General features: G+C 41.3%; 34 protein-coding genes and 1 other RNA gene. 19 read left to right on the top strand and 16 right to left on the bottom strand.

The window, feature by feature from the left end; all coding sequences use genetic code 11:
- The first annotated feature begins 77 nt into the window (after positions 1–77).
- Entirely contained in the window at positions 78–437 is a 360-nt protein-coding gene (bamE, locus tag R8N28_RS20690; RefSeq protein ID WP_017820585.1) for an outer membrane protein assembly factor BamE, read from the top strand.
- Between the two features lie 101 nt (positions 438–538).
- Here bamE and R8N28_RS20695 read toward each other — a convergent pair whose 3' ends face one another.
- Positions 539–898, bottom strand: coding sequence for an RnfH family protein (locus tag R8N28_RS20695; RefSeq protein ID WP_025768875.1), 360 nt, complete (start codon positions 896–898; stop codon positions 539–541).
- On the bottom strand, positions 888–1,331 hold the full coding sequence (locus R8N28_RS20700; protein WP_005381641.1) for an SRPBCC family protein: 444 nt from the start codon (positions 1,329–1,331) through the stop codon (positions 888–890). The genes R8N28_RS20695 and R8N28_RS20700 overlap by 11 nt, the downstream gene beginning before the upstream one ends.
- 119 nt (positions 1,332–1,450) lie before the next feature.
- Here R8N28_RS20700 and smpB point away from each other — a divergent pair, with 119 nt between their 5' ends.
- From smpB to R8N28_RS20730, 6 genes are all read left to right on the top strand, one after another.
- Positions 1,451–1,936: an SsrA-binding protein SmpB gene (gene smpB, locus R8N28_RS20705; protein WP_005381642.1), complete on the top strand. Its 486-nt coding sequence runs from the start codon at positions 1,451–1,453 to the stop codon at positions 1,934–1,936.
- 66 nt (positions 1,937–2,002) lie between these two features.
- Positions 2,003–2,370: a transfer-messenger RNA gene (gene ssrA / locus R8N28_RS20710) on the top strand.
- Positions 2,371–2,466: 96 nt separating this feature from the next.
- Positions 2,467–3,780, top strand: a complete 1,314-nt coding sequence (locus R8N28_RS20715) for a site-specific integrase (RefSeq protein WP_213869522.1) — start codon at positions 2,467–2,469, stop codon at positions 3,778–3,780.
- Positions 3,781–3,843: 63 nt separating this feature from the next.
- Positions 3,844–6,540, top strand: coding sequence for a DNA methyltransferase (locus tag R8N28_RS20720; protein WP_213869523.1), 2,697 nt, complete (start codon positions 3,844–3,846; stop codon positions 6,538–6,540).
- Positions 6,537–8,477, top strand: a complete 1,941-nt coding sequence (locus R8N28_RS20725) for a DEAD/DEAH box helicase (protein WP_213869524.1) — start codon at positions 6,537–6,539, stop codon at positions 8,475–8,477. The genes R8N28_RS20720 and R8N28_RS20725 overlap by 4 nt, the downstream gene beginning before the upstream one ends.
- The gene (locus R8N28_RS20730) at positions 8,478–9,638 is read left to right on the top strand and encodes a GIY-YIG nuclease family protein (RefSeq protein WP_213869525.1); all 1,161 of its coding nucleotides are present in this window, start codon (positions 8,478–8,480) and stop codon (positions 9,636–9,638) included.
- Positions 9,639–9,678: 40 nt separating this feature from the next.
- Here R8N28_RS20730 and R8N28_RS20735 read toward each other — a convergent pair whose 3' ends face one another.
- Entirely contained in the window at positions 9,679–10,002 is a 324-nt protein-coding gene (locus tag R8N28_RS20735) for a hypothetical protein (RefSeq protein ID WP_213869526.1), read from the bottom strand.
- 162 nt (positions 10,003–10,164) lie between these two features.
- On the opposite strand from R8N28_RS20735, the gene R8N28_RS20740 reads away from it, so the two are divergent.
- Entirely contained in the window at positions 10,165–11,028 is an 864-nt protein-coding gene (locus R8N28_RS20740; RefSeq protein WP_213869527.1) for a hypothetical protein, read from the top strand.
- 72 nt (positions 11,029–11,100) lie between these two features.
- Here the strand turns inward: R8N28_RS20740 and R8N28_RS20745 are convergent, their stop codons facing one another.
- Entirely contained in the window at positions 11,101–12,633 is a 1,533-nt protein-coding gene (locus tag R8N28_RS20745) for a DUF3987 domain-containing protein (RefSeq protein WP_318183404.1), read from the bottom strand.
- A 91-nt stretch (positions 12,634–12,724) separates the two neighbouring features.
- Positions 12,725–13,867, bottom strand: coding sequence for a site-specific integrase (locus tag R8N28_RS20750; protein ID WP_213869529.1), 1,143 nt, complete (start codon positions 13,865–13,867; stop codon positions 12,725–12,727).
- Positions 13,868–14,722: 855 nt separating this feature from the next.
- Between R8N28_RS20750 and R8N28_RS20755 the strand changes: the two genes are divergently transcribed.
- The 3 genes from R8N28_RS20755 to R8N28_RS20765 all read left to right on the top strand — a co-directional run bounded on the left by R8N28_RS20755 (position 14,723) and on the right by R8N28_RS20765 (position 18,525).
- Positions 14,723–15,946, top strand: coding sequence for a tyrosine-type recombinase/integrase (locus R8N28_RS20755; RefSeq protein WP_318183405.1), 1,224 nt, complete (start codon positions 14,723–14,725; stop codon positions 15,944–15,946).
- 261 nt (positions 15,947–16,207) lie between these two features.
- Positions 16,208–17,893, top strand: a complete 1,686-nt coding sequence (locus tag R8N28_RS20760; protein WP_262640644.1) for an RNA-directed DNA polymerase — start codon at positions 16,208–16,210, stop codon at positions 17,891–17,893.
- Positions 17,890–18,525, top strand: a complete 636-nt coding sequence (locus R8N28_RS20765; RefSeq protein WP_038890698.1) for a hypothetical protein — start codon at positions 17,890–17,892, stop codon at positions 18,523–18,525. Before R8N28_RS20760 ends, R8N28_RS20765 begins: the two co-directional genes overlap by 4 nt.
- 1,041 nt (positions 18,526–19,566) lie before the next feature.
- Here the strand turns inward: R8N28_RS20765 and R8N28_RS20770 are convergent.
- Positions 19,567–19,797 (bottom strand): helix-turn-helix transcriptional regulator, encoded by a 231-nt coding sequence (locus tag R8N28_RS20770; protein ID WP_262640675.1) that lies wholly within the window; start codon positions 19,795–19,797, stop codon positions 19,567–19,569.
- Between the two features lie 231 nt (positions 19,798–20,028).
- Between R8N28_RS20770 and R8N28_RS20775 the strand changes: the two genes are divergently transcribed.
- Together R8N28_RS20775 and R8N28_RS20780 are read left to right on the top strand one after the other, a co-directional pair.
- The gene (locus R8N28_RS20775; RefSeq protein ID WP_139046195.1) at positions 20,029–20,532 is read left to right on the top strand and encodes a hypothetical protein; all 504 of its coding nucleotides are present in this window, start codon (positions 20,029–20,031) and stop codon (positions 20,530–20,532) included.
- 684 nt (positions 20,533–21,216) lie between these two features.
- Positions 21,217–21,702, top strand: a complete 486-nt coding sequence (locus R8N28_RS20780; protein ID WP_064377308.1) for a DUF6795 domain-containing protein — start codon at positions 21,217–21,219, stop codon at positions 21,700–21,702.
- Between the two features lie 683 nt (positions 21,703–22,385).
- On the opposite strand, the gene R8N28_RS20785 is transcribed toward R8N28_RS20780, so the two are convergent.
- Positions 22,386–22,949: a porin family protein gene (locus tag R8N28_RS20785; RefSeq protein ID WP_005381668.1), complete on the bottom strand. Its 564-nt coding sequence runs from the start codon at positions 22,947–22,949 to the stop codon at positions 22,386–22,388.
- 398 nt (positions 22,950–23,347) lie between these two features.
- Between R8N28_RS20785 and R8N28_RS20790 the strand changes: the two genes are divergently transcribed.
- From R8N28_RS20790 to R8N28_RS20805, 4 genes are all read left to right on the top strand, one after another.
- Positions 23,348–24,229: a LysR family transcriptional regulator gene (locus tag R8N28_RS20790; RefSeq protein ID WP_065274214.1), complete on the top strand. Its 882-nt coding sequence runs from the start codon at positions 23,348–23,350 to the stop codon at positions 24,227–24,229.
- A 120-nt stretch (positions 24,230–24,349) separates the two neighbouring features.
- Positions 24,350–25,885, top strand: coding sequence for a bifunctional GNAT family N-acetyltransferase/carbon-nitrogen hydrolase family protein (locus tag R8N28_RS20795; RefSeq protein ID WP_005381670.1), 1,536 nt, complete (start codon positions 24,350–24,352; stop codon positions 25,883–25,885).
- Between the two features lie 204 nt (positions 25,886–26,089).
- Positions 26,090–26,677 (top strand): DedA family protein, encoded by a 588-nt coding sequence (locus tag R8N28_RS20800; RefSeq protein ID WP_005381671.1) that lies wholly within the window; start codon positions 26,090–26,092, stop codon positions 26,675–26,677.
- 180 nt (positions 26,678–26,857) lie between these two features.
- On the top strand, positions 26,858–28,225 hold the full coding sequence (locus R8N28_RS20805) for a Na+/H+ antiporter NhaC family protein (protein WP_017635705.1): 1,368 nt from the start codon (positions 26,858–26,860) through the stop codon (positions 28,223–28,225).
- A gap of 74 nt (positions 28,226–28,299) precedes the next feature.
- Here the strand turns inward: R8N28_RS20805 and R8N28_RS20810 are convergent, their stop codons facing one another.
- The 4 genes from R8N28_RS20810 to R8N28_RS20825 all read right to left on the bottom strand — a co-directional run bounded on the left by R8N28_RS20810 (position 28,300) and on the right by R8N28_RS20825 (position 32,967).
- Positions 28,300–29,139 (bottom strand): 3-keto-5-aminohexanoate cleavage protein, encoded by an 840-nt coding sequence (locus tag R8N28_RS20810; RefSeq protein ID WP_065274213.1) that lies wholly within the window; start codon positions 29,137–29,139, stop codon positions 28,300–28,302.
- Complete coding sequence (locus R8N28_RS20815) at positions 29,130–30,461, bottom strand: aspartate aminotransferase family protein (protein WP_065274212.1); 1,332 nt, start codon at positions 30,459–30,461, stop codon at positions 29,130–29,132. The genes R8N28_RS20810 and R8N28_RS20815 overlap by 10 nt, the downstream gene beginning before the upstream one ends.
- A gap of 208 nt (positions 30,462–30,669) precedes the next feature.
- Positions 30,670–31,938 carry an O-acetylhomoserine aminocarboxypropyltransferase/cysteine synthase family protein gene (locus R8N28_RS20820; RefSeq protein WP_065274211.1) on the bottom strand — a complete coding sequence of 423 codons (1,269 nt, stop codon included), beginning with the start codon at positions 31,936–31,938 and terminating at the stop codon, positions 30,670–30,672.
- 117 nt (positions 31,939–32,055) lie between these two features.
- The gene (locus R8N28_RS20825; RefSeq protein WP_017635708.1) at positions 32,056–32,967 is read right to left on the bottom strand and encodes a LysR substrate-binding domain-containing protein; all 912 of its coding nucleotides are present in this window, start codon (positions 32,965–32,967) and stop codon (positions 32,056–32,058) included.
- A 106-nt stretch (positions 32,968–33,073) separates the two neighbouring features.
- Here R8N28_RS20825 and R8N28_RS20830 point away from each other — a divergent pair, with 106 nt between their 5' ends.
- Both R8N28_RS20830 and R8N28_RS20835 read left to right on the top strand, forming a co-directional pair.
- Positions 33,074–34,330: a D-amino acid dehydrogenase gene (locus R8N28_RS20830; protein WP_005383728.1), complete on the top strand. Its 1,257-nt coding sequence runs from the start codon at positions 33,074–33,076 to the stop codon at positions 34,328–34,330.
- A gap of 307 nt (positions 34,331–34,637) precedes the next feature.
- Positions 34,638–36,185, top strand: a complete 1,548-nt coding sequence (locus tag R8N28_RS20835) for an alanine/glycine:cation symporter family protein (RefSeq protein WP_005381681.1) — start codon at positions 34,638–34,640, stop codon at positions 36,183–36,185.
- A 100-nt stretch (positions 36,186–36,285) separates the two neighbouring features.
- On the opposite strand, the gene R8N28_RS20840 is transcribed toward R8N28_RS20835, so the two are convergent.
- From R8N28_RS20840 to guaB, 5 genes are all read right to left on the bottom strand, one after another.
- A complete protein-coding gene (locus R8N28_RS20840; protein ID WP_005381682.1) occupies positions 36,286–36,876 on the bottom strand; it encodes an acetate uptake transporter in 591 nt (196 codons plus the stop codon).
- Positions 36,877–37,058: 182 nt separating this feature from the next.
- Positions 37,059–38,741 carry a chitinase gene (locus tag R8N28_RS20845; protein ID WP_005381683.1) on the bottom strand — a complete coding sequence of 561 codons (1,683 nt, stop codon included), beginning with the start codon at positions 38,739–38,741 and terminating at the stop codon, positions 37,059–37,061.
- Between the two features lie 212 nt (positions 38,742–38,953).
- Positions 38,954–40,477 carry a Na+/H+ antiporter NhaC family protein gene (locus tag R8N28_RS20850; protein WP_005381684.1) on the bottom strand — a complete coding sequence of 508 codons (1,524 nt, stop codon included), beginning with the start codon at positions 40,475–40,477 and terminating at the stop codon, positions 38,954–38,956.
- Between the two features lie 166 nt (positions 40,478–40,643).
- Positions 40,644–42,197 carry a glutamine-hydrolyzing GMP synthase gene (guaA, locus tag R8N28_RS20855; protein ID WP_005381685.1) on the bottom strand — a complete coding sequence of 518 codons (1,554 nt, stop codon included), beginning with the start codon at positions 42,195–42,197 and terminating at the stop codon, positions 40,644–40,646.
- A gap of 99 nt (positions 42,198–42,296) precedes the next feature.
- Positions 42,297–43,763, bottom strand: coding sequence for an IMP dehydrogenase (guaB, locus tag R8N28_RS20860; protein ID WP_017633908.1), 1,467 nt, complete (start codon positions 43,761–43,763; stop codon positions 42,297–42,299).
- Positions 43,764–44,110 lie beyond the last annotated feature (347 nt).

Raw genomic sequence — 44,110 nt, forward strand, 5'->3', positions numbered from 1 at the left:
CGACGCATAGCTTTTTACATCTGCGTCGAGCTTGTTTATTATCAGCGCAGTATTTTAAAGGTTACTAAGAAATTATTATGCAATTAAAGAAGTGGTTAGTTGCCGTACCATTAGCAATGACATTGCTGACAGGATGTTCGGTATTGGAAAGACTGGTTTATCGTATTGATATCAACCAAGGCAACTATGTAGAACAAAGTGCGGTTGATAAATTAAAGTTTGGGATGACTAAAGCACAGGTTCGCTTCGTATTAGGGTCGCCAATGCTTATTGAAAACGGCTATCCAAACACTTGGTATTACATCTATCATCATACTCCTGGTCATGGCGAACCAGTACAGAAAGATCTGATTGTAAACTTTAATGACCAAGGCACGCTCGCAGACATCAGTGGTGACTTTCCAAAAAGTGACGCATTTTACGAGCAAATTCAGTAAACTGACTTTTGCAAAAAAACCTCCCGTTTGGGAGGTTTTTTATTATATAGAAATCATGTTAGTCAAACTTTGAGTAACTCACATGAGCTATTGGGTTAATATTAATCCTGCTTATTTTTACGTACAGAACTAGGCTTGCCACCGGTGACTGGGTCTGCACTCCCCTCGGTTTTAGCCTGCTCCGCCCGCTTACGGCGAATCTCTTTCGGATCGGCAAGTAACGGACGATAAATCTCTATTCGATCTCGATCTCGAACGGTCGCATCCAACTTCACGTTACGACTAAACACACCCACTTTGTTCTTGGACAAATCAATTTCAGGGTACAACTCCAATACACCGGATTGTCTAATGATCTCTTCTACCGTTGCGTGATTATTTACCACTAAGTTAAATACACGCTGTTCATGAGGAAGAGCATAGACAACCTCAACGTGAATCATATCTGACTCAATACTCATAACACTCGTAGACCTGTTTTGCGCGTTTAGTAAATGCATTTACCATATTACTAGTAAGCTCGTTAAAAATCTTACCGAAGGCCATCTCAATCATTTTACTTGAGAATTCAAACTCAAGCTTTAGTTCAACCTTGCAAGCTTGCTCATCTAGCGCGGTAAAAATCCAACCACCACGCAACGTCTTAAACGGGCCATCCACCAAGTTCATCATAATTGCCTGACCGGGGATCAACTCATTTGAAGTCGTAAACGTTTTGCTGATTCCAGCCTTCGCCACATCGACAGAAGCCACCATACCATTCCCCGAAGACTCAATGATTCTAGAGCCCGAGCAACCAGGCAGAAATTCAGGGTATTTAGCAACATCATTAACCAGATTGAACATCTGTTCGGCGCTAAAAGACACAAGCGCAGAACGGCTGACTTGCTTCATACATACTCCTATCGATACATGTACAGATTTAAAGCTACTCGCCAATTTTACTTTTATTCCACGATTGCGCAAATAAAAGGATTTCCTATCCGATATCCAACCCGTATAATGACGCTATTATGGCAAAGAAAAAAACGAAACAAAAAGCGGGTAGCAATACTATCGCGCTGAATAAAAAAGCTCGCCACGAGTATTTCATCGATGATGAAATCGAAGCTGGCTTGGAGCTCCAAGGTTGGGAAGTGAAAGCCCTTCGCCAAGGTAAAGCCAATATTTCTGAAAGTTACGTATTTATGCGTGACGGTGAAGCCTTTGTGAGTGGCATGACAATCACTCCTTTAAATCAGGCATCGACACACGTTGTGGCGAACCCTACACGTGTGCGTAAACTACTAATGAGTCGTCGTGAGCTGGATAACCTATTCGGACGTGTAAACCGTGAAGGTATGACATTAACGGCCCTCTCACTGTACTGGTCTCGCTCTTGGGTGAAACTAAAAATTGGCGTAGCAAAAGGTAAAAAGCTGCACGATAAACGTACGGATCTAAAAGAAAAAGACTGGGCAAGAGAAAAAGCACGCGTAATGAAGAGCGCGCTGCGTTAATCTTGACCACTTAAACGCATAGTACTGGACAGCCAATGCTTTTCTGTTACTATGCGAATATTACCTGGGGCTGATTTAGGATTCGACGGGAATTCAGAAGTCTGAGGTGCATGCCGAGGTGCGGTAGGCCTCGTTAACAAACCGCAAAAAAATAGTCGCAAACGACGAAAACTACGCACTAGCAGCTTAATAACCTGCTAAGAGCTCTCTCGCCCTAGCTTCCGCACGTAAGACGGGGAACAACGAGGGATCAAACCCAAACGCGCTAGCCCGGATTCTCCCGCCTGAGAGATGAACGGCGAATTTTAATTCAGGCTAGTCATTCATTAGCGTGTCGGTTCGCAGGTGGGTGGCGAAATTAAAGATCGACTAAGCATGTAGTACCAATGATGAACGGTTTTCGGACGCGGGTTCAACTCCCGCCAGCTCCACCAAACGTTTGGAAAGGGAGGTAAATCAATGGTTTACCTCCCTTTTTGTATCTAAATTCGCAAAATGTTGGCTGTTTGTACTAAAACTTGGTACTAAACATGCGCTATCTAAAAATCACACCGAATGGAAACTGGCACTTCAGATATCAGATTCCTCAGAAGTCTCGCCACTTGTTTTCTGACCTTTCTGAGGTTAAAAAGTCGTTTGGAAATTGCGACCGACAACAAGCCATCATTGAATCTCTAAAATTAGAACTCCAAATTCGCATTGCTATCAATACAAACCAACCGTTCTTTGCATCGAAAGATTCATATATAGCACCTGCTAAGCCTGCATTACCTGCAAAAACAGAAAAAGCTCGGCTCTCCTCTTCTACAGATCCATTCACTTGCTTAAAAAAGTACCGAGATTCCAAAAAAGACTTGGTAAGTGAAAAGAGTCTAGATATGGCCTATGCCAAGTGCTCTATTGTCCTGTCTCTTCTTAATATTGAAGACATTAAGGACATCCGTCGCCTACAAGCTGAAGAAGCTCGCGAGCTATTAACTCAGTACCCTGTTAATGCAAAAAAACAAAAACAACTCTCTGGGTTAAACGGGGTGCAAATAATAGAGGCTAATAAAAAACACAACCTACCCACACTTAGTACTGAAAGCGTGAAAGATTACATCCAAAAATGCTCATCATTCTTTGAGTGGTGCTTACAAATGGAACTTACGGACATTAATCCATTTAAAGGTATGAGATTTAAAAAGACCCGCAAAGACAGCGAAGCTAAAAACTCATACAGCCGAACTGACCTCCAAAAGCTCTTTTCCACAGAAATTCACACCGAGAGCAAACACAAACATCCTCACTACTACTGGTTGCCTCTATTAGGCTTGTTCACTGGCGCACGACTCAATGAACTTTGCCAACTCTACAAACAAGATATCTTCAAAAAAGAAGGAGTTTGGGTCATTAGAATCGACGACAAGTTTGAAGGGCAACGGCTCAAAAACAGCAGCAGCCGCAGGCTAGTTCCAATTCACAATAAATTGCTAGAGCTTGGTTTTATCGAGTACATCAACAACCTTAAAGATGAACGTATCTTCCCAGATCTCAAGCAAGAACGTGATGGATTCGGAACCGCAGCTTCAAAATGGTTCGGACGCTTAAAGAGTAAACTGGGTTTTGGGCGTGGTCACGATTTTCATTCATTCCGCCATACAGTAGCCACACAGCTTAAAAATTCAGATATATCGGCGGTAATAGCAGGTGAGTTACTTGGTCATATGCAAAACAACATTACTTATGACCGATACGGGAAAAGCATTAACCTAAGCACGATGGAAAAAGCTATCAATTCACTCGACGTAAGTGCTATTCCAAACGTAGTTCCCTACTCTAAAAGTGCTCTGATACGGAGCTAGATTAAAGATTTGACATCGATTTCATATTAGAATGCAACTAACGTCACTTAAGTTAGAGAAAATATGAACAGCGTCCAAATTGAAGAAAATGTGAAGGATTTAGTCCAAAACATTTCAAACCAATCCTTGTCACGAGATGAGTTTGTTTATGAACTACTTCTAGCCTACGGACACAGAAAGTCCGTCGTTAGTCGAGTAAAGTCGGGTGAACGTAACCTATCAAAAAATGATGGTGAGGTAATCCTTAAGCGTCACCTGTACTTCAAGCCTTGTCAAACCAACCTGTTCGCTGAAGTCGATGAGATTAAAAGAAGCAAAACAGTAGAAACCAACAAGATTCGTTTCGTCGTTGTGACCGACTTCAACCAAATCATTGCGATTGATACAAAGACTCAAGACACTCTTGATATAGAGCTTAATCAACTACCTAAACACTTTGATTTCTTCCTACCTTGGACTGGTATGGAGAAAATGGTTTACCGAGGTGAGAACCCTGCCGACGTAAAAGCGGCTGAGAAAATGGCAGACTTCTTTGATCACATCAAAGAACAAAACTATCCTGCCAATGCACCAAAAGAACAACTACATGAACTAGTAGTCTTTTTGAACCGCCTACTGTTCTGCTTCTTTGCGGAAGACACAAAAATCTTCAGTGAAAACCAATTCACAAACCTGCTCAACCAGCACACATCTGAAGACGGGTCTGATGTAGCTTCTACATTTGAACGGTTGTTCGAGGTCTTAAATACACCAGCTCATCAACGTGGTGACTTACCACAATACCTCAGTCGTTTCCCATATGTAAATGGCGGATTGTTCAAGAAAGATATTGTAATTCCATCTTTTGATGCAAAAGCCCGCCGCATGCTACTCGACTCTGGACAACTAGACTGGGCAGATATTAACCCAGATATTTTTGGTTCGATGATTCAAGGTGTGGCAGACCCAGACACACGAAGTAAGATGGGAATGCACTACACCTCTGTTACTAACATCATGAAAGTTATTGAGCCTTTGTTCCTTAATGATTTCTATAATGAATTCGAAAAGTGCAAAGACAACATCAATAAATTACGCAAACTACAGGTACGTCTGAGTCGCATCAAAATCTTTGATCCAGCTTGTGGCTCTGGCAACTTTTTGATCATTGCATACAAAGAAATTCGTCTACTGGAGATTGAAATTCTCAAGCGTATACGAGAGCTGGAAGGTGAATCAGATTCAGGAGCACTAGGCCTATTTGATGAATCACATTCATCTATTCGTCTTGACCAGTTTCATGGTATTGAACTTGATGACTTTGCCCATGAAATGGCAATTTTATCTTTATGGCTAGTTGAGCATCAGATGAATATGGTGTTTGAAACCGAGTTTGGTTATACCGCAGCAACGCTACCTCTAAAACCTAGCGGGAAAATTTTATCTGGTAATGCAACTACCGTAGATTGGGATTTGGTTTGTCCTTCATCTGATGTAGATGAAGTTTACATTTTGGGTAATCCTCCTTATGTAGGCTCACGATACCAGAATGAAAGCCATAAAACTGATATTAAAAGAGTTTTGGGACACCTTAAGTCTTATAAAAAACTGGACTATATAGCATGTTGGTTCTTTAAGGCAGCACAGTTTTCGCTTAATAAGCAATGTCGCTTTTCATTCGTTACAACTAGCTCCGTTTGTCAAGGTGAGCAAGTTGAGTTGTTTTGGCCTTTTATATATGACCATAGCCTCAAACTAAATTTTGCATATAAGCCGTTTAAATGGACTAACAATGCAAAGAAGAACGCCGGAGTTTCTTGTGTAATTTTAGGATTTGACTCTAACGTCAAGTCTTCGGAAAACACAATTTACGATGAAAACCATATAGCTAAAGTAAAAAACATTAACCCATATTTAATGGCTGGGGATGATACATATGTAGGTAGACGAACAAAGCCGTTGTCAAAAATGCCTTCTATTACCAGTGGAAATAAAGCAACTGATGGTGGGTTTCTTTTGTTATCAACAAGTGAAAAAAATGAGCTGGTTGATAGTTATCCTGAAGCTAAAAGTTTTATACGACAAGTATTTGGGGCTGAGGAGTTCATTAATGCAAAAGAAAGATGGTGTCTCTGGATTAATGATGAAGACCTAGTCAGTGCAAAAAAAATACCCGATATTTATCAACGCATTGAGAATGTTAGACAGACACGACTCAACAGTAAAGATAAAGGCGCTCATAAGCTTGCAGATAAACCACATCAATTTAGAGAGATGAAAGAGGCTGCTGAATACTCACTAATTATACCAACGGTATCATCTGAAAAAAGAAGATATATCCCCATAGGCTACCTTGGCGCTGAGGACGTCGTCATTGCGCCTAATATTGTCGTTTATGACCCTCCGCATTATCTATTTGGAGTGTTATCTAGTCATATGCATATGTTGTGGACAAAAACTGTAGCAGGACAACTCGAATCTAGGATCCGCTACTCATCAGCCTTATGCTACAACAATTTTCCATTGCCAATACTAAACGACAGACAAATAGAAGACATAGCTTCAGCATCCATGGATGTTTTGGAAGCAAGAGCAAATTATCCAGACAAGAAAATTGCTGACCTGTACGACAATAGCCTTATGCCTGATGACTTGCGAGATGCGCATAATCGCCTCGACCTTTTAGTCGAAATGACATTCAGACCCAAGCCTTTCTCTTCAGATGAAGAACGTTTGGAATTTATGTTCGAACAATATAGCGCTATGAAGGATGGTAAATGATGCCTGATTTAGTCCACGTTACCTACGCCCAAACAGGTAAAAGTACCAGTACAAACGAAATGGGGATGCGAGCTATGCAGGCTCGTGCGTTTGAGCAACGTGCAAGTCAATATTTGCTGATTAAAGCTCCGCCTGCTTCTGGTAAATCTCGTGCATTGATGTTTATTGGTTTGGATAAGCTCCATAACCAAGGTGTCGACAAGGTAATTGTTGCTGTGCCTGAACGTTCGATTGGTGGTTCTTTTGGGCATACGGACTTGTCTAAGTTCGGTTTCTTCGCCGATTGGGATATCAATCCACATTACAATCTTTGTACATCTGCGAGTACAACGAGCAAGGTAAAGACTTTCAAAGAATTTCTTGAGAGTGACGAAAAGATACTGATCTGTACGCATGCCACTTTAAGATTTGCTTACCAAGAACTTGAAGACACTGCCTTTGATAATACCTTGCTGGCTATCGATGAGTTCCACCACGTTTCTGCTGATGGCGACAACGTACTTGGTGATGTACTTCGTGCTCTTATTGAGAATAGTACGGCACACATTGTCGCTATGACTGGTTCATACTTCCGAGGTGATAGCGTACCCGTTCTAACACCTGAAGATGAAATGAAGTTTGATAAGGTTTCATTCAACTACTACGAGCAGCTTAATGGCTATCAGTACCTTAAGTCTTTAGGTATTGGTTACCACTTTTACAAGGGTCACTACCTAACGGCAATCGATGAAGTCCTAGATACTGACAAAAAGTCGATTGTGCACATCCCCAACGTCAACTCTGCTGAATCTGGTAGAGAAGATAAATATGACCAAGTGGGAGCGATCCTAGACCTCATCGGAGAGTATGAGTTTACCGATCCAGAAACGGGTGTAATTCATCTTAAGCGTAAGGAGGATGGCAAAATAATCAAAGTTGCTGACCTTGTAGAAGAGCACGAACGTGACAAAATTCAAGCATTTTTACGAGACATAAATGATGTAGATGACATCGATATCATCATAGCTCTAGGTATGGCTAAAGAAGGTTTCGACTGGGCTTTCTGTGAGCATGCCTTAACTGTCGGTTATCGTAACTCTTTGACAGAGATTGTTCAGATCATCGGTCGCTGTACTCGTGATAGTAACAACAAAACTCATGCCCAGTTTACTAATCTGATTGCTGAACCTGATGCAAGCAACGATCAAGTTAACTATGCTGTAAACAACATGCTTAAAGCGATAACTTGCTCCCTTCTAATGGAACAAGTTCTAGCTCCAAACTTTAAATTCAAGGCTAAGAACCCCGGAGATACAGACCCTACCCCTCCGGGTGTGATAAGCATTGGTGGTTTGAAAGAGCCAAGTACAAAGCGCACTAAGCAAATCGTTGAAACAGACTTGGATGATCTAAAAGCATCAATTCTACAAGATGATAACATCGTCAAAGCATCTGCCGCTGGTCACGACCCAGAGGTTATCAATACGGTACTGATTCCAAAATTAATTGAGAAAAAATACCCCGACTTAACTAAAGATGAAGTAGAGGAAATACGCCAACGAGTCGTTGTTGATTCAGCTATTTCTACCTCTGACATCAAAGAAGAAGGCGGTAAAAAGTTCGTAAGAATGGCAGATAAGTTCATCAATATTGATGAGTTACACATTGACCTTATCGATCAGGTTAACCCATTCCAGAAAGCTTTTGAGATCCTGTCAAAATCAGTTAATACCGAAACGCTAAAACTTATTCAAGAATCGATTGAATCAACCCGAATGCAAATGACCCAAGAAGAGGCCATCGCACTATGGCCAAAGGTTCAGGAGTTTGTAAAAGCTAATGGCGGGCGTCACCCAGATATTAACTCTAGAAACGGGCGAGAACGCGAACTAGCGCAGTGTATTATATACCTTCGTCGCCTTGCTCAGGAGCAAGTTGCGGCACAAGGAGCTTCGTAGATGGAAGATTGGCTGAAAGATATCATCTCTAGTGATGATATGGGTATTTTGAAGACAAAACCCAAGTCATCTGCTCCTACAGCGGATGACCATCTATTGACCAAGTTCAAGCAAATCAATGACTTTTTTGATAAGCATGGCAGAGAGCCAAAAGCTAATCGAGGTAATCCAATTGAGCTGATGCGTAGTAAAAGCCTTGAGTCCATCCGCTCCAATGAACAGCACTGCCGAGCACTGGAAGCTCATGATGTTCATAACTTACTACCACGCTTTGAAGAGCCTAAAATTGAATCTCTCGACGACGTTCTTGCGGATGACATACTCGGTATTTTAGATCAACCCGAAGACAGTATTTTCAATCTCAAACACGTAAAGAAAACGTTAGACATGCCAAGCCGTGTGGCAAAACGTAAGAAGTGTGAAGATTTTGAAAGGTATGAACCACTATTTCATCAGTGCCACAATGATCTTAAAGCAGGTGAAAAAGAAGCAGTTCAATTTACTGGTGAGCAACAAATCCAGAAAGGTATGTTCTTTATCTTGCACGGTGTGACCTGTTACGTATCCGACATGGAGGAGAGGAAAAAGACCAACGGTAAGGTTAATGCACGTTTGCACCTGATCTTTGAGAATGGTACTGAATCTGACATGCTTCTTCGCTCGCTCGCTACAGAACTGTACAAAGATGAGACTGGTCGCCGTATCCTAGACAAATCAGATAAAGCCCTAGATGAGTTGTTGAATATCACCCGAGATGACCAAAAATCAGGTTATATCTATATCTTGAAATCTCTAAGTTCTGAACCAGAAATTAGGGATGTAAATAACCTCTTCAAGATTGGTTACTCAACGACCCCAGTAAAGCAACGTATAGCTAACGCTGAGAACGAACCAACATATTTGATGGCTCCAGTTCAACTCGTATCAGAGTTTGAGTGCTACAACATGAAGGCAAACAAGTTCGAGGGATTACTACATACGTTCTTTGGCAATTCGTGTTTGGATGTGAAAGTGGCTGATCACAAAGGTATTGCTCATACACCTAGAGAATGGTTTATTGCACCATTACCTTGTATTAAACAAGCTATCCAGATGCTGATTACAGGAGATATTGTCAATTATCGCTTTGATGCAATTACTCAGAGCATTGTCGAGCGATAAATGAGATACGGGTACCTGTTTGGTACCCGTATTATTCATTCTAATTAGAACTGTATAATTCATCGATAGGAATAGATTCAATCAACTTTTTAGATAGTATCTTAAACATGTGAGACAACCTTTGTTCAAGTTCTTTTTCGGTATCGACCTTTTCTGATTGAGATTCACTAATGTGATAAAAATTAATTGAGCTATTATTTATTTTAAAGAAATTATTAAGATAATTAAACTTTCCCTTTTTCTCTTCAACCTCCAATACTGTAATTATTCCAGCTTTAATACATCCTTCAAAGAATTCTCTTTCGAAACGTTCTTTGAGTTCATATTTTCTTTGTAATTCTAATGCTTGTTCAATAACTGTCATATTTTATTTTAAATATAGTAAATTTATTATCTAATAAAAAGGGGCTTGGGTTCTCCCAACAAGATGGACAATAAAGAAGCGCAGCGATTTGTCCTATCTTGAACCCTTCCTACTCATTACGTATTTGAATAATGGTATTAGCATTATTATAATTAAATAAAAATGAATAATTGGACATTAATAACACAGCCAGTTAGATGGCAAAGCAAAGGATTATTTTTGAGAGAAAGATATTTAACATCATCAACTCATAGTAATCATAGGTATACGGAAAAAATAATTAACATTGTTGGAGATCAGCGAACTACAAAAAGAATTGCTTTGATGGGGGAGCAATTTAACCTTAGACGAACGATAAATAATACCAGAGGTCGAAGGTTAGAATCATATGCTATGGAATTTTGCCTCACGCTACCTAAAGAATACCGACCAGATCCTGAAAAATGGATAAAAGTCGTAAATGATATATGCTATTACACTTGTAAGTATTGCAAGCTAACGCCTGAAGAATTTAAACGATTTAAATCTTGTATTAGAGCAGTACTGCACCAACAAGATCAGAGTGTAAAGGGCGGGACAGGTGATCATATCCATTTAATTATACCTAAAGTGGTATTTGATGGTGAAAATTTTAAAATCCTCAAAGAGCTACAACGTAAACAGTATACAAAAATAATAAAGAATATTTATACATCCTCTGTAATAAAACACTTTGGTTATAACTTAAGTGATTACTCTCCAAAAAATAAAAATTCCGGAAAAAGGTTAGAAACTTGGAAAGCAATCAAAAACGATCTTGATAGTAGTATCATCAAAAACAAAAGCTTAATACGTATAATTCAACAGATGGAAAAATGGTTTTTGGCATTTGAAGAAAATAATGAAAAACAAATGAAAAGACAGTTTAATAGAATTAAAAAGTCATACCTTGAACACATTAATCAAGGAGATGAAAACCAAATACCTGATAAATATTTTGAGTCTATAAGAAAAATAGAAAAACTGTCTCAAAGAAGAATAAGATAAATTATCCTCCCCCTGCAAAACCTACATTAGATAGGTAATGCAGGTTTTGCAGGTAATGCTGATAGCCTTAAATTAACAGAAATCAGGATGTACTAAGTATTGTTTCTTCGGAATTGTAACTTGTTGAATATAGCCTTGTTCCTCAAGATTTTCTAAAGCACGGTTCCTGTCTTTAGCGCTTGTTAAATACTTCCAATCCTTTTGCCCTAATTGTTGCTTAGTAAATGCCCCACCAAGTTTAGGTAACTTCTCAATTAAAGCCTCGACGCTAACATCACTGTTACTATCATCTGATATCGATATAATCTTTTTATAATGTGATTTTAGATAACTTAACCATTCTAATGCCATTTTGAGACAGATAGGGTTAATGTTTAATATTGGACGATAGTCATTACCTACACATTTCTCTGCTTCTATACAAAGATGGAAAACTAATGATAACTTCGCAACCATAGCCGGATACTTACTGGCCATAGCTTGTTCATCACAGCTTAAATCACCTAAAGATTCATGGAAGTCAATTGACCAGCTATCCCACATTTTTTGAGCTTCTTCATCAAAATCAAAGTTTTGTGGCTCTCTGTCTCCTAGTTGGGCTAGGAGCATAAAAATGCTGTTTAGTCTTTCACTATTTTCTGGAGAGATCGCTATATCTGTATATGTAGGTTTCTTTTGATTAGGAAATACTGACAACTGAAATCTCTCGAAAAAGCCATCATCCTCGTGGCCAGATTTACGGCCTTTCAAAATTGGCCTTAGTTTCTTAGGCTGAAGTCCCCCGAGCAAATTAGTATGTACACAATCGATGGTAATTTTTTCTCGACCAATTCTCTCTTGCGTATAAGAGCCTGAAGCATTAAAACCTTCTAAAAGAAGTGAGCGCTCTTGCTCTCGCCCTTGTTTATTCATCGATGCAAAAATTCCAGAAATTTCATCTCTTACCAGTAAAACTCCCAGTGGATTGGACTTAAGTTTTACGATTAAGGCTTCAGGAGTGGCATCCGTTACTATAATCTCTCGCTCCGCAATATGAAGGGTTCGTAAAGCAGACAACTCCTCTGTAATACTTTCACCTCTTTTATCATCTCCTGATTCAAAAGCCGCCTTTGCCAACGATTTCAATTCCTCCTTCTTTTTTTCAATAATTTCGTTGTGAATAATTTGTTTATTAATATTTTTTAGGTTGTTTATATCTATGTATTTTTTTTGAGCATTGCGTAAAGGTTCTAGCCCTTTGCTTAGCATTGGAGTTTTATAGGTGGAAGGATCCCCAATAATCATTGCCCAAAGAGTCGGCTTTAGTTTCCATGTTTTATCATTAGCTTTTGGAGTAATAAGAGCCGAACCGCCTATAAGACTAGCTGCCGATACAACAAGAGATACAGCCAAGTAATCTGGTTTAGCGTCATTGATTGCCAACGCTTCTTCAAAGGCATAATTACTGAACGCTATTGGTAACATTGATTTTTTCATTTCTTCTACTGAAAAATCATAATCATCAACTGGCCTTATCTCACTCCAAATTACCTGTTCGTTGTTAAGTGGAACATTATTAATTTCAATTTCATTAACGAAAACTTTTTTAACCTTAGAGAAAAACACTCTTAATTCCTTACTTATTTAAAGATGCAACTTACCTTAGGAGTTCCACCTAGTAATTTAAAAACTGATATTAACTATTAACTATTAACTATTAACTATTAAAAAATTTAATTATTGATAAAACAAAGTTATCACTAGCTATAGGATAAACTCTTTTAAGGCTTTTTATATATTTGCTTGTGTTTTTATCTAGTATTTTCTTTTTGTCTTTTAATGAATAATCTTTACCATATCTCTCATAAGCAACACTATCATAACCATGGCCAGTTATTTCAGATGCTATACATAACTTCACACCATTTTGTTTTAGTTTGTTTATGAGATAATGTCTAAATGAATGAAAGTTATAACTACTATCATAACCCCAATCAGATTTCTTCTCACTAAACCATCTTGAAACATATCGACTATAATTGTTCTTTTTACACCATCGCAATTCTTTAAATAATTGCCCTTCATCGATAGAGCTTACAAAGTCAAGGAAACCAAGCTGTATCAGCTTTTTAGGTATGGGTATTTTCCTTATTGAGTTTTTGTTTTTTACTCTTTGCCCATCCCCACCAGCGTTAATATATATAGCCCAAACTCCGTCTTCTAATACTATATCTCTTTTGAACAATTGAGCAATCTCATTTTGTCTCATCCCCATTAAAACTGCTATTATAGGTACCCAGTACTTATAGGATTTACAATAAATTTTATCACTAAAAATATCATCAGAAAATATAATCCTGAGATCCTCATCTGAATACGCATTCCTCTTAAGGTTGTCTTTGTCTTTCACCACTATCGGCTTAAGATTTTTTAAAAAATTAATTTTCAAATAACCATAATCAACTAACCATTCAAAGTAAGATTTCAAATATCCAAGTCTTTTGTTAGCAGTTGAGATAGTAATTGTTTTATAGTCAACAAAATTATCATTAAAAAAATAAGATAGCCTTTTATTTTTATTAATAAATTTTACCTTTCTAGTATCCGGCATTCTATATATCTTATAATACACATCTAGGGCATCGTTTTTAGTCCACTTATTTATTTTCTTATCTATTATAGATACCATTTTACAAATCATGTTCATCTGATCTTCTATTGTTTTAATTGATACTCTCTTATGCTCCTTGTACTTACAGAACTCATAGAGTATTTTAAATTCTTTGAATCCGATAAAATCTCTATATTTACTATATAGAGATTTAAAATCGCCTATATTTTCAGAAAGGATCTCAGCCACTAAATAAAACTCCATTGAACAGAATTACTCTCTTCTGCTTTCTGGTTCTCAATCTAATGATTTATAAAAATAAAATCAACATACCCAATTACATATGAAAATATTTTATTGACTATATTTTAAATTTATGCATCATCAAGATGCACTAACATATAAATAAGTATTCTCTTTCTTACGATAATATGAAAATGAGTATTTCATTTTTCCACTAATATAAATATGAGTATTCCTCAATGCACTAATATAAATAAAAGTATTTTTCGCTCAACTTTTAGTCTCTTACCAAAAGGTAGTAAAATTTAGGTTGTGGAAAATATAATTAAAAAAATACAAAGCGTGATCAAGCTAACATAAATGAATATTCAATAGCAGGCTAGATCTTAAGGCTCGTATTTCTATATAGCTGGAAAAGACAAAATCGGCATATAGGTAGTCGGTTAATCGTCGAATGACGTAACAAGGGAGTTGAACAGGCGTCCGTTGCTGCCTTAGGGAAGAAGTAATCATAAACTCTCAGGGCATAAGCATAATGAATATTGTAATCGGCTTAATCGTCATCTACTATTAGGTACTAAAGTTGATAAAAACACAAACAAACAGCAAATTAACTACCTGATTTTAAATACAAAAATATAAAATTGTTCAGCCTCCCGCCAGCTCCACCAAACGTTTGGAAAAGGCCACCTTCGGGTGGCCTTTTTTGTATCCAAAAAGCTTATAACTCAATTAGTTACCCTGATTTTCTGTCTTATACCGTCTCATCGCGTCTCATACCTGCTCACGTTTTTAGTACCCAATGAATTACCCTATACTCGTATCCAAGATATTTTTGGGTACTAAATCGAGTATAAAGAAATGGCAAGACGCGTAGTTCCACTAACAGATAAAAAAGTAAAAAGCCTTAAACCCACTGGCAAAGAGACAATCGCCAGTGATGGGAAAGGACTTCAGCTTAGAATAATACCAAATGGAACTAAGTCTTGGCGTTTTGTATATAAGAGTCCTGCTACGCGAAAACGTAGTAATATGACCTTAGGCAAATACCCAGAACTATCGATAGCTAATGCGCGGAAAATAGTAGAAGGCTACCGTGAGCTCGTTGCACTAGAAATCGATCCAAAACACCACAGAAAAGAAGAGAAGGAAAAAAGCGAGGCTATACATCAGCACACACTATTCAATGTTTCACAGAAGTGGATGGAACTGAAGAGAACAGAAGTCACCGAAGACTACGCGAAGGATATCTGGCGCTCATTTGAGCTTCATGTTTTCCCTACTTTAAGCTCACAACCTATATCTATGATTACAGCACAGTCCGTAATCGAAACTCTAAAGGTAGTAGAAGCTAAAGGTTCGCGGGAAACGGTTAAACGTCTAACACAACGCTTAAATGAAGTTATGGTCTATGCGATGAACTGCGGACTACTGCAAGCAAATCCGATTAGCAACATCCTAGCTGCTTTTAAAAAGCCCATAACACAAAATATGAAGAAGCTCGAATCAAACGAACTTCCCGATCTAATGAATGCCCTAGCGAACGCAAGCATTAAACGCTCTACACGTTGTCTTATTGAGTTTCAACTTCATACTATGACGAGGCCAAATGAGGCAGCTGGAGCGAAATGGGACGAGTTTGACTTGCTAGAGCGCGTGTGGACTATTCCGAAAGAAAGAATGAAAAAACGAAAGGAGCATCGCATACCTCTAACTCAAGAAGTAGTTAACCTTTTAAAAACAATGAGGTCAATGAGCGCAAATAGCGAGTATGTCTTCCCATCAATTAAAGATCCAAAAAAACCAATGCATAGCCAAACCGCAAATATGGCACTTAAACGAATGGGTTTTAAGGATCGCTTGGTATCTCACGGAATGAGAGCAATGGCTAGTACCATACTCAATGAAAATGGCCATGACTTCGTTTTGGTCGAAGCTGCGCTTGCTCATACCTTTGGTAACAAAACGCTACGCTCATATAATCGCACGGACTATTTAGAACGACGAGTACCAATGATGGATTGGTGGAGCGAACATATTATTAAAGCTTCTAATGGCTCTCTATCGATGGCTATGGCTTCCTAGCACTTATGAGCTAAATATCACCGGATGTTCTTTGAATCATTTCTATACTGGCTTACCAACACATTTCTAGGTAGAGATGAGTTGATTCATTATGTCATAGATATCGTTCAATCTATGAATGACTCGAAAACTAGGATACTAGTATGTCGTTAAACATAACGAATTTGAGCTGGTAAACAAAAAAAGATGTTAGTTGTATAAAAGAAAACAGTATTAATGATATCGTTAGACTATATCTAAAGAAATCAGTTTAGGGTCAAAATGGAAAAAATAGAAACCCAAGGTTTGTTCTCAGAAGATGATATCGAACTAGCATGGGAGCGAGTTTGTGCTAGTGTTGGTAGTGATGTCAAAGACTATTTTGGAATAAATGTTTTTAGTAGTAATATTAGTCTTCATCTTAAAGAGATGTTTGATGAGCTAGATGAAAACCAATATACCCCTTCGAAACCATTCAAATACTTTGAGCCAAAGAAATGCGGAACTCAAAGAACTAAAACAGTTCTCAACATCAAAGATGCTATTGTTTATCAAGCAATTGCAGATAAGATAGGTTATTTGCTATACGATAAGCTATCTAATAATAATGATTATGTCTTCGGTAGTGTTTTGAACGAAAACGTTCAAAAAGGCGTTGATGTTCTTGATGATGATGAACCTGACTTTTATTTTTTCGAATATTATGTAAGTCTTTATAATAGATTTGTAGAAGGAATTGAGAATACAATCGATTCAGGAGAGGTTCAGTATAAGTTAGAAACTGATATTACAGGATTTTTTGATTGTATACCTCACTCTGTTTTGCTCATCAAGTTATTTGAATATGGTATAGACAAAAAATTACTAGATGTTCTTTCAGTTTGTTTAAATACATGGTCTGGAACTAGAGATAGTATTACTCTTCATGTTGGAATACCTCAGGGACCTTCAGCCTCATTTCTACTAGCAAACATATTATTAGATAAGCTAGATGATATTATAGTATCTAAAGGTCTAAATTATTTTAGATTCATGGATGATATACGAATTTATTCTTACAACAGAAGTGATCTTTTAAAAATACTAGTCGAAATAGATAGACACTTAAAAGGTCTTTCTCTAAGTCTTAATGCAAGTAAAACTGATATAAAAGTTGTTAACACTGAGAACAATGTGGATGACTTCATTTTGGATGGTTCAGGAATTCCATTTGAAGAGGGAGAAATTGACTGGGAAGATGAGTCAGAAATTGATATAGAACAGATAGCTTCAGATGAGTTGGTGATACAAGATGAAACGCAGTTTAGAGATATTAAAGGTACTTCTCATTCATACGGGAAAAATACTAAAATTGCGTTGTATTTACTTAAAAATATAGAATCCGATTTACTAGATTTATATCGAGAAAATAAATATATAGAAGAGGGTGAATCTCTACCAACAGAAACTATTAGAGAGTTTTTAACGTTATCTCAAAGATGGAGAAGTTTAGTTCCCTCATTGAAAGATGACGTTGGATATATCCCAAATAAAGATCTCATAGATGTGTGGTTTTTTGGAGTTGAGCACATATACTGGAAAGCTAATTCAATGGTTTGGAATTTTGGCTTGTACGATTCACTGGAAAGTCATCATCATAGATATGAACGTACACTGATTGAACTAGATCGATTCGAATGGGTTAAATACCAGTTGTTAAGTGTTTTCTATAAATTTTATCCAAATGACTTAAGTAAACACGCTGAAGCAATTGATGTACTATCAACAGAAAAAAGTCCATTAGTAAGGCTTGGTTATTATAGCGTTCTAGTAGAGTCAATCACAGAAAACTCAGAGTTGTTCGAACGTTATAGTCAAGTTTTAAAAAGTGAAATAAATGAGTATGTTAAGACCTCTATATTAAATAGCATTCATTACAATCATACTCAAGTTTCGATTGATAATCTCAAGGAGTGGTTCCTAAAATGAGCTATATAGATACTTTGATCGAAACCAAAAAAAATGTTGAAGAAAGTTCAGATCTGAAGCCCAATGAAAAATTAATTATTCTTAACTTAATAGAAAATGAAAGAATAGTTAACGAGGCTGAGAAAGATTCTTTTATATATCTTTTCAAAAATATCACCTCCAGAGATAACCCATTTGAATTTCAGCCTTACTTGGGTGATTCATATCCGTTTGCAAAAGAACATGCAAGTTCTTGTATTAATATATTTAATGATTTTTCTAAGCTAGAAGCTAATGCAAAACTACATAATTGGCTATCTAGTGCTATTAAAGTTGTTGATTTTATCGCAATACACTACATTCAAGAAGTACTTAAAGAAGATCCTGTGAAGCATAAAGATCATGGTAAAGAAAGATCAAGGTATATACAGATTAATCAAAATGGTATAAGTGCTCAAAAAGCTGGAAGAATAATGGATAACCTCTATGGTGACAGGAACAAAATGGAACACCAGACTAAAAATGACCCTAATAATCCAACAAAGCAAATAATGGTCACACCTAAATATAGTAGAGTTCTTAGAAATATAAAGAAAAACTTCCCTACTGCATTAATCACTTTTGATGAAGTTTATAAAGAGCACTACGCTTAGTAATATAAGGTAGTAGACTTTATGCAAGGTAGGTACAGTGTAGTGTACCTACCTTAACACTATCTTTTTTACAGAGAAGTCTTTTCTAACTCTCTTTGCTCCTAAAGCCATTTGGTTAGGTTGTACCTGTTCAACTTAAAAACACTTCCATTGAATTATACAACCGACTGTAGTGTTCTTGCACGATATACATCTATCACTATATATAGATAGCAATGTTAGCTAAGCTGTAAGTATATGCTTAAGATTATTTTAGAAACTCGGACACTTGGTACTACCAACCTCTCTCACCAAGACTAAATAGAAAAGCTCGCCTTCCCATTCTATCAATCCAACACAAGTGCTCGCAGAACATCTTGTCTAGCAGTCTCTGCTTAGTTGTTCTTCGTTTGCCACTTCGAGAGCAGATGTAATCAACTACCTCCAAAGATACTAATTTGAAAGCATAGCTGGTTTGTGTAAATGGCTTCCTAAGCTTCTGAATTTTCGTGGGTCTAGCATCTGGAGTTTGCTTAATGTGCTCCACTTGCAGCCTTCTGATGTTTCGACGCAATACGCGAACAGCTCGCTCATTATTCTTCGTTGACTTGTAGATCAGGTGAAAATGAGGAAGCCAAAGTCCACAGCTCCTGTGTCGGTCTAACTCTAGTGTTCCAAACATAGGTCCGTCAAAGCCACTTCGTCTGATCTGCTTTCTCATTCGATCTTTTGCTTTACGCAAATCAAAGTCAAAAAGGGCGTCATCATGAAATGCTCGGTTATAATCAATTATGGTAGCAGCAAACCACTGTCCTTTGTCACGTCGTATTTTGGCTACGAGTTCATCCACTCGTTTTACACGAAAATCCCGATTACAGATCTTACACGCGACACTATTGCACTTGTCTTGCTGCTCACAGCATCTAATAAGCTTGTCAGCTAAGGCGTTGTTCTCAAGACCGCCTACTCTTTGCAAGATGCTTACGCGTATATTGTTCTCCTCCAGCGCGTCATTGTACGACTCGAACTTAGGAAGATGTTTTAATGAGTAGTATCTAGCCATTACTTCAAAACCTCATTCATCAGTTTCTCGTGCTTTTTGTTTAAACCTTGAGTTCTTGGCCTAGACTCTATCCACTCTTTTATTTCATGTTCGTACCAAGCAACTCTGCCTTCCGAAACATCAATTGAGGCAGGAAAGGAGCCAGCATCCATCCAACGATAGATAGTGGCGCGCGACACACCAATGGCTTTCAAAATTTCGTTAATGCTTACCAGTTGTGGAAGAGACATTGTTTTTCTCCGTCTTGTATGAGTTCAAGACGGGATTTACAGTTTTCAATTTGTCCCTAATCTCCATAGCTACATCACATTCTTTTTTTCAATTTCGTGAGGCTCACAAAAATTTAAACCCCATTTAAACAGGTACTTAATAATATCTTTCAGCCTTATCGTGAGCCTCACAAAACAAAATCGTTTGTCATGTTAAAATTCCAATATCAGTTTTTCATACGTAGATACGATATGGCTAAGTCACCAAAAGAAAGACAAAGAGATGTTGCATTGCGACGCAAAGAATCAGGGTTAGTACAGAAAAAATGCTATTTCACAGAGTTCACAACTGATGGTTTAGAGCAAGTTTCTGAACTACTTGGATACAGTCAGAAAGACCTTAATAGAGATGAGAATACTTCTTTCATTCTTGATTACTGCGTATCTGTAACTCTGAGTTTTCTTGAAGGCTACGATAGTGGAACTCTTCCTAAAACGAAGGAGGCACAGTATCTATTTAAGATGAAACAGATCGCTACTTTCAGACAAGACCGTGGTGACTCAGATCAAGATGTTTTAGGGCACCTAATAAGGTGGAAATACAAAACACCTACAATAATGAAAAAAAGAAAAGACGGAAGTTATGTGCCTCGGCAGCGTATTAACTGGAGCATTGAAGGCGTAGAGCTACTCTTGAATGACAAGAAGTATGCTCGGCAAGTACAATTGTTGAATCAGCATTTTAATGTCGAGTAGTTGTGGTTCCGTCCAAGAATTGTGATGACAATCAAAACTAGAGAACAATTATGACATTTTGTTTTGTTACCCAAAGATTTACCCAAACATAACAAAATAAATCATTTAATCACTAAAAATCAATTATTTAGCTTGTAAGTTCAGATGCCGCCAGCCCAAACGTTTGGAAAAGGCCACCTTCGGGTGGCCTTTTTTGTATCAACTAAAATAGTCTCTTTTTTCAAACATTCATGCTTTCTGAAATCCTACTACATGGATTACCGCATACCTTTGGCCCATGTAGGTTTACAAACTCGTTGAGTATTAATCAGTAAACAAGAAGTTCATAAGTACTAATCAAAAAGGCAGAGAGCATGGTACTAAAAGCCCTGTAACTTAAAAGTCTTCTGCTTACCTATCCTTTCTAAGAGATAACTAGATCTAAGTCTAAAGTCTATACTCATCTCCCTCGATGAATTGATTGATGTATTCATTGTTAGTCCCTACTCGCTTGTTTCATTACAACTCTATAGATGTAATGACTACAAACAGTAGTTACAAAAAATAATGTAACTCTAATCACAAAGTAACCTTAGATATTGAACAGAAACACAACATATATAGATTTTTAAATTTCAAAATGAAAATATTGTTGTGAAAAATTAAGTTGCTGGAATTATTACAGTCATATTAGTGAGCATTGTAATGAATTTTGAAGAAAGTAAATTGAATGACGAACACGTTAATCAATACACACCGCAAATCAATGGTGTGTTAACAAAGAAAGGAAAACCCCTTAGTAGTCTGAAGGTTAGCCTTAGTATTGGTTTAAGCACGTCAGGGAAATCAATAGACTTATCAACATTCACAGACAGTACTGGTCGCTTTGAGTTTTCTCCAGTCTATGAAAATAAAAACATCATAAGCACTCCTCTTATTGAACACTATGTAACTATTGTTTTAGTCGCAGAACTCAGCAATGATGAAAGTACTATTATTTGGGAAGGAAGCTTTGATGGTTATAAAATAGAGGATTACGTAAAAAATAACATGGCTAACCTTGCTTGTGACACTGAGAACCCTCTTAAGTACTTTGCTTTTTCAATTGATGATGAAGAAAACGATGACTACTACGTGAACAGCCAATGTAACTTATTTGGTTATATAGACTCTGACTTGTATGGAAATTAAATAATGCACTCATGATGCAACTCCAGTTCCTATGTCTCCTCTTTGGCCATTCATTCACGGGGGCATTGAGTATCGGTTAGAAGGAGGTTCTGGTATCGACTTCCACGCTCATGGACTAGAAAAAAATCTGTTCCGGGTTATGTCAATAACGCTACAAGTAATGAGTGATCGGCACTACAATCTAAGCCTTAAACTTATCTAGAACGCAACGTATTTCTTGACTTCAACAATAGATATAACGCTCGGATGACTGATGGTTGGGTAAGTAAAATAGTCTCTTCAACTTTGACTTTACTAAGAATTTCAGGTCTGGGTCATATAATACAACAGATGCGACCGTAGGCCTTGCTACTTGGGTTCAATTAGCTAATTTCAGAGCTAAAAAATGAACGTAACGAACACGTACGCGGTATTATAGGCCACATAAATGTAATGTCAGGCAATGCGGAAATTAACCTATCTAATATTACTTGTAGAGCAATAAAGCTTTGTTTTTCAAGGTTAGTAAAAAGGCTAGACAGTCATGCTAGTAACGTATTAAATACCCTGGAGTAACAATAAAATAAATTAGCCATCGTTTTATATATACGCTTCATCGGTCTTAAATTATTTGAATGATAAATAATAAAAGTGCGAAGCTATTTTGCTTCGCACTTTTATTGAGTCCAGCACGGCTAACTATATTAGAAGCGATACTCTACACCTAGTGATGCTTGGTTAAAGTCTGTTTCCGTGTTTGCACCGTTCGCGACATTCTCCGCATTGAGTTCTACGTCGTACCACATATATTCTGCGTTAACTAAGAAGTTATCAGTAACTTTAAAACCCACACCGGCACCAGCGAATACACCTTCATCATCTTTGTTGCCTTGGAAGCCCGCAACGTTGTAATCCGTCGAGTACCACATTTGACCGCCTTTTGCGTAAAGGTCGACACGATCAGCAATGGGAGCGGTAACTTTTAGAGCCGCGGTATAGCCGTCCGTTTCGGCATTTGCTAGGTTATTACCATAGCTACCGAAATCAATGTAACCACCCTCCAACGCTAAGTAAGGATTAAAACGGTAACCAACTAAACCTTGAATAACATCGCTGTCATCATCAAAGTCATCTTGTCCATCAACTTTTAAGTAACCGTAGTTGGCGCCAACATACACACCATGATCGTTGGAGTCCGCAGCATGTGATAAAGTACTAAACGTTGCTAAAGAAAAAAGGCTAATCAAAGTAACAACATTGCTTTTCATTTCGTTCTCCTAATATAAGTTCCATTGAAGGTTCGAATAGTAAAGAGCAAATGCAATGCCAACTTTAAATTAATGAAAAATATATTTAATTTTATAGAATACTGACAATCCTCTAAAGATCGCCGAACAAAAATAGAAAAAAAGAGCTGTCTGTTTACTTTATATAAACAATACTAAATTGAGGTTAATCGCTGATGTGAAAAAGATTCTTGTTAATTTGTAGATTTTTCAAAGAAATTAAATAAACATCTAAAATACTCTTATAGATTAATCAGTCAAAAAATGCTTAGCTAGTTTTTATAAGAAAGGAAGCTAATCACACATACGTTGCATCTTACTTTGCTTCAAGCCATGAATATTCTACTCTTTGCCTAAGCAGAGTTTAATGGAACTGAAGTATGTTAAAAGGCAGTGAATACCCTTCTATTCGAGCATTAAGGACGTTTGTCGCGGTCTCTAATTACCTCAGTTTCTCTAAAGCAGCGGATGCACTATGTATTACGCAAAGCGCAGTAAGCAAACAAATCGCATCGCTGGAGCAATTGGTGGGTTTACCTTTAATACAAAGAGGGGCGAGTGGTATTGAGTTAACCGAAGAAGGCAAGCGTTATCTGCCGCAAGTCACAGAAGCTTTGGAGCTTATTCAGCATGCAACTGCCAACTTAATCCAGTCAGATTCAAAGCAAGAATTACTCACCGTGGACGTAACCCCTTCTTTTGCCAGTCTTTGGTTGATACCTAATATTGATGACTTCCACCAGCAACATCCTAACATCCGAGTAAGAGTCTGTACCGGGGATGGGAACGTCAAAGATTCGAGCAACGAAAGTGACTTACATATTCGCTGCCTTCCATTATCCACACATTATGAATACAGCCACTTACTGTGCGAAGAAACATTGTTATTAGTCGGTTGCACAAATGCTCCTGCAATTGAGAGTGTGCACGCTGTTAGTAATTATCCGTTTATACCTCAAATCACTCGCCCTCAGCTATGGGAGCAATTTAAAGCGGTCTACACTGTAGAATCTCCCGTTACCTATCAACCTGTAGGCGTCGAACATTTTTACCTAGCTTGCGAAGCTGTCAGAATGGGAAAAGGGCTCGCCTTGCTTCCTGATTTTATGGCGCAGTATTCGATTTTAAGAGGGGACATTCAGCATGTTCTCAACCTCTCTTTACAGAGCGGTTATGGTTATTACGTGATGATTCCAAATTATCGACTTTCAGCTAAAAAAGTAGTGGCATTTCACGAATGGCTGAAGAGCAAGCTAAGTTAATGTTGTTTCTTTAAACTCGTTTAGGTAAACCAAAACAACTCAAAGACTTCGGTATCTGTCTGCTCAAATTTATGGCATTCTCATCCATACTATTTAAAAAGGATAAATGGATAGTAGGATATGGACAGCAACACGCCAAGACTCTCTTTACGCACCATTGAGCCGACCGATTACCCAGAGCTCGCGGAATTAATGGACCTTGTTTTTCCTGATGTTGGTGGCTCATGGCCACGCCTGACCATCATGGATCTTATTCATCAGTTTCCTGATGGACAAATCTGTATTGAGGACAACGGAAAAATTGTCGGCGCAGCGCTAACAATCAAAGTGGACTACAACCGATTTTCACTTCCTCACCTGTACACCGACATCATCACCGAGAACAACGTCATCCAAAACCAAGTGACCGGTGACGCCATGTATGGTCTCGATGTATTTGTTCACCCGGACTACCGTGGGCTGCGTTTAGGTCGCCGTCTGTATGATGCGCGTAAAGAACTTTGCCGGAGTAAGAATTTCAAAGCAATTTTAGCCGGTGGTCGCATCCCGAATTACCACAAATATGCTGACGAACTGAGCGTGGCTGAATACATCGACAAGATAAAACGCCGTGAGCTTCACGATCCTATTTTGTCTTTTCAGCTTGCAAACGACTTCGATGTCAAACGTATTATGCGTGGTTACTTGCCAGAGGACAGTGCTTCTAAAGGCTACGCAACTCTGCTGGAGTGGGATAACTTTTTCTACGAAGAGGATATTCAATCCGTACACGATGTAGAAAAAACACTGATTCGGATTGGTGTTGTGCAATGGCAAATGCGCGCCATGAATGACTTAGAGGACTTGCTCGATCAGGCTGAGTTCTTCATCTCTTCTCTTGCGAACTACAAAGCCGATTTCGCCCTATTTCCTGAATTCTTTAACGCGCCGCTGATGGGCTTGCAAAACGACCAAAATTCCGTCGAAGCAATTCGCTTTTTGGCTAGCTTTACAGAAGAGATCAAAAACCGCTTCTCGCAGATGGCAGTCACCTACAACATCAACATTATTGCTGGCAGTATGCCCGTCATCGAGGATGGCAAACTGTATAATGTGGCCTACTTGCTGCAACGAGATGGTGAAATTAACGCTCAATATAAAATCCACATCACGCCCCATGAGCAAAAAGACTGGGTGATCGACGGTGGTGACAATGTTCAAGTGTTCGAAACCGATGCGGGCAAAGTCGGCATACTGATTTGTTATGACAGCGAGTTCCCAGAGTTGGGAAGAATGCTCGCCGAACAAGGCGCACAAATTGTGTTCGTTCCTTTCTGGACAGACACAAAAAATGGCTACCAACGAGTACGAATCTGTTCCCAATCACGAGCCATCGAAAACGAATGCTACGTTGCAATTGGGGGCAGTGTCGGCAACTTACCTCGTGTTGATAATGTCGATATCCAGTACGCACAATCTGCCGTATTCTCACCGTCGGATATCTATTTCCCGCACGATGCGACCTTGACAGAAGCAAGCGCCAACACCGAAATGATAATCTTCGCTGATGTTGATTTGACTAAGTTGAAACAGCTTAATACCGAAGGCTCTGTCACCAACTTACGTCATCGCCGCCTTGATTTGTATGGCGCATTCACCAAAGCCAAAGAGTCATAAGGATCTCCCTAGTTCGCCGCTACCAAAGAGCGTGGCGGCGAGTAAAGCCAGCTGCAGGTTGATTCTGCGCAATTATCAGAGGCATGTCAGTTTTTCTCAACGGTGAGAAACAAGAATTGACCCAATAGGACATTCGGAGTATCACTCCAACTTCGTTCCGCTTTTATTAGGGGAAAGCTTTTGGAACATATTAACGAACTTCTCGTGTCAATGAAGCCTTTGCTTGAGCAATACGGCTACGTTGCGCTGATTGTCAGTATATTTCTAGAAGGGATAGGTATCCCGATGCCTGGTCAATCACTGATGATCGCGGCATCTTTGCTCTCGTCAGAACAAGTCATGAACCTAAGTATGGTAATGATGGTATCGTGGCTGAGCTGCTTTTTGGGTAATACCTGTGGTTACCTAATCGGCTATTACTTTGAAGGCTGGTTGGATAAAAAAGGCTACATTTCCGGCCCGAAGATGCAAACGCTTCAATTGACTATCCAGAAATACGGCCCTACGTGCTTGGTCGTCAGCCGCTTTATTGAAGGAATGAAGCAATTTATGCCTCTTGCATGCGGTATCGCGAAAATGCCACGTAGAGAGTTTTTGCTCGGTAACGCCCTCGCGGCGACGGTTTGGGTATTGGTATTCAGCTTGTTAACTCACTTTGCATTTGAGCATTTAAGCGTGTTGAGCAACCTGTACACCGAATACAAATATCTGGTATGGGCATTTGCTGCTGTCTTATTTACGTGGATGGTTTTAGGTATTGTTAAACGCAAAAAAGCCAAATCAATGCAATAACAACAGTCTCTTCATTAGCGCATAACTAAAGCTCGTGGTATCAGTGAGATACGCAACACGAGCTTTTATCTTTTTCTTTACGTGTAAAATTTAAACAGCCATTTAGACGTCTAGACGTTGACAATGTAGAAATGTGATATTAGTCTGCTCTTCTCTCTTATCATTAACATTGTCGTTTACATGTCCGGTTCCCAACAAACTACTAAAACAGTTGCACCGTCTGCGGTCGCACTGATCCCATTAATTGTATTCCTTGCGCTATTTATTGGCGTAGGCACTTACTTATCTTTGCAAGGCGTGGAATTTGCCTTCTACCAGCTGCCTGCACCCATCGCGGTATTACCAGCCATCATCATTGCGTTTCTTTTAAGTAAAGAGAAACTTAACCGCTCAATCGAACACTTCATGCGTGGTGTTGGCCACCCAGACATCATCGCAATGTGTATGATCTATCTGCTTGCAGGTGCCTTTGCTGCGGTAGCAAAAGCCTCTGGTGGTGTTGATGCAACAGTGAACCTTGGTTTATCCGCTATTCCAACCAGCATGATTTTACCGGGCATTTTTCTGATTTCTGCTTTTATCGCAACAGCAATGGGGACTTCGATGGGTACCATCGCAGCCGTTGCCCCCGTAGCGTTGGGGATTGCTGAATCAGCAGGAATGAGCTTACCGTTAACCGCAGGCGTTGTGCTGAGCGGCGCTATGTTTGGTGATAACCTTTCTATCATCTCTGACACCACCATCGCGGCGACACGCTCTCAAGGTTGTGAGATGAAAGACAAGTTTAAAGAGAACATTCGTATTGCTTTACCTGCGGCGTTGATCGCGATTGCAGTGTTCGCTTTCAACAGTACCGCGACTCAAGTGCCTGAAACTGGCGATATTGAGTGGCTAAAAGTCTTGCCGTACATCACTATTTTGATCCTAGCGGTATCTGGTGTGAATGTGTTTGTGGTTCTGTCGATTGGCATCCTTTTGGCTGGCGGCGTGAGCTTGGCATCGATTGACAATTACGGACTAACTAATCTAGCCCAAGACGTTTACAAAGGCTTTGGTAACATGCAAGAGATCTTCTTGTTATCCATGTTGATTGGTGGTTTGAGTGAACTGATGCGTCGCCAAGGTGGTCTTGCTTTTCTAACAAATTTCGTTAGTAGCCTTATCCACGCGTTTGGCTCTAGTCACTCTAAGCATGCGAACAGTCGTGCAAGCGAGCTAGGTATTGCAGGTTTGGTATCAATGGTCAATGGCTGTACGGCAAACAACACCGTAGCCATCATTGTATCGGGCAGCGTTGCTCGCCAACTGGCGGAAGAGAATAATGTCTCTCCTCGCCGCTCAGCAAGCTTGTTAGACATTTTCTCATGCGTGGTGCAAGGCGTGTTGCCTTACGGTGCTCAAGTACTGCTGCTAGGTTCCGTGTTCAACCTCTCGCCACTTGAAGTAGTTGCCAATTCTTACTACTGTTTTGCATTAGCGATAGCGGCTGTTGTCGCGGTGTTTATCAAACATCCCGCTCGTCAACCTGTAGCGCAAACTGAGAACTAACGACAAATACCGAAAAGGCTCCGATGGAGCCTTTTTACTTTCCTTTCTTCTTTTTTTCTTTTCCGCGAGCAGATTTACTTCAAAGCTGAACGCAAACTTTGCGCACTGTGTAAAGGAATCGCAAAGCGATGCGCCACATCGCGTAGAGATTCCACCTGAGCCTCGTTACTGATTGCTAATTCGCCTGCCACATCGACGTGGTTATTCTCAAACCCCACTCTCACATCGAATCCAAGTAACATCGCACTCGCTAAACAGTCTTGCTCTCGCGCGCCAAAAGCACAAATGGCACATCGAATTTCTTCCTCGACAAAATGCGCCAAATTCAAACCTCGTAAATCCCATGGCGAAGACTGTTGAGCTTGGTGATAACGCCCTAACACCACTAATGCATGCTGATGCGTTTTAGGTAACACGCCCGCATCACGCAGTTGGAAATAACGTTCAATGTCGGTTGCATCGTAGAGAATAATTTGGCTCACGATGTTGTGTTCTGCCACCCAATGGAAAAAGGCATGCCCTTCTTTCTCACTTGCGCGATCAGGGATTAACTCCCTCAATGCAAAAGAAGCCGCTTCTGGTTTCACAGCTTTAACTAACGCCATCTGTTGTGGCGGAGAATACAAGCCCACCGCCTCTGTGGTGAGCTGTACCATCATGTTTTGTCCCACCGCTTCTTTCACGGCATGGTAAATTGCCATGTTGTCGTCGATGTCTAATGAATGACGTCCGTTGGCGTCTCTAGCATGCAAATGGATCATGGCAGCCCCTGCCGTTTGACAAGCGATAGCCTCTGCAACCAGTTCGTCTGTTGTCATGGGTAAGCTGGCGTGATCGTACTTAGTTTTTCTTGCACCGTTTGGGGCCACGATAATAGCGATAGGCTCTCGTATAGATCGATTTTCTAATTCCATTCCTTCGCTACCTCTTTTAGCGTTAATGAGAGTTTGCCAACTAGCTCATCAATATGGTGAGGCTGAATAATGAATGGCGGTGCAAGCAAGATATGATGCCCATTAACGCCATCAATCGTTCCGCCCATTGGATAGCACATTAAGCCATTTTCCATTGCTCGCTGTTTGATGCGTTTGTCTGCCAATGTGGCTTTACTCAGAGGCGCCTTGCTTTCTTGATCCGCCACCAGCTCAATGCCAACAAACAAACCTTTACCACGAATGTCGCCAATGTACGGTAAATGGGCCAATGCAGAAGTAAGCTCATTACGCAGCAAAGCACTTTGCTGATTCACCGCCGTTAATAAATCATCTTGGAAGATGGTTTGAATGGTTGCCACGGCAGCAGCGCACGCCACAGGGTGCGCCATAAAGGTATGGCCATGTTGGAAAAAACCGCTTCCACCGGCAATAGCTTGGTAGACTCGATCATTCGCAACCACCGCGCCAATAGGTTGATAACCCGCACCAAGCCCTTTAGCCATACACACCAGATCGGGGTCTGCCTCTTCTTGCTCAAACGCAAAAAAACTACCACTGCGTCCAACGCCACACATGACTTCATCCAAGATCAATAACACATCGTATTGGTCGCATATTTCGCGAATACGCTTGAAATAACCTTGTGTGGCAGGCACAGCTCCAGCGGTGGCTCCCACAATGGGCTCGGCGACAAAAGCCATGACATTATCAGCCCCAAACTCAAGAATTTTTGCCTCTAGCTCATTCGCCGCTCGCAATGAGTAATCCAATTCCGACTCATGACTCTGCTGATAACGATAAGCATAGCAAGGGGCGATATGATGGCTCGGGTGTAAGATGGGTTTGAACGGTTCACGTCGCCATTCATTACCTCCGACAGCCAAAGCCCCCAAGGTATTGCCGTGATAACTTTGCTGACGCGCGATGAATTGCTTTTTCTCTGGCTTACCTGATTCCACGAAATACTGCCGCGCCATTTTTAGTGCCGACTCCACCGCTTCTGATCCGCCACTGACTAAATACACATGGTTGAACTGTTCAGGCATGTGCTGACAAACCAATTCTGCTAGGCGCTCACTGTTATCACTAGTAAAAAATCCAGTATGAGCAAACGGCACTCGCTCGATCTGTTCCAACATCGCTTTTTTAACGGCTTGATGACTGTGGCCAAGGTTTGATACCGCAGCCCCACCACAAGCATCGAGATACTGCTTTCCATGCTTATCGAATAGATAAACACCTTCACCTCTATCGATGATTGGCAGCGTGGCATGGCAGTGACGGTGAAATACGTAAGACATTTGAGTCCCTTCCAATGTGTAATACATGCACACATCATCAGGAACAAACCCAAACGTGACAAGAGAATAAATCTCACCCTCTATGAGCTTTTGGAATACCACAAACCAAAAACACCAAAACCCTTGATATTTAAACAATAAAATAAAAATAGGCCAGCTTTTTTAAAGACTGGCCTATGGGTAACCCAAAGCTAAAAAAAGAATCGTTTTACGCGTTTAGTGCCTGTTCTAAATCGGCTAGAATATCGTCAATATGTTCAATACCCACCGATAAACGAATCATCTCTGGAGACACACCAGCTTGTTTTTGTTCTGCTTCGCTCAATTGACGATGAGTCGTCGATGCAGGATGGCAAGCCAATGATTTTGCATCGCCAATGTTCACCAAACGCTTAAAGATTTTCAAAGCATCATAAAAACGCACACCAGCGTCATAACCATCTTTTAAACCAAACGACAAAATCGCAGAAGGCTTACCTTTCATGTATTTTTCGGCGAGATGAAAGTGTTCAGAACTTGGCAATCCGGCATAACTTACCCAACTGACTTTGTCATTCTGTTCCAAGAATTCAGCCACTTTGAGTGTGTTCTCGGTATGGCGCTCCATACGCAGCGGTAACGTTTCTAGCCCTTGCATAAGCATAAATGCATTCATCGGTGATAATGCTGCTCCGGTATTACGCAGTGGTACGGTACGCGCACGCCCGATAAATGCCGCCTCACCAAACGCTTCGGTATACACCACGCCGTGGTAAGAAGGTTCTGGTTGGTTGAAAACAGGAAAGCGGTCTTTGTGCTGCGCCCAAGGGAATTTACCGGAATCCACAATCACGCCACCTAATGTGGTGCCATGCCCACCAACGTATTTAGTGAGAGAGTGAACTACGATATCCGCACCAAATTCGATGGGTTTGCAAAGCACTGGCGTCGCAACGGTGTTGTCCACAATCACAGGTACGCCTTGTGCGTGAGCAAGCTCCGCCACGCGTTCTAAATCAATGATATTACCGGCTGGGTTGCCAATGCTCTCGCAGTACACCGCTTTGGTATTTTCATCAATTAACTCAGCCAAACTTTCTGGTTTGTCATCTTTGGCAAATTTCACTTGAATACCTTGATTTGGCAGCATGTGCGCAAACAAGGTGTAAGTACCGCCATAAAGTTGCGGCGTAGAAACGATGTTATCGCCTGCTTGCGCTAAGGTCAGAATCGCATAGTTAATCGCTGCACTCCCCGCACTCACGACCAATCCAGCAATGCCGCCTTCTAACGCCGCCACGCGTTTTTCCAGAACATCGTTAGTCGGATTCATGATGCGAGTGTAGATATTACCCGGCACTTCCAAGTTAAACAGATCAGCGCCGTGCTGCGCGTTATCAAACTCGTACGCGACTGTTTGATAAATCGGCGTCGCGACAGATTTAGTGGTAGGGTCAGTTTCGTAACCAAAATGGATGGATAGCGTTTCGTCTTTCATGTTCTTCCCTGTCTTTCATCACTCAAATAGCGGCAAGCAAAGCACTTACCTTGCTTAAAACTTATATTGCCCAATTTTTCAACAAATAACGTAGGGATGAATCACAGAGATAAAACGCTAATTCAACTGTCCAAGTAACCAGTGACGAAACGTTTCTGTCGCATTCGTACGTGTGTTCATGATCAAGTAATACCCTGCATTGGCAGGAATCGGTTTGAATGGAGAAACCAAACGCTCTGTCGTCAATTCATCCTCAATCAGTGCCATTCGTGCCATCGCAATCCCAACGCCTGCTTCGGCTGCAGACATCGCCATATCCGTTCGATTAAAAAAGTGTCCGATATCGGTTTTAAAATCCAACCCCATCGCTGACGCCCAATATAGCCACTCATAGTCACGCGTCGCTTTTTCCCATGGCATCGCATCGTGTAGTAGCGTCGCCTCTTGCCATTGCTTCACTGGCATTGAGTTTTTTTGCTCACCAAACAACGTTTTTAGCCAGCCATGATCCTCAAGGTATTTTGGACTCATCACCGGTAGCAGATGCTCATCCAAAATCAGCTCCGCGTTAGCATTTCTATAAGGATGAAGACCATAGTCAATTGCGACGTCATAGTCTTTTATCTCACTATTTACCAGCGCACCTTCCGCAAAGATTTGTACTTGGATATCCGGATTATCATGATGGAAGCTTTCGAGCTTTGGGACTAACCATTTGAAAGCAAAAGAAGGCGTCAACTTCAAACGAATTTCATTGGTTTGCTTTTCTACTTTGAGCTCATCAAGCAATTTGCTCAGTTCCGAAAAGTGAAACTGCGTCGCTTGGTGTAACTGAGTGCCTTTTACGGTTAAACGAATACCGCGAGAGTGGCGTTCAAATAAAGTAAAACCTAATAACGCTTCCAAATGAATAATTTGTTGGCTTATGGCACCAGTGGTGAGGTGTAAATGTCTTGCAGCACCAGTAAAGCTGTTGTACTCCGCGACTTGGCTAAATAAACACAAACCACTTATCAGATTACTTTTCATCCTTGAGCCTATAGTTTTTCTAAACGCTGTGTGTAATTTATATCGATTGTTAACAAAAGGTAAAGAAAAGAAACTGAGCACTCTGATAAATGTGTGGAGTGCATCAATGGAAGTCATCGTATTAGGCAGCGGCGTTATCGGCTTAACCTCTGCTTGGTATTTATCTCAAGCAGGCTATCAAGTTACCGTCATTGACCGCCAAGCAAGCAGTGCCATGGAAACGAGCTTCGCCAATGCCGGGCAGATCTCATATGGCTATTCTTCGCCTTGGGCTGCGCCTGGTGTTCCTGTTAAAGCCATTAAGTGGTTAATGGAGGAGCATGCTCCACTTAAAATCAAACCCACTCTGAATGCCGACATGATCCGCTGGGCAAGTAAAATGGTCGCGAACTGCACCCTACCTCGCTATCAAGTTAACAAGGCTCGCATGCTTTCGATCGCCAACCACAGCCGTATTTGCTTAGAACAGTTACGCCAAGAACACGCCATTGAGTATCAAGGACGTCAGTTTGGGACCTTGCAAGTATTCCGAACACATCAACAGCTGCAAGCCATTGAAAAGGACATGCAGCTCCTTGAACAAAGCGGAACCCGATTTAAGCTAATGGACGTCGAACAATGTATTGAACAAGAGCCAGGGCTTGCACTTGTGAAAGACAAACTGGTTGGTGGCTTGCATCTACCTGATGACGAAACGGGCGATTGCCATCAATTTTGCCAACAACTAACGGAGCTTGCTAAGGCACACGGTGTCCGATTTGAGTTCGATACTGAAGTAAGCAATTGGGTTACAGTAGGCAAAAAGATCATAGGTGTCCAAACGAACCGAGGACAATTTAAAGCAGACCAATATGTGGTGGCCTCTGGCAGCTACTCTACAGCGCTACTCAAGCAACTCGATATTGATATTCCGGTCTACCCTGTCAAAGGCTATTCACTCACCATCCCGATGGAAGATGAACACTTCTCTCCTCGATCTACTGTGATGGATGAAACCTATAAAGTCGCTATGACTCGATTTGATGACAGAATTCGCGTAGCTGGCACCGCAGAATTAGCAGGGTTTGATGCTTCCCTTCCACAAAAGCGCAAAAACACTATCGAAATGGTCATCCGTGATCTTTTTCCTCGTTGTGGTGACTTCAGCCAAGCTGAGTTTTGGAGCGGCTTTAGGCCAATGACGCCTGATGGCACACCAATTATCGGCGCGACTAAATACGATAACCTTTTTACTAACACCGGACACGGAACTCTGGGCTGGACGATGGCTTGTGGTTCAGGTCAATTGCTAGCAAGCGTAATGAAAGGTGAAAAAGCAAAAGTGATGGATAATGCGGAACTTAACCTTTGTCGTTACGCCTGAGCACATGACTGAACAAAAAACAGACAGACACTTACTCCACAAAATGCATAACCATTGGCATTTTTAACTCATCAAAATCGCAGTACATTTAAATGACAATGTGCTGCATAATTAATCATCAGGCAAATCTTCTACCTAAAAGGAGCAAATAAGCAACAAGAACCAAATTTTAACAACTACTCTCCATTCTGTGTTCATCATCACGCTACAAAGGATTTGTAGCTAAAAAAGTTAACAATTGCATTACATAAAGGGTAATGTATTGTGTGAAAAACAACCACAAACACAACTAACAGGGAAAATACTCATGCAGTCATTAGTTGATTTTCTGAATGGAATTATTTGGAGCCCGGTACTGATCTATTTGTGCCTTGGCGCAGGTTTGTTCTATTCAATCATGACGCGTTTTGTACAAATTCGTCACTTCTTTGAGATGTGGCGCTTATTACTTTCAGGGAAGAGTTCAACAAAAGGGATATCATCATTTCAGGCACTTGCCGTTTCACTATCTGGCCGTGTAGGTACAGGTAACATTGCTGGTGTTGCTGCTGCTATCGGTTTCGGTGGCCCAGGTGCCGTATTCTGGATGTGGGTCGTTGCCTTCTTTGGCGCTGCAACCGCATACGCAGAATCAACACTTGCACAAATTTATAAAGAAGAAGACGAAGGCGAGTTCCGTGGTGGCCCTGCTTACTATATTGAGAAAGCAATGGGACAAAAATGGTACGCTTGGATCTTTGCTATCGCGACCATCTTTGCTTGTGGTGTTCTACTTCCTGGCGTTCAATCGAACAGTATCGGTAACGCAGTAGAAGCCGCATTTGGCTCAGGTGACATGATTGAAACCGCTATTGGTACCTTCAGTTTTGCTAAAATTTTCACTGGTACGGTTGTTTGTGTCATTTTGGCTTTCATCATTTTTGGTGGCGTAAAGCGTATCGCGAACTTTACCCAAGTCGTTGTGCCATTTATGGCGTTAGCTTACATCATTACTGCGTTTGTCATCATCCTTCTAAACATTGGTGAGGTTCCACGCATTTTCGGCATGATCATTGGTGACGCGTTCACACCAATGGCAGGCGTTGGTGCAGCAATCGGCTGGGGTGTAAAACGTGGTGTCTACTCCAACGAAGCAGGTCAAGGTACTGGTCCTCACGCAGCAGCAGCAGCGAGTGTTGATCACCCTGCTCAGCAAGGTCTTGTTCAATCTTTCTCTATTTACATCGATACACTACTTGTGTGTTCAGCAACCGCGTTCATGATTCTTATCACTGGCGCGTACAACGTAAATGGTGCGATTGAAGGTACATTCCTGGTTCAAAACCTACCAGCGGATATTGGTGCAAATGGCCCTGTGTTTACACAGATGGCGATCGAAAGCGCACTACCTGGCGTGGGTAAACCATTCATCGCAATCGCTCTATTCTTCTTCGCGTTTACGACCATTCTGGCTTACTACTACATTGCAGAAACGAACATTGCTTACATTCGTCGTACGTTCAAAGTAAATGGACTGATGTTTATTCTGAAAGTCATCATTATTTCATCCGTGTTCTACGGAACCGTGAAAACCGCCAACTTAGCATGGGCGATGGGTGATGTAGGCGTAGGACTGATGGCGTGGCTAAACATCATCGGTATTTTGATCATTTTCTTTATGTCGAAGCCTGCACTCAAAGCACTGAACGACTACGAAGAGCAACAAAAACGTGGTGTGACCGATTTTACATTTAACCCTGTTGCACTGGGCATTAAAGGCGCAGATTACTGGGAAGATAAGTACCGACGTAAAACGGGTAAAGCTCCAACGGCAGACAGCAATAGCGCAGAAACTGTTGAGCAACCATCAACGTAGCGTTATCACATAAATAAGAAAAAGCAGTGGTCCGATTGAGGACATAAAAAAGGGGGATTAACCAATAGTTAATCCCCCTTTCTTCATTATGAGTAACAGCTTAGGCGATAACCGCTTCAACTTTACGAGCGATTTTTGCTTTACCGACAGGTAACACTTCACGACCAAATTCGTTGTTCAGTACTTGCGCCATTGCGAAGTAAATTGCACTTGCGCCACAGAAGATACCCTCGAAGCCAGCGATAGCACCGATCACTTCGCTACCAGTGAAATCACGAGCAGCAAGCAAGAAGAACAGGATAGTTAGAGAACCAAATACCACTTGCTTCGCTGTTGGGTAACATAGAGAACCAATGAACATGAAACCAGTGAAGATGCCCCAAAGCGCTAGGTACCAACCCATAAAGCTTGCAGGGCTTGCAGGAAGACCCATGTGAGGCATTACGATTAGACCTACCAATGTTAGCCAAAATAGACCGTAAGAAGTAAACGCAGTTGTGCCGAATGTATCACCGCGTTTAAAGCACATGATGCCAACGATTACTTGGCTAAGGCCACCGTAAAAGATGCCCATCGCTAGAATCATAGAGTCAATTGGGAAAAATCCTGCATTATGAATATTGAGCAGAATAGTGGTCATACCGAAACCCATAAGACCTAGCGGTGCTGGGTTAGCCAGTTTTGTCGACATGTACAAATACCTTTTTTCAAAAATGTTGATAAAAAATGCGCGCGAATTTTAATGGGCTCCAGAACAAAAGAGAAAAGCTGTTATTGAAAACTTAGATTCCATAAATAAACCACTACATATATAAAAAAAGACCCTGCAAAAAAGCAGAGTCTTTATAGATGGTTAGGTTGTTTTTCACTCGATCACTGACAAGAAATCTCGTCCCAGAACCAGTTGCTTTGCGTTGGGCTTTCCCACACTCCTGGGCCATTTTTCGCAACAAAACATTTGTTTTGGTACGTCACTTTATCGCCGTTAGCGACTTGCGTTACACCCGGCTCCCACTGAATAAAATTGCCTGTCACTGGTGGTTCTGGCTCGGTTACTGGCGGCTCTGGCTCAGTCACCGGTGGTTCAGGTTCCGTTGTAGGCGGCTCCGTAGGAGTGCCTGAAACCAGCTTCCAAGGGTCTCCTTTCGTTGGCTCATTACCTTGTGACCACCATTTCGCTTCGTAAACAGCACCTTGGTAAGAAACTTGATCACCCGTGTTATATACTTTGCCAGAATCCCAAGCTGCCACACCACCTACAGGCGGATCGACCGGATCCACTGGGTCTAACTTGTCAACTACACGAACTTCTGGCCAACCCGCATGAGATTGGTAGAAGTTAGTTACACATTTCTCATAGTCACCCGCAACTAGCGCAGAGTAAGCCGTTTGGAAACCAACAAGTTCACATTCAAAAGAGTGGCCTCCCGGACGATCTGAGTAGTATTTCCAGTTCCCATCCCAGTTGGTGTACAACACGTCTGTCGCACCATTCAGATTTAAGCTGCCGTAAGGCGTCTGCTGCCAACAGGTATTGGTCTCATCGGCTTCAATTGGAATTTGATAATGAGCGGCAAGTCCTTCCCAATAGCGAATACGGTTAACAGGTTGGCCTTTATCTTTGTTTTGCTCTCCACACTCAATACCACCATTGATCACGTTGATGGTGGTACCAAAGCCGTAACCAATGCCAGCATCAAGCTCACGCTGTGAAGGCACCCAAGTACGGTCAATCACATGTAGCATTGCAGGTTTCGGTGCTTGTGGGGTTAGGAAGAACCAGATAGCCGATGCTAAGTTCAGCCACGAATCCGCAACCAAGCCTGGATTTTTCAGCAATACAGATGCATCGCCATCAAACATCACTTCAGAGAACGCGCCATAGTTAAAATGGTAAGAAAGCTGCTTTGCACCACGTCCAAAGTAACCTTGTCCAGACTCACATGGCCAGCGTTTGTTTTGCCAGTCATTTTGACCACAACCTGTTGTGTAACCTTCTTGCCCTTCAGACCATCCCATTTCTCGCACATGAACCAAAGCTTGCTGCCACTCTTCCAACCCTAGCGGATTATCCGATACGTTATCAATCGAAATATGGCCACCGGTTTCTTGTGCAAAGTGAGCAAACGCTGTCACGATCGATTTTTTACAAATTGCATCCGAATCACGACCGTCTGTGTACTCACCACAGAATGCAGGGAACTTACCAATTGCACGTAGGAAACGCGTGTAAGTGTATTCAGGTGCCGCCATTTGAGTCAGGAAGTCCCACTCACTTTCGGGGAATACACGCTCTACACGCTTCACGTTTTCTGGGTTGGTTGTCGCCCCTGGAACAATCGCTTCAACCACTGAGTTCGGGCGTGTCTCTAATGCTTGTGACCAAATGGCATACATAGGATCAGAAGTTTTGCTTTGCTCTACGGCTTGAACGTCACCACGAGCAATAACATAACCATTCGGATTTTGCGGATCGGGCTGAATATTCATACTCGCATTCACTTGTGCTGCTAAGACACAACTCAATGCAAGAGGAAGATGTTTGAGTGCAAACATGTCTAGTCTCCGGATTTCAACAATACAATATACGAGGAATAACTAGACATATAGTGGATCATATATACGAAACACCGAGCCAAGTACGTTGATTCTGCGAGACAAAATGAATAAATAGGTCCTCACACACATTTTGTCACAAGAAAAATGTTACCTTGACTCAAAAGAAAAGCGGAGACCCTGTGAGCCTCCGCTTTGTGATGTTTCTCTCTTTATTGTTCTGCCGAAACCACCTCTAGCTTCGCGGTTGACTTTTGTTTAGACAGCACAAAATAAACCACACACTGAGAAATAATTGCGGCAAGCACAATCACTGGTGAGGCGTTGATTCCAGCTAAAAGAAAACACCCTAATGCGATCATTCCATTGAGTAATGCGTAAGGCAATTGTGTACGGAAGTGCTCATACTGTTCACACCCCGCTCCTGTCGACGACAAAATCGTAGTTTCAGAGATGGGAGAACAGTGATCGCCAAACAAGCCACCAGATAATACCGCACCAATACAAACCAACAGTGGTGCATCAATCGCAACGGCAGTTGGGATCACTAATGGCATCATGATGGCAAACGTCCCCCAAGATGATCCCGTAGCGAACGAGATAATACCGGCCAGTAAAAACGCAACCGCTGGCAATAACCAGTAAGGGAAACCGGCTTGAGCTTGTTCAGCAATGTATGCAGCTGCACCTAATTCTTTCCCAACCGAGCTAAGCGCCCAAGCCAATACCAGAATCACCGCCACTGACATCATGTTTGACATCCCTTTCAGATAAACCTGAATACCATCCGAAAGCTTTCTTACGCCATAAAACGCCATCAGCGCAATTAAAGTGAAGGCCGCGAAGAAATATGCAGAAGAAAGTGCAGCCCTAAACGTTGATCCTGCCACTTTTTGAAATGGAAAACCGTGTGGCACGAGGATGGTACATAGAACCACCAGCATAACGAGCAAAGGTGCCCATACAAAACTAGATTTTGCATTTTTATGCGTAAACACATTCATGGACTCCTGCACTTTCCCAAAGTCGGAGCCCTGCTCTGCTAGTTGTTCAGCCTTCGCCATCGGTCCGAAATCTAATTTGAAGAAAGAGACAATCGGCACAATCGCGATCGCAAGAAAGGCGTAAAACTGATACGGGATCGCACCAATGAAAGCATCCCAATCACTCATACTGACATTCAGGGCAGTAAACTCTTTTTGAATCAATCCCATGATGTAAACGCCCCATCCGATAAAAGGGATCAAGATTGCGACGGGAGAGGAAGTAGAGTCGATAATAAAAGCTAATTTTTGGCGTGATACTTTTAACTTATCAAATAAAGGGCGAAAAACAGGGCCAACAATCAGTGGTGTACCAAGGTCTGAGAAGAAAATAACCACACCACCGAACCATGCGGACAGTTGAGCTTGGCATTTACTCGCAACCCATTGAGTAACCTTTTTAGCAAACGCCACACCACCGCCAGATTTCTCCATCAAGGCAACAAAGCCACCAATAAAGACCAAGAGCAAAATGACGCCCGCATTGTAGCTGTCAGTTAATTGCGGCAGTAGATAGCTTTTCATCAGTGCACTAAACGAGTCTAGTGGCCCTTTTTCGACAAATGTCCCTTCGAGCATAGCGACACCACTCACCACACCCGCGAATAAACCAACAACGACATTTCTTGTGGTCAGCGCGAGGAAAAGAGTAATAAGGATGGGAATGAGAGAGGTAACGTCAGCCTGTTCCATAGCAATACCATTTATGATAATTAAACAATTAAAATGAATATATATTTAATTTAACCGCATGTATATATCTCTCACAAAAAAGTTGAGCCACCTCTTCACAAACTTGAAGTACAAAAAAACCAGCCCGAAGGCTGGTTCTTATAAACTCAACTGTCTAGAGGAAAAATTATTCCCACTCGATAGTCGCTGGTGGCTTACCTGAAATGTCGTAAACAACACGAGAAATGCCATCAACTTCGTTGATAATACGGTTAGATACCTTACCTAGGAAGTCGTATGGTAGGTGTGCCCAATGAGCAGTCATGAAGTCGATAGTTTCTACCGCACGTAGAGACACAACCCAATCGTACTTACGGCCATCGCCCATTACACCAACAGAACGTACTGGTAGGAATACCGTGAACGCTTGAGATACTTTGTTGTATAGATCAGCTGCGTGAAGCTCTTCAATAAAGATAGCATCAGCACGGCGTAGCAAGTCACAGTACTCTTTCTTGATTTCACCAAGAACACGAACACCTAGACCTGGACCCGGGAATGGGTGGCGGTAAAGCATGTTGTAAGGCAGGCCTAATTCTAGACCAATCTTACGAACTTCATCTTTGAACAACTCACGTAGTGGCTCAACAAGACCCATTTCCATGTCATCTGGAAGACCGCCCACGTTGTGGTGCGATTTGATCACGTGCGCTTTACCAGTCTTAGATGCAGCTGACTCGATTACATCAGGATAAATCGTACCTTGAGCTAGCCATTTCGCGTTTTTCAGCTTCTTAGACTCTTCATCGAATACATCTACGAATACGTGACCGATAGTCTTACGCTTCTCTTCTGGGTCAGACTTGCCTTCAAGTGCTTTTAGGAAGCGTTCTTCAGCGTCAACTTTGATGATGTTCAAACCAAATTGGTCGCCGAACATATCCATTACTTGTTGACCTTCGTTTAGACGAAGTAGACCGTTATCAACAAATACACACGTTAGCTTGTCGCCGATTGCGCGATGAACCAGCATCGCAACTACCGATGAATCAACACCACCAGATAGACCTAGGATAACTTCGTCGTCACCCACTTGCTCTTTAATGCGAGCAACCGCGTCTTCGATGATAGATTCCGAAGTCCATAGACGCTCACAGCCACATACGCCAAGAACAAAGTTCTCAAGCATTTGTAGGCCACCTTTTGTGTGTGTCACTTCTGGGTGGAACTGAACACCGTAGTATTTCTTCTCTTCGTTCGCCATCGCAGCGTAAGGACAAGTGTCTGTCTCACCAACTTTTACGAAATCGGCTGGGATCTCTACTACTTTGTCGCCATGGCTCATCCAAACGTCTTGAGTTGCTTCAAGGTCTTTAAATAGAGCACATTCACCAGAAACTTTAACCTGAGCGTAGCCAAACTCACGTTCGTTAGAGCCCGCTACTTTGCCTCCTAGTTGTTCCGCCATAGTTTGCATGCCGTAACATACGCCAAGTAGAGGAACGCCAGAGTCAAACACATATTGAGGCGCGCGTGGAGAGTTCTCTTCCGTTACGCTTTCTGGACCGCCAGATAGGATAATGCCATCTGGGTTGAATTCGCGAATATCCGCTTCTTCTACATCCCAGCTCCATAGTTCACAGTAAACGCCGATTTCACGTACGCGGCGTGCTACTAATTGAGTGTACTGAGAACCGAAGTCCAAGATCAGAATACGTTGGTCATGGATATTTTTAGTCATTTTGAGCAGTCTTTTTAAGGCTAAGTGATTAAAACCGAGGCGAGTGTACTCGCCTCTTCTTAATGCTTCAAGGAAAAAGCAAACGTTTCCGTTGGGTAATTAGTTCCCTAGACGGTAGTTCGGCGCTTCCTTAGTAATTTGAACATCGTGTACATGAGACTCTTGCATACCTGCACCAGAGATACGTACAAATTCAGCTTTCGTACGCATATCTTCGATAGTTGCAGAACCAGTTAGACCCATGCTTGAACGTAGACCACCCATTTGTTGGTGTACGATCTCTTTTAGACGGCCTTTGTATGCGATACGACCTTCGATACCTTCTGGTACTAGCTTGTCCGCTGCGTTGTCAGACTGGAAGTAACGGTCAGAAGAACCTTGAGACATAGCACCAAGAGAACCCATGCCGCGGTAAGATTTGTAAGAACGGCCATTGTATAGAATCACTTCACCCGGCGCTTCTTCAGTACCAGCAAACATAGAACCAACCATCACACATGATGCGCCTGCTACGATTGCTTTACAGATATCACCTGAGAAACGGATACCACCGTCAGCAATAACCGGAATACCATAATCATTAGCCACTTCTGCCGCATCTGCGATTGCAGTGATTTGTGGAACTCCCACACCCGTTACAATACGAGTTGTACAGATAGAACCAGGTCCGATACCCACTTTCACTGCGCTTACGCCAGCTTCGATTAGTGCTTTAGCACCAGCACCAGTTGCTACGTTACCACCGATGATGTCTAGATCTGGGTAAGCAGCGCGAGTTTCGCGGATGCGGTTTAGTACACCTTCAGAATGTCCGTGTGAAGAGTCGATAAGTAGAATGTCAACGCCTGCTTCAACTAGAGCAGCAACACGCTCTTCGTTACCAGCGCCAGCACCAACGGCTGCGCCAACACGTAGGCGACCACGCTCATCTTTACATGCGTTTGGTTTACGTTCTGCTTTGTGGAAGTCTTTCGCAGTAATCATACCGGTTAGTTGGAACTCATCATTCACAACCAATACTTTCTCTACACGAGCTTCGTGCATTTTCTCTTGCACTTCTTCTCGTGTTGCACCTTCTTTAACTGCTGCCAACTTCTCTTTTGGCGTCATTACTGAAGATACTTTCTTAGAAAGGTCCGTCACAAAACGAACGTCACGACCAGTGATAATACCAACAAGCTCATTGCTCTCAGTGACAACAGGGAAACCTGCAAAACCATGCTTTTCAGTGAGTGCAACAACATCAGCGATGGTCGCGTCAGGGTTTACAGTAACCGCGTCAGTTACCATACCAGCTTCGAACTTCTTAACTTTACGAACTTCGGCTGCCTGCTGCTCAATAGACATGTTCTTGTGGATAAAGCCAATGCCACCCTCTTGCGCTAGCGCAATCGCTAGACGAGCTTCAGTAACAGTGTCCATAGACGCTGAAATCATTGGGATGTTTAGGGTGATGTTCTTAGTTAGCTGAGTGCGAAGATCAGCTGTGTTTGGGAGAACGGTGGAGTGTGCTGGCACAAGTAGTACGTCATCGAATGTCAGCGCTTCTTTGGCAATTCTTAGCATTTGCAATATCTCACAATTAGAGGAGTAAAAAGAACAATCCAATCTCATCGTTTCGCATAATGAGGGTAACCTGTGTTAGCAACAAGCTACATTTGGATTAGATATTGCGGAGGGATTATACGGTTAACGCAATCGCTTGACCACAAATTTTTTAATTTTTTTCTTGCAATTACCCCCTTGCTATGTATTATATTGCCGCTAATTTCCATACTCACGTCTAAGAGATTAGCTGTGCTCTCCAAGACCAATCAAAACATCTTTACTGTTTCTCGTCTCAACGCAGAAGTTCGTTTACTCCTTGAAAACGAAATGGGGATCGTTTGGCTCGTCGGAGAGATATCCAACTT

Source organism: Vibrio sp. Vb1554, assembly GCF_033344235.1.

Excerpts from the sequence above, each read along its gene's own strand:
- bamE (WP_017820585.1), top strand. The coding sequence starts at position 78 with ATGCAATTAAAGAAGTGGTTAGTTGCCGTACCATTAGCAATGACATTG.
- R8N28_RS20695 (WP_025768875.1), bottom strand. The coding sequence starts at position 898 with ATGAGTATTGAGTCAGATATGATTCACGTTGAGGTTGTCTATGCTCTT.
- R8N28_RS20700 (WP_005381641.1), bottom strand. The coding sequence starts at position 1,331 with ATGAAGCAAGTCAGCCGTTCTGCGCTTGTGTCTTTTAGCGCCGAACAG.
- smpB (WP_005381642.1), top strand. The coding sequence starts at position 1,451 with ATGGCAAAGAAAAAAACGAAACAAAAAGCGGGTAGCAATACTATCGCG.
- R8N28_RS20715 (WP_213869522.1), top strand. The coding sequence starts at position 2,467 with ATGCGCTATCTAAAAATCACACCGAATGGAAACTGGCACTTCAGATAT.
- R8N28_RS20720 (WP_213869523.1), top strand. The coding sequence starts at position 3,844 with ATGAACAGCGTCCAAATTGAAGAAAATGTGAAGGATTTAGTCCAAAAC.
- R8N28_RS20725 (WP_213869524.1), top strand. The coding sequence starts at position 6,537 with ATGATGCCTGATTTAGTCCACGTTACCTACGCCCAAACAGGTAAAAGT.
- R8N28_RS20730 (WP_213869525.1), top strand. The coding sequence starts at position 8,478 with ATGGAAGATTGGCTGAAAGATATCATCTCTAGTGATGATATGGGTATT.
- R8N28_RS20735 (WP_213869526.1), bottom strand. The coding sequence starts at position 10,002 with ATGACAGTTATTGAACAAGCATTAGAATTACAAAGAAAATATGAACTC.
- R8N28_RS20740 (WP_213869527.1), top strand. The coding sequence starts at position 10,165 with ATGAATAATTGGACATTAATAACACAGCCAGTTAGATGGCAAAGCAAA.
- R8N28_RS20755 (WP_318183405.1), top strand. The coding sequence starts at position 14,723 with ATGGCAAGACGCGTAGTTCCACTAACAGATAAAAAAGTAAAAAGCCTT.
- R8N28_RS20760 (WP_262640644.1), top strand. The coding sequence starts at position 16,208 with ATGGAAAAAATAGAAACCCAAGGTTTGTTCTCAGAAGATGATATCGAA.
- R8N28_RS20765 (WP_038890698.1), top strand. The coding sequence starts at position 17,890 with ATGAGCTATATAGATACTTTGATCGAAACCAAAAAAAATGTTGAAGAA.
- R8N28_RS20770 (WP_262640675.1), bottom strand. The coding sequence starts at position 19,797 with ATGTCTCTTCCACAACTGGTAAGCATTAACGAAATTTTGAAAGCCATT.
- R8N28_RS20775 (WP_139046195.1), top strand. The coding sequence starts at position 20,029 with ATGGCTAAGTCACCAAAAGAAAGACAAAGAGATGTTGCATTGCGACGC.
- R8N28_RS20780 (WP_064377308.1), top strand. The coding sequence starts at position 21,217 with ATGAATTTTGAAGAAAGTAAATTGAATGACGAACACGTTAATCAATAC.
- R8N28_RS20785 (WP_005381668.1), bottom strand. The coding sequence starts at position 22,949 with ATGAAAAGCAATGTTGTTACTTTGATTAGCCTTTTTTCTTTAGCAACG.
- R8N28_RS20790 (WP_065274214.1), top strand. The coding sequence starts at position 23,348 with ATGTTAAAAGGCAGTGAATACCCTTCTATTCGAGCATTAAGGACGTTT.
- R8N28_RS20795 (WP_005381670.1), top strand. The coding sequence starts at position 24,350 with ATGGACAGCAACACGCCAAGACTCTCTTTACGCACCATTGAGCCGACC.
- R8N28_RS20805 (WP_017635705.1), top strand. The coding sequence starts at position 26,858 with ATGTCCGGTTCCCAACAAACTACTAAAACAGTTGCACCGTCTGCGGTC.
- R8N28_RS20810 (WP_065274213.1), bottom strand. The coding sequence starts at position 29,139 with ATGGAATTAGAAAATCGATCTATACGAGAGCCTATCGCTATTATCGTG.
- R8N28_RS20815 (WP_065274212.1), bottom strand. The coding sequence starts at position 30,461 with ATGTCTTACGTATTTCACCGTCACTGCCATGCCACGCTGCCAATCATC.
- R8N28_RS20820 (WP_065274211.1), bottom strand. The coding sequence starts at position 31,938 with ATGAAAGACGAAACGCTATCCATCCATTTTGGTTACGAAACTGACCCT.
- R8N28_RS20825 (WP_017635708.1), bottom strand. The coding sequence starts at position 32,967 with ATGAAAAGTAATCTGATAAGTGGTTTGTGTTTATTTAGCCAAGTCGCG.
- R8N28_RS20830 (WP_005383728.1), top strand. The coding sequence starts at position 33,074 with ATGGAAGTCATCGTATTAGGCAGCGGCGTTATCGGCTTAACCTCTGCT.
- R8N28_RS20835 (WP_005381681.1), top strand. The coding sequence starts at position 34,638 with ATGCAGTCATTAGTTGATTTTCTGAATGGAATTATTTGGAGCCCGGTA.
- R8N28_RS20840 (WP_005381682.1), bottom strand. The coding sequence starts at position 36,876 with ATGTCGACAAAACTGGCTAACCCAGCACCGCTAGGTCTTATGGGTTTC.
- R8N28_RS20845 (WP_005381683.1), bottom strand. The coding sequence starts at position 38,741 with ATGTTTGCACTCAAACATCTTCCTCTTGCATTGAGTTGTGTCTTAGCA.
- R8N28_RS20850 (WP_005381684.1), bottom strand. The coding sequence starts at position 40,477 with ATGGAACAGGCTGACGTTACCTCTCTCATTCCCATCCTTATTACTCTT.
- guaA (WP_005381685.1), bottom strand. The coding sequence starts at position 42,197 with ATGACTAAAAATATCCATGACCAACGTATTCTGATCTTGGACTTCGGT.
- guaB (WP_017633908.1), bottom strand. The coding sequence starts at position 43,763 with ATGCTAAGAATTGCCAAAGAAGCGCTGACATTCGATGACGTACTACTT.